A 52,001-nucleotide genomic window follows, 5' to 3' on the forward strand; every position below is an offset into this window, starting at 1 on the left:
GCATCGGCAAGCGGCATGGTGGCGGGCGCGCTGAACATCGGCATCACCCTGCAAGCCGGCTGCGAGGTCGGCACCCAGGCGACGAAGGACGGTTACCGGGTGGAGAACCGCGACTGCGCGGGCGCCAGCGGCTTTCGCGTGCTGCAACAGGCGGGCAGCAATCGCAGCGCCTTCGATCTGCAGCCCAGATCCACCCTCACCCTCTCGGCCGACAAGGCGCCGACCATCGTCACCCTCTACTGGTAGCCCCGCCACGACGTCAGTAACTGACCGTCAACACCACGTTATCGATGTAGGTTCCCACCGGCACGTTGGCCTGGGTCGGGTCGATGATCGCCTTGAACTCGAAGCTCTGGCTGCTGCCCGTCCCCACCGCGGGAAAGGGCGCCGCGGTATTCACCACGGTGACGCCGTCCGGCCGGTAGATGTTGTAGCGCAGGCGGTTCGCGCCGCTGGCCAGTTGTCGCCACGGCGCCTGGTAGTTCTGGCCGTTACCGAAGCCGAGGGTGAAGCCTTCGGTGTTGGTGCAGCGGACCACCACGGTCTGGGTGCGCTGGGCGAACTGCGACACCAGCGCCTGGGCGCCGAAGTCCACCGCCGCCAGCGTGCTGAGCTGGCAGGCCTTGGTGACGATCAGCTTGACGCTGATCTGGGCCAGGGCGCCGGTTCCCCAGTTGGTCGGCGTGCAGTTGAGCACGCAGGCCGTGCCGGTCGGCTGGACCACTCCGGGACTGGTGTCCCAGGTGCACAGGTTGAGCACGCCGGAGGGGCAGATCGCCCAGTACCAGCGCACCGAGACGGTTCCGGTGTAGGTGCCGGCCGGCACGTTGGCGCCGAGCTGGGTACGTGCGTAGAGCGGCACGCTGATGCCCGAGCCGCCGATGGCCAGCAGGTTGGCGGCGCCGAAGGTGGTGGTCTGCCCGCTCAGCATGGGCTGGGTGTAGCCGCTGTCGGAATACAGGGTGAATGGCACGCTGCCGCCCTGGTCGCCGGTCAGCACCAGCGTGTTGCTGAGCAGGGTGACGCGCAGGTAGGCACCGGTCAGCAACTGCAGCGATCCGCTGCAGGTCAGCCCGCCCGCCCCCGCCGCCTGCGAAGTGGTTGTCGGCAGGCTCAGCGAACTGGTGGTTCCCAGGTTGATGTCCGAGGTCGTGGTGTTGCAGGCCATGGCCTGCTGCAGCGTCAGGCCGATCAGCAGAAGCAGCGGCAGCCAGCGGCACGGTGGGGAAACTCTGTTCATGGCGCTCCGGTGGTTCGATGACAGGTCAGGGGGCCGATCTGCGCCATTTCGGCGATCTGCGGGTCGATGTCGAAGCGGGCGCGGCACTGGCCAGCATCGGGAGTCCGTACCTCCAGCTCGTTGTGCGCGGCGAGGTTCTCGAAGTAGGCCACGCCGTCCCAGCCCACCTGGCTTCTCCCGGTGCCGCCGACCAGCGTGGCCAGCGCGCCCTGGGGCAGGAATGCGCCGCTCTCGTCGACCAGCACGACGCTGGCGGAAAACTGCTGGCGCAGCGAGAAGGCGAGCAACGCGCCGCTGCCCTCGCCCACCGCGATGAATTGCTGGGTTTCGCCGGCGACCACGTTGCTCGGCAGGTTGAGCAGATCCACCTCGTACTGGCCGCGGTAGTACGCCGGCACCCAGGGCACCAGCAGATGGCCGTTGCGATCGGTCTCGCCGATCAACTGGTGCTCGAAGGTCACCGGCACGCCCGGATAGCCATCGGTGCTGACCAGTACGAAGGCGTCGTCGACCCGGTTGGTGGCGAACAGGCCACCGTCCATCGCCACCAGCGAGCCGCTGGCATCGCCCCAGTGGGTCACCTCGCCGGCATCGCTGTAGGCGCCGCCCTGCAACTGCACGCTCCGGTTGCGCCAGGTGAAGTCGGCCTGGGCGTATTCGCTGTCGCCGCTGCCATAGCCGAGGTTCATCCCCACGCCGCCCTCGCTGGGTGCGTTGCGGCTGTAGTTGACCCGCTGCGTGTAACGCCCGTTGCGGCTGCGGTCGGTGCTGGCACTCAGGGTCGACAGCATGTCGAAGGGCACCACCACCTGCGCCTGGGCGGCGTAGCCGTCCTCGTCCAGCACGCGATTGAGCGACACGTAGAAGCTGATGTTCTTCCACAGGGTGCGCGACCAGGACAGGTTGATCAGCCGGGTGCTGTTGCCGTCCTGCGCCAGGTTGGCGAAGTAGCCGAGGCCGACCGAGCCGAGCCCCGGCGGGCTGAAGGTCAGGGTCACCTGGTCGCTGCGCTTGAGCAGGAAGTTGTCCAGCGCCTCGACCACGCTGAGGTCGGCGAAGCCGCGGGTGCGCTCGACGCGCTGCGCCGAGACGCCGAACAGGCGCGAGAAGTAGCTGTAGCCGAGGCTGTACTGCTGGCCGCTGTCGCTGTAGCGGCTCTGGCTGACCGAGGAAGTGACGCTGCCGAAGGTGCCGACCGAGAAGGTGCTGCCGATGCCGGTCAGCTGGAAGCCGCTGGCGGCTTCGGCGTGGCTTTCCAGGGTGATCCGGTCGTTGAGGCCGTAGCGGAAGGTGCCACTGCCGGCATAGCGCCCGTAGGAGAAGTTCTCCAGCCCGTAGTTCTGCCGCAGCCGGCCGAGGGACAACGAGTAGTCGGTCAGGCCCTTCTGCAGCAGGGTGTTGGTGACGTAGAACGGCACCGTGGTCGCCACCTGGCGACCCAGCGCGTCGGTGGTCACCACGGTGGCCTGGCCGGCGCCGCTGATCACCGGCGCGCTGTTGAAGGTGAACGGCCCCGGCTTGAGGGTCTCGCTGCTGACCCGGGTGTTGTCGATGAACAGGTCGACGGTGCTCGGCACCGAAGCGTCGCCGGAGAAGCGCGGCATCGGATAGGTGATCAGGTCCGGACGCAGGGTGAAGTTGCGCGACAGCTGCACGCCACCCAGGCGCACCGCGCTGTTCCAGGTCAGCGCGCCGCTCACCACGTCGCCCGCGGCATAGCTGAGCAGGCGCTGCTGATCGTTGAAGCGCCAGTAGCTGTCGTAGCGGTAGTAGCCATCGAGATCGCGAACCCCGCCGAGGCTGCGCCGATAGACGCCACTGTTGGAGAACACGCCCTTTTCGCCGAACACGCGCTGCTCGGTGAAGGCGCTGGCCAGCGCATTGCCGCCGTCGGTGTTGCTGTAATAGACGTCGTAGTTGAACAGCGCGCCCAGCGAGGTGACGGCCTCGATCCGCTCGCCACCGTTGCTCACGCCGATCTGCTGGCGCGGCAGCCATTCGACCGGCACGTTCAGCCTGAGCTGCTGCATTTCCTGCTCGTAGGTGCTGCGCACGCCGGCGAGGCTGTCCAGCGCGACGGGGTCGGGGCCCTCGGCGTCGAGCTTGAGGCCGGCGGCGATCAGGTCACGCCGCGCCACGAGGTAGCGCTCCCCGACTGCCTGAACGTCGATGATCTGCCCGGTCGGCAGCTCGTTGAGCACCAACTCCAGGAACAGCTGCATCGGCTCCTCGTCGGCCGACACGGCCGTGCCGGCGATGCACAGGCACAGCAGCAACGATCGACGACACGCCCGCAACGCACTCCATATCCGCCCCCGCACGCTGGCCCTACCTGCTACTGAGCACCGATGGTTTGCGGATCGGCGCGCTCGTTCACCCGCGCCTCGAGGGTGAACGCGCCGGGCTGCACGCCCTCCGGCATCAGCCAGCGCATGTCGGCGCCGGGCAGCACGTAGCCGAGCAGGCCCTCGGCAACCGGCACGACCTTGCCGCCCTGGGTCAGGCGGACCTCGGACAAGCGCGCATGGACGCTGCCGGCGTTGTGCAGGCGCAGCCAGCGACGGCCACCCTCGTTCTCTAGCCGATAGCTCAGGGCCACGGCGGCCGCCTGGTCATCGGCGATGGCGGCGCCATCCTTCGGCGCGGCCAGGCCGGTGCCGTAGACGAACAAGGGCACCGAGTAGCGCATCTGGAACTGCACGCCGGCCTTGTCGCCCTGGGAGCCGCCTTCCGGGATCAGCTCGTCCACCAGCACGCGGTAGGCCTGCTCGGCGCCCGGCAACGCGGGCTGCCGGCGAATGAGCCGGATCAACTGACGCTTGCCCGGCTCGACGCTGATGATCGGCGGACTCGCGACGACGCCCTGCTGCGCCCCGAGCTGGTCGGCGAAACCCTGCTGCTTCCACTCGAGCACGCGCGTCTGCAGCTTCACCGGCGCGTCGCCACGGTTTTCCAGCCACAGCGCGACACCGCTGCCCTCGCCCTCGATGACCGGGTTGATCGGCCAGATCAGCACCGAGGTGGCGGCCTGCGCGCTGCCCAGCAGACCGGCGAAACCCAGCACGCCGAGCAGCCGGCGGAAGATACGGAAATGGCGGGAGGAACGGGCATCAGGCGTGGGAAGGTTCGTTCTCAGTAGGTGACAGTCACGGTCACGACGTCGGAATAGAGACCGGCCGAAGGTAACGGGCTGCTGGCGAACAGACGTGCGTACACCGGCAGGGACAGCGTGCCGCCGGCGGGAAAGGTCATGCTCAACGGCGTCCCGCTGTTCTGGTCGCCCCACACCGTGGCGTACGAGGCGTCCTGATATAACTGATAGCGTAGTCGCTCACTGCCTTTAGCCATGTAGCGCGCACCCGAGCCGCATTCGCGCCGCTGTTCAGCGAGATGGTCAGCGCGGTGCCGGGCGTGCATTGCAGCTGGATCGAGCCACCACTGACGGTGCTCGCCACCTTGACGTCGGCGCTCAGGCTGGCCAGCTGGCCGAAGTCGATGCTGCCGAAACTGGTGGCGTCGGTGCTGCCGCCACCGAGCACGCAGCCGGCCTGCACCGAGGCGCTGAGCTGAAAGCTGGCGGTCAGGGTCAGCTCGTTGCTGCCGGTATCGGCCGATGCCGCGCCCGGCATTCCCGCCAGGACCGCCGGCAGGCACGCCAGGCACAGGCGCGCGCGAAATCCAGGCCGCCTTTTCACCAGCTGATCGTCACGGTCAGGGTGTCGGTGTATACGCCGGCCAGCGGCACGGCCTGCGCCGGGACGCGCCCGTACACCGGCAACCACTGGTCCTGGCCGTTGCCGGTGCGGCTGACGCCGGTGCTGTCGTTCCACACGGTGGTGAAGGCGGCGTCGGTGTAGAGGTTGTAGCCAAGGGTCTTAGCACCGGGGCCGGTCATCCTGCGATTGGCCACCGAGCCGGAACCGCCGGCGCTGATCAGCACGCGGTACGGCGTGTTGTTCAGGCAATTGACGCGCAATGCGCCGGAACCGGCCTGGCCGACCATGCTGACCGCCGAGTCCAGGGTCAGGTAGGTGCCGAAATTGAGGGTACCGAAGGAGACCGTTCCCGAGACGCTGCTTCCTGCCGTGCAGGCCGGCAGCAGGGTGGCCTGAACGCCGAGGGTAGCGGTCTTGCTGGCGGCGTGGCTCGCGTAGGAGCCGCCGAGCAGCACCGCGAAGAGCGCGGCGCGCAGCAAGAAGTGCCAGGCCAAGGTCGAGTGCTCCGCAGGCAGACGTGGAATTACCAGGCGACCGTGACTTGTACGGTGTCCAGGTAGGTGCCCGGCGACGGGGTGGTCTGCGCCGGAACGCGACCGTAGACGACCAGCTCGCTGTTGTTGCCGGTGCCGACGCCGGCCAGCGTGGTGCCGCCGTTGCTGCCGTTGCCCCAGGCCTGGCTGCGGCTGGTGTCCTGGTAAAGGTCGTAGTTCACGAACTCGCCGTTGTGCTGCATACGGCGCTGGTTGCCGCTGGCGTTCTGGCCGGAGTCGAGGGCGACGCTGTAGGCGGTGCCCTGGCTGCACTTGACGCCGAAGGAGCTGCCGCCGCCCGAGCCGACCGAGCGACCGTTGACGATGTTGGCGAGGTCGGCGTAGCTGCCGAAGGTCAGGTTGCCGAAAGCGTTGTTGGAACCGTCGTTGGTGCCGTTGGTGACGGTGCAACCGCTACCGACGGTGATCTGCACGTTCATCTGGCCTTGCAGGGAGCCTGCGGCGAGGGCGGAACCGGCAGAGAGGGAGGCGATTACGAGGGCGGCGCCGGCGATGATTTTCTTGGACAGCATCTTCATTCTCCTTGGCGTACCTGGAGAGAGGTAGGTTCACGAGGCGCTGCCCATCAGCTGCGATGCACTTCGTTGTGTCGGTACGCTTGGGGTGAATTTTATTGACGCCGGTCAATCGCCGAAATTGGGTAAACCCCTACGAGCCCCCTAAGGCCGCGCCCTAAGGGTCCTAAGGTGGCGCTTTGCCAGCCTTCTGCTCAGGCGTTCGCCAGGGCCTTTTCCAGGCGTCTGGTGCGGGCCTTGGCGGCCAGATCGAGCAACCCCGCGTCCCGCTGCCAGAGGTCGGACCACTGGGAGGGCCCCGCCGCGAAGGCCGCATCGAGTTCGCCGCGCAGGGCATCCATCTGCGCGAAAAGCCCGGCGAGCAGGAGGTGCGTCGCCGAGGCGCGCGCGCACAACCGTCCGACTTCGGCGCAACCGGCGAGCAGTGCCAGCAAACGCAGGCGCAACGCCTGCGGCCAGTCGCATTCCATGCCGACGCCGTAGACCCAGGCCAGCACCGCACTCAGCACATGGATGTCCTCGAGGGTGCGGAACGGCTTCGTGTAGTCGTCCCAGCCATCGCCGGCCAGGCGTTGGCACTGCGCGCCCTGCAGGTGCAGCCGGCCATGGGCGATGTCGGGCATCAGCGGCAGCGCCGGCAGTTTTTCAACGCGCACGCCAGGTGCGCCGTTGCGCACCACGCACAGTGCCAGTCGCGGGGACGCGCCCAGCGCTTCGTCGCGCGCGGCGACCAGCAGCCAGTCGGCGGCGTCGGCGGCAGTGACGAAATCCTTGCGCCCGTCCAGCAGCAAACCGTCCAGGCGCGTCCGCATGTCCGCCGGCCGGGTGCTGCGCTGCTCGGTCACGCACAGCGCGCCGAGGCTGGCCGGCGCCGATGGCCAGAGCACGCGAAGCGCAGCCTGGTAGCCACCGAGAAACGCCAGCCCGGGCGTCGCCGCCAGGCGTCCGGCGAGCATCGCCAGCTCCATCGGCGAGCCTTCGCCCGCCCGCTGCAGCAAGGCGTCGTACCAGTCGTCCAGGGCCAGGTCGGCGGGCAGCCGATCGAGCGAACCAAGCAGGGGCTGCCAGGGCATAGCGATGTCCTCGGTGGGCGTCATGCAAGTGTCACCGAACGGTCATCCGGTCGACACCACGGGTACCTAGCCTGAGCTTGCCCAACATTACCGACCGGCCGCAACCCGCTGCCCCCGGAGGCTTGCCATGACGCAACTCGCCCTTGACCGCGAAACCCGCCACGTCCGTCGCCTGCAAGCCGAACGCCTGGTCGGCCGGCGAGCGCTGCAGGAGGCGCAGTCGCTGCGCTTTCGCGTATTCAGCGCCGATTTCGACGCGCAACTGGACGGCGCCGACGCCGGCCTGGACAGCGACGAGTTCGACCGGCACTGCAGCCACATCGGCGTGCGCGACCTGCAAAGCGGCGAGCTGGTCGCCACCACCCGGCTGCTCGACCACCGTGCCGCCGCCCGCCTGGGGCGCTTCTACAGCGAGAAGGAATTCAAGCTGCACGGCCTGGACGGCCTGCAAGGTCCGCTGCTGGAAATCGGCCGCACCTGTGTCGATCCGCGCTACCGCAACGGCGGCACCATCGCCGTGCTCTGGAGCGAGTTGGCCGAAGTGCTGAACGAAGGTGACTACCGCTACCTGATGGGCTGCGCGAGCATCTCCCTGCGCGACGGCGGCATCCAGGCCCAGGCGGTGATGCAGCGCTTGCGCGAACGCCATCTGAGCACCGAACACCTGCGCGCCGAGCCGACCAACCCGCTGCCGCGGCTGGAGCTGCCGGACAACCTGATCGTCGAGATGCCGCCGCTGCTCAAGGCCTACATGCGCCTGGGTGCCAAGGTCTGCGGTGAACCCTGCTGGGACCCGGACTTCCAGAGCGCCGACGTTTTCGTCCTGCTCAAGCGCGACGAGCTGTGCCCGCGCTACGCCCGTCACTTCAAGGCGGCCGTCTGATGCGGGTCGCCCTGCGCTTCGCCCGGCTGTTCGCCGTGCTGGCCCTCGGCGCGGCGCTCGGCGGACTGGTGGCCCTGCTCTGCGCCCTTACCCGACGCGAGTTGCTGCCGCTGCGCCAGCGTCTGACACGGCGGTTCCTTGCCCACCTGGGGCGCGCGCTTCCGTTTCGCCTGCGCATCGAGGGCGCGCCGCCGCGCCAGCCGATGCTGTGGGTCAGCAACCACGTTTCCTGGGCCGACATCCCGCTGATCGGCGGGTTGGCACCGCTGTCCTTCCTGTCCAAGTCCGACGTGCGCCACTGGCCGCTCGCCGGCTGGCTGGCGCAGCAGGCCGGCACCCTGTTCATTCGTCGTGGAGCCGGCGACAGCGGCGCGCTGAGCCAGTCGATGGCACACCGGCTGCGGCGGGGCTTGCCGGTGCTGGTCTTCCCCGAGGGCACCAGCAGCGACGGCGCCAGCGTGCGGCACTTCCACGGGCGCATGCTCGGCGCCGCCATCGAGGCCCAACGGCCGCTGCAACCGCTGGCGATCAGCTACCTGCGCGACGGCGAGCGCGATCCGCTGGCGCCCTTCGTCGGCGACGACGAGCTGGTGAGGCACCTGCGTCGCCTGTTCGCCGGCGAGATCGCCGAGGTGCGCATCCAGTTCCTCGAACCCATCGCCAGCCTGGGCCGCAGCCGCTCGCAACTGGCCGACCAGGCGCGCGCCTGCATCGAACGCGCGCTCTACGGGGAACCCGAGGCCGCCCGGGCCGCCTGAGCCGGCGCCAGCAAAAAGCCCCTGGACGATCACTCGGCCAGGGGCTTTTTCATTCATGGGCGCTCAGCTGCGCGGCGGCACGCAGAGGATGTCACAGTCGAGCCCGCGCAGAAGCTCCACCGCGACGCTGCCGTGCATGTGGTTGTCCGAGGTTTCCCGCCCGGGCGTGCCGATCGCCAGCAACTGCGGCTGAACCTCCAGCGGCAGGCGGCCGACGATCGCCAGCGGTTCCTCCCCGGCCACCAGCAGCTGGTAGTCGTCGAACTCGACATGCTGGCCGCGGAAGAACTGGCGCAACGCCAGGCGCGCCTGCGCCTCGGCGCCCTCGCCCGGCACGAAGGCATGCAGCACCATCGGATGCAGCGCCTCCAGCAGCCCCAGCGCGCGCGTCGTGCGCAGCACGTCCGCCGAGCGCGGCGACAGGTCGAGTGCCAGCAGCAGCCGTTCGTAGGGCGCATTCGCGCTGCCGACCCGCAGTACCGGGATCGGGCTGCTGCGAATCACCCGTTCGCTGGTACTGCCGAGGAACAGCTGCCGCAGTGCCAGGCGACGGTGCGTGCCCACCAGCAACACCTCGGCGGACAACCCGCGGGCGACCTCGATGATGGTCTCCTCGACATTGCCACTGGCAACCATTACGCGCGGCCACTGGCCGGCGACGTCGGCCAGTTTCTCCGCCTTGGCCAGCAGCAGGTCGTTGACCTGGCTGACCACCCGTTCGACCAGCACCGACGGAACATCGTCGTCGACCACATGCAGAATCGTCCATTCGCAGCCGAAGCGGCCAGCCAGCTGCGCGGCGCGCAGCAGCGCACGGTCCGAGCGGCTGGATAGGTCCGTTGCCACCACCAATCTGTCCATGTGTTTCCTCTGTGCCTGCCTGGGTCGAGCGGCTTATTCGACCCGAGTGCCCGCGCGGGGCCGTTGATACAGGTCAGCGAAGAAAGTCGCGCTGCGGCGGGTAGGATTCAGGCGGAGGTTTGCCGCACGAAGCCGAGCAGTTCGGGGTAGAACTGCCGGAAATCGTCGCTCAACGGTTCGTACAGGTCGCTCAGCAGCGGCAGCGTGCCGGCCAGCAACTCGGGACGCGACAGGCGCCGGCTCATGCCCTGGATCACCTGGCCGAGCACGGCGAACTCGCGGTAGCTGCCGAGCCAGTCCTGCGCGGCCATGCGCGGGGCCACATAAGCCAGGCGCTCGGGCAGCGCCGGCTCCCCGGCGAGCACCCGATAGACGTGCGCGGTGAAGGCATCCAGAGGCTGCTCGGCGTAATCCGGCCAGTCACGCGCCAGGCAGTGGTCGAAGAACAGGTCGAGCAGCACGCCGGCGATGCGCCGGTGTTGCAGCGGGAAGCGCTGCTTGGCCTGGCGTACCAGCGGATGACTGTCGGTGTAGGCGTCGATGCGCCGATGCAGGCGGATCGCCGCTTCGACGGGTTCGGGGAAGCGCCCTTCCAGCGGCCCTTTGACGAAGTCGCCGTAGAGACTGCCGAGAAGCTGCGCCGGCTGCTCGCCGCCCAGGTGAAGATGTGCGAGGTAGTTCATCGAATCAGTGTGCGGTGCGCGCCGCCGGCTGTCATGTCCGGGAACGACATATTTGCATATCGCGAAATACCGATATATAGTTCGCTCCATCGCGATATACCGTTTTACCGGAACACCGGAGAACCTCCATGCCCCTCGACCTCGACGACATCATCAAAGCGCTGGCTCACCCGGTACGCCGGGAAATCCTGCACTGGCTGAAGGACCCGCACGCGCATTTCACCGAGCAGGACCATCCGTTCGAGATGGGCGTCTGTGCCGGCAAGATCGACGCGCGCGCCGGGCTGTCGCAATCGACGATTTCCGCGCACCTGGCGACCTTGCAGCGCGCCGGCCTGATCAGCAGCAAGAAGATCGGCCAGTGGAGTTTCTTCAGCCGCAACGATGCGGTGATTCGCGAATTCCTCCAGCAGTTGAGCGACGAGCTTTGAACAGCTGCTAGCAGGACCTGGTCCTGCCCTGGCCCTTTGGCCACTGCCACCACTGAATTACATCAGGAGCCGGCGCATGCCTACTTCGCTTCTCGTACTCGCTTTGTCCGCGTTTGCCATCGGCACCACCGAATTCGTCATCATGGGCCTGCTGCCCGAGGTGGCTGCCGACCTGCGCGTCTCCATCCCCGGTGCCGGCTGGCTGGTCACCGGCTACGCCCTGGGTGTCGCCATCGGCGCGCCCTTCATGGCCATGGCCACGGCGCGCCTGCCGCGCAAGGGCGCCCTGCTGGTGCTGATGAGCTTCTTCATCGCCGGTAATCTGTTCTGTGCGCTGGCCGCCAACTACGACCTGCTGATGCTCGCCCGGGTGGTCACCGCGCTCTGCCACGGCGCCTTCTTCGGCATCGGTTCGGTGGTCGCCGCCAGCCTGGTGCCGGCCAACCGCCGCGCCTCCGCGGTGGCGCTGATGTTCACCGGTCTGACACTGGCCAACGTGCTCGGCGTGCCGCTGGGCACCGCGCTCGGCCAGTCCGCCGGCTGGCGTTCGACCTTCTGGGCGGTGACGCTGATCGGCGTTGTGGCCCTGATCGGCCTGTGGAAAGTGCTGCCGAACAGACACGACGAGGAAAAGACCGACCTGCGCGCCGAGCTGCGCGCCCTCAGCGGCGCCGGTGTGTGGCTGGCGCTGAGCACCACGGTGCTGTTCGCCGCCTCGATGTTCGCCCTGTTCACCTACGTCGCGCCGCTGCTCGGCGAAGTCACCGGCGTGTCGCCGCGCGGGGTGACCTGGACGCTGCTGCTGATCGGCCTGGGTCTCACCGTCGGTAACGTGATCGGCGGGCGCCTGGCCGACTGGCGCCTGCGCACCACGATGCTCGGAGTGTTCGCCGCGATGGCGCTGGTGTCCACCGCGCTGAGCTGGACCAGCCAGGCCCTGGTGCCGACCGAAATCACCCTGTTCCTCTGGGCCGCCGCCTCCTTCGCCGCCGTGCCGGCGTTGCAGGTCAACGTGGTCGCCTTCGGCCAGGGCGCACCGAACCTGGTTTCCACCCTGAACATCGGCGCCTTCAACGTCGGCAACGCGCTGGGCGCCTGGGTCGGCGGACTGGTCATCGACCAGGGCCTCGGCCTGACCCGCGTCCCCCTGGCCGCCGCCGTACTCGCCGTGCTGGCGCTGATCGCCACGCTGATCACCTTCAGCGCCGGCAAAGCCCGTTTCATGCCTGTAACCGAATGACCAACGCAACCGGAGTAACGAACATGCCTACGCTTTTCGATCCCATCAAAGTCGGCGACCTCGAGTTGCCCAACCGCATCATCATGGCGCCGCTGACCCGCTGCCGCGCCGACGCCGGGCGCGTGCCCAACGCGCTGATGGCCGAGTACTACGTGCAGCGCGCCTCGGCCGGGCTGATCATCAGCGAGGCCACCTCGGTCACGCCGATGGGCGTCGGTTACCCCGACACCCCCGGCATCTGGTCCGAGGAACAGGTCGCCGGCTGGAGCAACATCACCCAGGCCGTGCACGCCAACGGCGGACGCATCGTCCTGCAGCTGTGGCACGTCGGGCGGATTTCCGACCCGCTGTACCTCGACGGTGAACTGCCGGTGGCGCCGAGCGCGCTGAAACCGGCCGGCCACGTCAGCCTGGTGCGCCCGATGAAAGAGTTCGTCACCCCGCGCGCGCTGGAAACGGCGGAGATCGCAGGCATCGTCGAGGCCTATCGCAAGGGTGCCGAGAACGCCAAGCGCGCCGGTTTCGACGGCGTGGAAATCCACGGCGCCAACGGCTATCTGCTCGACCAGTTCCTGCAGGACTCGACCAACCAGCGCGACGACCAGTACGGCGGCTCGCTGGAAAACCGCGCCCGCCTGATGCTGGAAGTCACCGACGCGGTCCTCGGCGTCTGGGCGCCGGGGCGCGTCGGCATGCACCTGGCGCCGCGCGCCGATTCCCACGACATGGGCGACTCGAACCGGGCCGAGACCTTCGGCTACGTGGCCCGTGAGCTGGGCAAGCGCGGCATCGCCTTCATCTGCGCCCGCGAGAAGGAAGCCGACGACAGCCTCGGCCCGCAACTCAAGCAGCAGTTCGGCGGCGTGTACATCGCCAACGAACGCTTCACCAAGGAGCAGGCCAACGCCTGGCTGGAAAGCGGCAAGGCCGACGCGGTCGCCTTCGGCGTCCCCTTCATCGCCAACCCGGACCTGCCGGCTCGCCTGGAGGCCGATGCGCCGTTGAACACGCCGCACCCGGAAACCTTCTACGGCCAGGGCCCGGTCGGCTACATCGACTACCCGCGCCTGTGAGGCATCAGCCGCAATGAAAAAGCCCCGCAATCGCGGGGCTTTTTTTTGGTTCGGCGCAGAGTGGGGGAAGCTAATCGTAGGGTGGGCTTCAGCCCACCGCCCCCACCCCAAAAGCCACCGGCGGTGGGCTGAAGCCCACCCTACCGTCGCTCGTCAGCGGGCGTTGAGTTGCTGCTGCAGGTTCTGCACCTGGCTCTGCAGCGTGCTGATGTTGCGGGTCATCTGCGCGCGGAAGGCGTCGAACTCGGCGGTCGCGGGGCCGCCCTGCGCTTGCGCCGGACGGTTGTCCAGCTCGCTGCGCAGTACCAGCAGGTCCTGTTGCAGGCTGTCGATGGCCTGGCTCGGGTTCTGCTTCTTCAGCGTCTGCACATCGGCGGAAAGGCTCTTGAGCTGCGGCTCGAGCTGTTCGACCTGGGTCGACACGCTCTTCACCTGACTGGTCAGCTTGCCCAGGTCGCCCTGGCTGCCCTTCAGCGTTTCGACGTCGCCGGCGAGGCTTTTCAGGCGACCGTCCGCGGCACTCTGCAGGGCCGCCAGGTCCTTGCTCAACTGGTCGGCGCGCTGGTCCTGGCTGGTCTGCTGGGTGACCAGCGTCTGCTGCTGTTTGCCGATATCGGCGAGCTTGGTCTGCAACTGTTTCACCTGCAGCTTGAGCGCCTCGCTGCCGCTGGTGACGTTGGACTCGGTGGCCACCACCTTGCCGGTGATGTCCTGGATGCGCCCGGCGGCTTCCTCGCTGATCCGCGCGAAGCTTTCCTGGGTCGCCACCAGTTGCTGCTCCATCAGCGAGATCTGCTGGTAGCTCCACCAGCCCAGGCCGCCGAGGGCGATGACCAGCGCCAGCACCAGCGCCCACAGTGGACCGGTGCCGCTGCGCGGCGCCTTGGCCGGGCGCTGGTTGCCGTAGCGCACCGGCTCGGGATCGACATCGCGGGCGAAATCGTCGCGGTCGCGCGCGCTGGTGGTCAGGCTGGGCACGTTGTCCAGTTCGTCGAGAGCATCGTTGCGCATGGGTCGCCTTCTGTCGCCGGTTTGCGAGGCGCGCAGTATACCGGTTCACGATCGCTGCTTCAGCGCTGAGCATCGAGAGGCAAAATGCTCTGCCGGGGTGCAGTGGCACTAGGCCGCTATGGCCGCAACGCCAGGAAACACGTTGATGGGTGATCTGGTACGCCCTTTGCTAAATGACCGGGGACGCAGCCCTGGCGTTTCGCCGGCGCTGCTTCGGGGCATGAGTGAATCCTGTCGGGCTGATCGAGGGGAGCAGTTCGAGAGTTTCAACCAACGGGGGAAGCGAAATGGAACTGACCAAGACCATGGTGGACTGCATGCAGAAGCTGCGGCGCCGCCTGCGTGACGAACAGGCGGTGGACATTCGCCTGAGCCAGACCGATGCGATCACGGCGATGCTGCTCGCTTGCCAGGAATCGACCAACGAGGACACCCGCGCCATGGGCGAACAGCTCAGCAGCCTGACCGGCGTGCGGCTGAAAGCACCCGAGTTAACCGAAGAACAACTGATCGAAAAATACACCCGCTACGCCGGCCCGCTGCGCGGCTGAAATCAGCCCGGCGTCCGGCGCCATTCCTCGCAGAACTCGTCAAGCGCCGTCCACAGGCTGGTTTTCGGCTGGTAATCCAGGTACCGCCGCGCCCGGCCGATGTCCAGCGTGTAATCCTTCGCCATCACCGCCACGCCCAGGCGGAACAGCGCGGGCTGCGGCCGACCCGGCAGCAGCCGGCAGACCGTCTCGTTGAGCGTGGCGGCGGCGTAGGCCAGCGGATAGGCGACATGCCGCGTCACCGGTGGCAACTCCAGTCGCCGCAGCACGTAATTCACCACGTCCCATAACGGCAGCGGCGCGCCGTTGCTGATGTTGTACACCTTGCCCAACGCCGGCCCGGCGGCCAGCAAGGCGCTGAGCAGCGCTTCGTTGAGGTTCTGCACGCTGGTGAAATCGGCCAGGTTGAGGCCATTGCCGATGATCGCCAGCCGCCGCCGACGCTGCATCGCGATCAGCCGAGGAAACACGCTGTTGTCGCCCCCCCCGGTAACCAGTCGCGGACGCAGCGCCAGCACCTCCAGGCCGAACTCCTCGGCGCCGAAGACCTTCTGCTCGGCGAGGTATTTGGTCTTGCCGTAGTGATCGGAGAAGCGCCGCGGAATCTCGTCCTCGCTCAGGTTGAGATGCGAATGCCCGTCGAAGCCGATCGAGGGCGAAGACAGGTGCACCAGGCGCCGCACGCGCTGCTTCAGGCAGGCTTCGACGACGTTCTCGGTGAGCGTGACGTTGCCCCGGTAGAAATCCTCGTAGCGTCCCCAGGTGCCGACCGCGCCGGCGCAATGCACCACCGCCTCGACGTCCGCACAGAGCGCGCGCGCCAGCTGTGGGTCGGCCAGATCGCCCGGGATGAACTCCGCGCCCCGCGCGATCAGCGGCGCGACCGCCTCCGCGCGGCGCGCGTTGATCCGCACCGCCAGCCCCTGCTCCAAGGCGAAGCGGGCAAAGCGCCCGCCGATGAACCCGCTCGCACCCGTCACCAGAATCTTCATCTATTGCTCCTCAGCCTGCCGATAACGGCCGGCACCGCGTCGCAGGATAAGGCCGGCAGGCCGGCATGACGACAGTCCGTCAGTCGGTTCGCGGGACCAGCACCCGTTCAGCCACCCGGCACAGCTGGCGCGTCAGCTCGCCGAGCAGCGGCCCGCCGTTGTGCCAGTGGTGCCAGTACATCGGCACGTCCACCGGACGCCCCGGCACCAGTTCGCGAACCCGGCCGTCATCCAGCAGTTCACGAACCTGCAGCTCCGGCACCATGCCCCAGCCCAGCCCGCTGGAGGTCAGCCGCAGGAACCCTTCGGACGACGGGCACAGGTGATAGTTGAAGCTGCCTTCCACGCCGAGCCCCGCCAGGTAGCGATGCTGCAGCGAATCGTCCGGACCGAAGACGATCGCCGGCGCGCGAGCCAGCTCGGTGGCGCCGGCTCCCTCGGGGAAATGCCGCGCGATGAACGCCGGGCTGGCCACCGCCCGATAGCGCATGGCGCCCAGCGCGACGCTGCGCGCGCCCGCCACCGGACGCTCGGTGGCGCACACGCAGGCCGCCACCTCGCCCACGCGCATGCGCTTGAGGCCGACATCCTGATCCTCCACCACATGCTCGAGCAGCAGACGGTGCTCGGCGCAGAACGAGGCCACGGCGTCGGCCCACCAGGTGGCCAGACTGTCGGCGTTGATCGAGATGCGCAGGCGCTCGGCTCCGCCTCCTTCGGCAAGACCCGGCACCTGACCCTGCACGTCGCGCTCGAGCAGGCGCACCTGCTGCACATGGTTGAGCAGGCGCCGCCCCACCTCCGTGGGGCGCGGCGGCACCGCGCGCACCAGCACCGGCTGACCGACACGCGCCTCGAGCAGCTTGATACGTTGCGACACCGCCGACTGCGAGAGGCCGAGCATTTGTGCGGCGCGCTCGAAACCGTTCTGTTCCACCACCGCGGCAAGCGCAGCCAGAAGTTTGTAGTCGAACAATCGATTTTCCTAATGATGGATTAGCATAATTCGTTTTCCTTATACATCCATCGCTCACAGACTCGCCACCACCTCCTCCCCAACCAAGGACAATGCGATGTGGCAGAGCTACGTGAACGGACTGCTGATGTGCGCCGGCCTGATCCTCGCCATCGGTGCGCAGAATGCTTTCGTGCTGGCCCAGGGCCTGCGCCGCGAGCATCACTGGCCGGTCGCCCTGCTCTGCATCCTCTGCGATGCGTTGCTGATCTGTGCCGGTGTGTTCGGCCTGGCGCGCCTGCTGGTGGAAAGCCAGTCGCTGCTCGCGGTCGCGCGCTGGGGTGGTGCGGCCTTCCTGCTCTTCTATGGTAGCCAGGCGCTGCACCGCGCCGTGCGTCCTCAGGCGTTGGAGCAGAGCGCGGCCAGCACCCGCCGGCCGCTCAAGGCAGTGCTGCTGGCGACGCTGGCGGTGACCCTGCTCAACCCGCACGTCTACCTGGATACGGTGCTGCTGATCGGCTCGCTCGGTGCACAGCAGCCGGTGCCCGGCGCCTTCGCCATGGGCGCAGCGAGCGCCTCGCTGCTGTGGTTCTGCGCACTGGCGGCCGGTGCGGCCTGGCTGGCGCCCTGGCTGGCACGACCGGCGACCTGGCGGGTCCTCGACCTGGCCGTGGCGGCGATGATGTTCAGCATCGCGGCGCAGCTGATTTTCAATCCTCCGCAATGAACGCCTGGCGCCAGCCGGGGTCCACGATGAATCGGGCGCCCTCCCGAGCAGCCTGTCAGAAGTGCCTGTCCAGAGGCCCTGGCAGCGGGTTTCCCCCTACGTTTGTTGCGTGGTTTAGGGGGTTGCCCGGTGCTATGATCCAGGCTTCGCGGCAAGTAGGAGTAGCAAGCTCCAGCCGCATTGCTGGCCGACCGTGACGGCCTGGCGCCTGCCGCAAACGACCTGACCTGATGAATCAAGGAGATAAAAATGGCTTTCGAATTGCCGCCGCTGCCTTACGAAAAAACCGCCCTCGAGCCGCACATGTCCGCCGAGACGCTGGAATACCATCACGACAAACACCACAATACCTACGTGGTGAACCTGAACAACCTGGTTCCTGGCACCGAGTTCGAAGGCAAGGACCTGGAAACCATCATCAAGACCTCGTCCGGCGGCATCTTCAACAACGCCGCTCAGGTCTGGAACCACACCTTCTTCTGGAACTGCCTGGCTCCGAATGCCGGCGGCCAGCCGACCGGTGAACTGGCTAGCGCCATCGACGCCGCCTTCGGCTCGTTCGACAAGTTCAAGGAAGAGTTCGCCAAGACCACCATCGCCACCTTCGGCTCCGGCTGGGGCTGGCTGGTGAAGAAGGCCGACGGCTCGCTGGCCATCGTCAGTACCGGTGGTGCCGGCAACCCCCTCACCTCCGGCGACACCCCGCTGCTGACCTGCGACGTATGGGAACACGCCTACTACATCGATTACCGCAATCTGCGCCCGAAATTCGTCGAGGCGTTCTGGAACCTGGTCAACTGGGACTTCGTGGCGAAGAACTACGCCGCCTGACCCGCTGTTCCGCTCCATGGAAAAACCCGGCCTCGGCCGGGTTTTTTCTTTTCCGCGGCTTTTGCCTGCCGCTAACGCGGCGGAAGTATTCTCTGCTTCCTTGGATGAGCTGGAGCATGTGGGGGAACCGCCCATCCGGGCATTCTCCAAACCGCCGAATGGTCCTCAAGTCCCTCGGATGCGTACCGACAAAGTGCGCATCGTGGCTTAGCCCGGGGTTCGACTGCGCCGAAAATGCGCACCTGCGAAAAAAATCCCGTTAGCCGATGCTGGCCCTTTGACTGCCACAGCGCGATTGCCAATACTCCGCTTTGTCGGACGATTTGGCATACATAAGGAATCCCCCTTTTGAAGCTGGAACTCAAGAACAGCTTGTCGTTGAAGTTGCTCCGAGTGGTGCTACTGGCAGCGCTCGTGGTAGGCGTGGTGCTCAGCTGCGCGCAGATCGTGTTCGACGTCTACAAGACCCGACAGACCATCACCAGCGATGCCCAGCGCATCCTGGCGATGTTTCGCGATCCATCGACACAAGCGGTCTACAGTCTCGACCGCGAGATGGGCATGCAGGTGATCGAAGGCCTGTTCCAGCACGAAGCCGTGCGCGTCGCCTCCATCGGCAACCCCACCGAGCCGATGCTCGCCGAGCGCGAACGCGGCCTGCTCGACACGCCGACGCGGATGCTCACCGACCCGATCCTCGGCAAGGAACAGACCTTCAGCACCCGCCTGGTCGGCCGCGCGCCCTACAGCGAGTACTACGGCGACCTCAGCATTACCCTGGATACCGCGCCCTACGGCGAGAGCTTCGTCACCAACTCGGTGATCATCTTCGTCTCCGGCGTGCTGCGCGCGCTGGCGATGGGCCTGGCGCTGTACCTGGTCTACCACTGGCTGTTGACCAAGCCGCTGTCGAAAATCATCGAGCATCTCACCAACATCAATCCGGATCGCCCCAGCCAGCACAAGCTGCCGATGCTCAAGGGCAATGAGAAGAACGAACTGGGCCTGTGGATTCACACCGCCAACGAGCTGCTCTCCTCGATCGAACGCAACACCAACCTGCGCCATGAGGCGGAAAACAGCCTGTTGCGCATGTCCCAGTACGACTTCCTCACCGGGCTGCCGAATCGCCAGCAGCTGCAGGGCCAGCTGGACCAGATCCTCGAGGACGCCGGACGCCGGCAACGCCGGGTGGCGGTGCTCTGCGTCGGCCTGGACGACTTCAAGGGAATCAACGAACAGTTCAGCTACCAGACCGGCGACCACCTGCTGCTGGCCCTGGCCGACCGCCTGCGCAGCCACAGCGGACGGCTCGGCACCCTGGCGCGGCTGGGCGGCGACCAGTTCGCCCTGGTCCAGGCCGACATCGAACAGCCCTACGAAGCGGCGGAGCTGGCGCAGAGCATTCTCGACGACCTCGAACTGCCCTTCCCGCTGGACGAACAGTCCGTCCTGCTGCGCGCCACCATCGGCATCACCCTGTTCCCGGAAGATGGCGACAGCACCGAGAAGCTGCTGCAGAAAGCCGAACAGACGATGACCCTGGCGAAAAGCCGCTCGCGCAATCGCTATCAGTTCTACATCGCCAGCGTCGACAGCGAGATGCGCAGACGCCGCGAGCTCGAGAAGGACCTGCGCGACGCGCTGGCGCTGGAACAGCTGCACGTGGTCTATCAACCCCAGGTGGATTACCGTAACCATCGCGTCACCGGGGTCGAAGCGCTGCTGCGCTGGCAGCATCCGCAACACGGCTTCGTCCCGCCGGACCTTTTCATTCCGCTGGCGGAACAGAACGGCACCATCATTCCGATCGGCGAGTGGGTGCTCGACCAGGCCTGCCGCCAACTGCGCGAATGGCATGACCAGGGTTTCAGCGAACTGCGCATGGCGGTCAATCTGTCCACCGTGCAATTGCACCACGCCGAGTTGCCGCGCGTGGTCAACAACCTGATGCAGGTCTATCGCCTGCCGCCGCGCAGCCTGGAGCTGGAGGTCACCGAAACCGGCCTGATGGAAGACATCACCACCGCCGCGCAGCATCTGCTCAGCCTGCGCCGCTCCGGCGCGCTGATCGCCATCGACGACTTCGGTACCGGCTATTCGTCGTTGAGCTATCTGAAAAGCCTGCCGCTGGACAAGATCAAGATCGACAAGAGCTTCGTTCAGGACCTGCTGGAAGACGAGGACGACGCCACCATCGTTCGCGCCATCATCCAGCTCGGCAAGAGCCTCGGCATGCAGGTGATCGCCGAGGGCGTGGAGACCGTGGAGCAGGAGGCGTACATCATCGCCCAGGGCTGCCACGAGGGTCAGGGCTACCTCTACAGCAAGCCGCTGTCGGCCCGCGAACTGGGCCAGTACCTGCGCCAGTCGAAGCGTCTTAACCACACGCCCGTGCCCACCCACAACTGAGCGCCGCCGCTCGCTTCGAGCGAAGCGACGCAGCTCAGCCGCCGTCAGCGCCGCCAATGGCGGCGGACCTTCGCGCCACTCGGGATCGATCAGGCATTCCGGCTAGGTGCGGCCGAGCCTCGCTGAAGGCGCATTCAGGCACCTCCCAACCGCAGTCTTGCCGCTGTCGCTCGCGCCTGCGGCGCAGGACGCTTACCCGTCTCGGCATTCCTTCCACGGGATCGAAACAACCGGAACTGCGGCTTCGCTGCGCAGGTTAAATGCGACAGAACACTTTTCAACAATGAAAATCTTTCGCATTATGTGGCGGTTTTCCACCCTTCACATCGCTCCATCACCCAGATGCAAAGGAACCCGCACATGATTCGTAAGCCCCTGGCTGCCGCCAGCCTCCTGGCCATTGCCATTTCCATCGCCGGCTGTGGCGATGACAAGGAAAAAGCACCTGCGCAACAAGCCAGCGCTCCTGCTCCCGCCGCCGCTCCGGCCGCCAGCAGTGCACCGGCTGCAGCCAGTGCGGCCACGGTCGACGAAGCCGCCGCCAAGCAGGTGATCGTTCACTATGCGGACATGGCCTCCGCCGTCTTCGACGACGCCCTGAGCACCGCGCAGAACCTGCAGAAAGCCGTCGACGCCTTCCTCGCCAACCCGAGCACCGCGAATCAGGACGCCGCCAAGAAAGCCTGGCTGGCCGCTCGCGTCCCGTACATGCAGAGCGAAGTCTTCCGCTTCGGCAATACCATCGTCGACGACTGGGAAGGTCAGGTGAACGCCTGGCCGCTGGACGAAGGCCTGATCGATTACGTCGCCAAGGACACCCAGTCCGCGCTGGGCAACCCGACCGCCACCGCCAACATCATCGCCAACACCGAGATCCAGGTCGGCGAAGACAAGATCGACGTCAGCGAAATCACCGGTGAGAAACTCGCCAGCCTGAACGAGCTGGGCGGTTCCGAAGCCAACGTCGCCACCGGCTACCACGCCATCGAGTTCCTCCTCTGGGGCCAGGACCTGAACGGTACCGGCCCGGGCGCCGGCGAGCGTCCGGCCAGCGATTACCTGACCGGCGAAGGCGCCACCGGTGGCCACAACGACCGTCGTCGTGCCTACCTGAAAGCCGCGACCGACCTGCTGGTCAGCGACCTGGAAGAGATGTCCGGCCAGTGGAAAGCGGGCGTCGCCGACAACTACCGCGCCACCCTGGAAGCCGAACCGGTCGAGAACGGCCTGCGCAAGATGCTCTTCGGCATGGGCAGCCTGTCCCTCGGCGAACTGGCCGGCGAACGCATGAAGGTCGCGCTGGAAGCAAACTCCACCGAAGACGAGCACGACTGCTTCAGCGACAACACGCACAACTCGCACTTCTACAACGGCAAGGGCATCCGCAACGTGTACCTCGGCGAGTACAAGCGAGTCGACGGCACCACGCTGACCGGCGCCAGCCTGTCTTCCCTGGTCGCCAAGGCCGACGCGGAGACGGACAACACCGTCAAGGCCGACCTGCAGGACACCGAAGCCAAGCTGCAGGCGATGGTCGACAGCGCCGAGAAGGACAACGTCCATTTCGACCAACTGATCGCCGCCGACAATGCCAAGGGCCAGCAGATCGTTCGCGACGCCATCGCCGCACTGGTCAAGCAGACCGGTGCCATCGAGCAGGCCGCCGCCAAGCTGGGCATCAGCGACCTGAAGCCGGATAACGCCGATCACGAGTTCTGATCGAGCGCATCGCCAGGCAACACAACGGATGCGCTTTCGGGCGCATCCGTCTTTTCCGGCGCGACACTTCGCCCCGTGTGCAAACGAAAATCTCTCTTATTCACGACCAGGTGCCCTGCTAAGCTTGCTCGCCGCCTCGTTCAGGACATTCTCGATGCTCCCGCTGCTCCGCCTGTCACCGCTGTTTCTGGCACTGCTCATCAGCGCTTGCGACGACAAACCCCGCTTCACCCAGGCCGAGCCCGGCGAAGCCCTCTCCGGCGGCGCCACCACCGTGTTCCAGACCGACCGCAACGCCTTCGCGATGCCCTCGGCCAACCTGTCCAACACCCGCAGCCTCGACTTCAGCGTCGGCAACAGCTTCTTCCGCAACCCCTGGGTCACCGCCCCCACTGCCACCACCGCGCGTGACGGTCTGGGGCCACTGTTCAATACCAACGCCTGCCAGAACTGCCATATCCGCGACGGCCGCGGCCAGCCGCCCGGCGAGAACGCGGTGCACGCGGTCTCCATGCTGGTACGCCTGTCGATTCCCGCCAGCCCGGCCGATGCCAAGGTCCTCGAACACCTGGGCGTGGTCCCCGAGCCGACCTATGGCGGGCAATTCCAGGACATGGCGATTCCCGGAGTCGCTCCCGAAGGCAAGATCCGCGTCGACTACAGCCCGCTCCCGGTGACCTTCGCCGACGGCAGCGTGGTCGAACTGCGCAAGCCGACCCTGCGCCTGAGCGACCTCAACTACGGCACCATGCATCCGCAGACCATGACCTCGGCCCGCGTCGCACCGCCGATGATCGGCCTCGGCCTGCTCGAGGCGATTCCCGAAGCGGACATCCTCGCCAACGCCGATCCGGAGGATCGCGACGGCAACGGCATATCCGGACGCCCCAACCGCGTCTGGGACATGCGCAAGGGTGAAACCGTGCTCGGCCGCTTCGGCTGGAAAGCCGGCCAGCCGACCATCGAGCAGCAAAGCGCGCACGCCTTCTCCGGCGACATGGGCCTGACCACGTCGCTCCTGCCGCACGACGACTGCACGCCGAGCCAGGTCGACTGCCTGAATGCCGTGAATGGCGGCGTCCCGGAAGTCAGCGACAACATCCTGTCCAAGGTCGTCTTCTACTCGCGCAACCTGGCCGTTCCGGCGCGCCGCGATGTCGACGCCGCACAGGTCCTGGCCGGCAAATCGGCGTTCTTCCAGGCCGGCTGCCAGCAATGCCACACGCCGCAGTTCAAGACCCGCGCCGACGCCGCAGAACCCGAGCTGGCGAACCAGGTGATCCGCCCCTACAGCGACCTGCTGTTGCACGACATGGGCGAAGGCCTCGCCGATCACCGCGGCGAGTTCCAGGCCAGCGGCAGCGAATGGCGGACCGCTCCGCTGTGGGGAATCGGCCTCAGCGAGGCGGTGACCGGACATACCCAGTTCCTTCACGACGGCCGCGCGCGTAACCTTCTCGAAGCAATTCTCTGGCACGGCGGCGAAGCCGAACCGGCCAAGCAGCACGTACTCGCTTTCGATGCCGAGCAACGCACCGCGTTGCTGGCTTTCCTGAATTCCCTCTGAAAAGGAGCGCAGATGTTTCGCCCCCGACTTCTCCTGACAGGCCTCGCCATCGCGCTGGGCGCCTGCTCTCCGCAGGACCAGCAGGCCGCCACCAGTGCCGCCATCGCCCAGCAGGTCATCCTGCCGACCTACAGCCGCTGGGCCGAGGCTGACAAGCAGCTGGCCGCCAGCGCGCTGGCCTTCTGTGAGGGCAAGCAGGACCTGGCACAGGCCCGCGAGGCCTTCCTCCGGGCGCAGAAGGCCTGGGCCGAACTGCAACCGCTGCTGATCGGCCCGCTGGCCGAAGGCAACCAGGCCTGGCAGGTGCAGTTCTGGCCGGACAAGAAGAACCTGGTCGCCCGCCAGGTCGAGCAGTTGGTCAAGTCCGACACTCCGCTGACCGGCGAAAGCCTGGCCAAGTCCAGCATCGTCGTGCAGGGCCTCAGCGCCTACGAGTACGTGCTCTTCGACAGCGGCCTGGACCTCGCCGATGCCGAGCAGAAGGCGCGCTACTGCCCGCTGCTGGAAGCCATCGGCGCGCACCAGCAGGCGCTGTCCGAACAGATTCTCGCCGGCTGGCAGAAGAACGACGGCATGCTCGCGCAGATGAGCAAGTTCCCCAACGCGCGCTATGCCGAGTCCAAGGAAGCCATTTCCGACCTGCTGCGCGTCCAGGTCACCGCCCTGGATTCGCTGAAGAAGAAACTCGGCGCCCCGCTCGGCCGGCAGACCAAGGGCATTCCGCAGCCGTTCCAGGCCGAGGCCTGGCGCAGCCATGCCTCCCTGTCGAACCTGGCGGCGAGCCTGGAAAGCGCCGAACACGTCTGGTCGGGCGTTGACGGCAAAGGCCTGAAGGCCCTGATCGGCAGCGAGCACAAGGACCTCATCGACAAGATCGACGCCGCCTATGCCGACAGCCGCCAGCAGATGGTCGCGCTGCAGCCGCCGCTGGACGACCTGCTGAAGACCGACCAGGGTCGCGCCCAGCTGAACGCCTTCTACGACAGCCTGAACGTGGTCCACCGGCTGCACGAGCTGGAACTCGCCCGCGTGCTGGGCGTGCAGCTCGGCTTCAACGCCAACGACGGGGACTGATTCGGGAGAGTCGACGATGCTGCGCCACGTACAGAACCTCGGCAACGCACTGCTCAAGGCCGTGACCTCGGGTGACTGGAAGTTCAACCGGCAGACCGCACAGCCTCTGCTGCTGTCGGCTCGCGACGATGCCGACGGTGGCCATTACGCGGTCGGCTACCGCCTCGACGGCAGCCCGGCGTTCGTCACGCGGGTCGGCCTGCGCTGTCACGCCATCGTCCAGCATCCGGACAAGCCGCTGGCGCTTTTCGTGGCGCGCCGGCCGGGCACCGAGAGCTATCTGATCGACCTGCGCGACGGCCGCCTGCTGCAGACACTGAAGTCCAACGCCGACCGGCATTTCTACGGTCATGGCGTGTTCCACAAGGACGGCGAGTGGCTCTACGCCACGGAGAACGACACCCGCGACCCGGGGCGCGGACTGCTCGGGGTCTACCGTTTCGACGGCGAACGGCTGGTTCATACGGGCGAGCTTTCGACCCACGGACTGGGCCCGCACGAGGTGTCATGGATGCCTGACGGGGAAACCCTGGTCGTCGCCAACGGCGGCATCCGCACCGAGGCCGAAAGCCGTGTCGAGATGAACCTCGATGCGATGGAGCCGAGCCTGGTCCTGATGCGCCGCGACGGCAGCCTGATCAGCCACGAAACGCTCCCCGAACAGATGAACAGCGTGCGTCACCTGGCGATCGCCGCTGACGGCACCATCGTCGCCTGCCAGCAGTACATGGGCGCCAGCCACGACCGCGCCGCGCTGCTGGCGATCAAGCGTCCCGGCGAGGCGTTCATGCCGTTCCCGGTCGAGGAGCCGCAACGCCAGGCGATGGCGCAGTACACCGCCAGCGTGGCGATCAACGACGCCATGCGCCTGGTCGCGCTGACCGCGCCCCGCGGCAACCGTTTCTTCGTCTGGGATCTGGACAGCGGCGCGTTGCGCCTGGATGCACCGCTGCCCGACTGCGCGGGCGTCGCCGCGGTGGTACAGGGTTTCGTGGTCACGTCCGGCCAAGGGCGCTGCCGCCTCTACGACTGCCGCGCCGGCGCCATCGAGGTTCGGCCGCTGGAACTGCCCAGCGGGCTCTGGGACAACCACCTGCACGTGGCGTAACGCACCTGCGGCGCCTTCATCGCGGAGGCGCCGGTTCGATCAGCTGGGTGCGCGCAGGCCCTGGGCCAGGCTGAACATCAGCAACAGCAGGTCTTCGTCGGGTTGCGGCTGGACCTTCGCCCGCAGGTTGCCCGGCATCGGGCAATTCTTCGCCAGGCTCGGAAGCCCGCTGATCACCTTCGGCGCGGGCTCCGTCCAGGACGCTACGGCCAGGGAGGCGACGCCCAGCGCCGCGCAGAGAAACAGACCTCGAGCGATTTCTAGTCTCATCACTGCAACCCTTTGATTGGCCTACCGAACGCTGCTCGGTAAACGTAGATCAGCTTCGCCCATTCGGCGGCACTGAACGACGAATGGCGCCTCAGCTGTCGCAGGTCGTGCTGCGCGGCATGGCTCCGGGTCAGCCGGCGGCGGCTTTTTTCCAGATCGAGCAGCGCCACCTCGGCGCGCGCGTCGGCGCCCTCCCCGTTGACCCGCACGAACACGTGCTTTCCATACATGCAGCCATGCTGCCAGCGCGCGCGGTGCATGCGCGCCAGGGTGGCCGCCAGTTGGTGCAACAGTTGCTCGTGCAGACGTTCGTCGTAACGCTCGCGCGCACCGCCGGCATACCAGGCATCGAGGTCCTGGAAACCGTCGAGCGACTCGGTGACCAGCAGTCCGCGCCAGCCGGTATCGGCGCTGAACGAGGTGGAGCAGTGCACGACATTCGGCACGCGCACGCCCAGGTCGGTCATGCGGCGCAGCGCATCGTGCTCGCGCAGCACCGTGGGCCGGCCGAGCGGATAACGCAGGCTGCGATACAGATGGCCGACCTGGCGCTTTGCATAGAGCACGCGGTCCATCTCCTGCAACCGCTGTACGCCGCTCTCCCCGCCCCGCCGCTGGTTGGGTTGCTCGACCCAGTCACCCTGGCGCTGCCACCAGGCATCGAAGGTGTCGAGCGGTGGCGCGGACGGCGGAAGGTCCGGCGTCGGCATCTCAAGGCAGTTCATGCCCACATGTCCTTGCGCAGAACGTAGACGCGCCACATCGCGTACAGCGGCAGGAAATCCAGGTGACGCTGGATGCTGAAACCGGCGTCGTCGAACTCCTGTTCGATGGTTTGCGCGGGGATCACGAAGCGGTTCTGGAAGTTCGCATTGTCTGCACCCAGTTGTCGGCGCTGCTCCAGGCGCTTGCGCCGCCAGGACTTGTAGTTGCCGTCCACCCAGAGCGAAACGATCAGGCTGTCACGGGTGACGCGGTGGCACTCGCTGAGCATCTTCTGCCGGTCCGCCGCATTGCCGACGTGATGCAGCAGGCGCATGCAGAAAATGCTGTCCACCGAGTTGTCCGGCAGGTTGATGGCGAATGCCGAGGTCTGCAGCGTCTGCACGCGTCGGGTGACCGATTCCGGCTGGCGCTGCAGGGCCACCTCCAACATGTCCGCCGAATTGTCGGCGCCGATGATCACGCGGTTTTGGCGCTCCGCGAGCAACGGCCAGAAGCGCCCGGCGCCGCACGGCAGGTCGAGGACCAGGCTCGGCTCGCCGGCGATCTGCAGGGCGCGGCGGGCCAGTTGCTCATCGCGTCTGTGGGAGAGCGTGCGCCAGAATCCGTCGGCGTGTTTCCGTCCATAGGCTTCAGCATGCTCGCGATCGTACTTGTGGGAGAACTCAAGATCGACGGTATCGCTCATGGGAAAGGCCACTACTGGGAAAGGTGGCCGCACCTTATCCAGCGAGCCGTCAACCGGGAGTCAAGGCGATGTGAAAATTGCGTCAAACCGCCGCTGCGAGTTCTCCGCCCAGGGTGACCTGGAAACGACAGCCGCCCGACTCCGCCGCCGACAGGCTGACGCTCCAGCCCTGGCTCTCGCAGATCCGCTTGACCAGCGAGAGGCCCAGGCCGAGCCCGTCGCCGCGCTGCTCGACGCCCCGCACGAACGGCTCGAACACCGCTTCGCGCTGCGCCTCCGGAATGCCATGCCCGCTGTCCTCGACGTAGAAACCGGTGGCCTGCAGGTGCAGGCAGATACAACCGTTGTCGGTGTAATGCAGCGCGTTGCGCAGCAGGTTGCCCAGTACCGCACGCAGGAAGGGTGCGTTGTAGCCGACCGGCAACGCCCCGTCTACGTGGTACTCGAAGCGCAGCCCCTTGTCCTCGATCGCACTGCGCCATTGCCCGACGAGATCGCTGGCCACCTCCATCAGCGTGGCCAGTTGCCCCTCGCTGGAGTTTGCTGGCTGCGCACGCGCCAGCAGCAGGAAGGTGTGCACCAGCTCGCGCATTTCCTCGCAGGCGCGTGACATGCGCAGCACCTGGGCCCGGCCACGCTCGTCCAGGCCCGGGTTTTCCAGCAGCAGTTCGCAGGAACTCGCCAGCACCATCAACGGCGTGCGCAGCTCGTGGCTGACGTCACTGGTGAACAGCCGTTCGCGGGTCAGCGCCTCGCGCAACAGGCCGAGCGTGGCGTCGAACGCCGCCGCCACTTCGCCGACTTCGTCGGCGGCATAATCCGGCGCCAGCGGCGGCGCGAGCACCAGCAACTGGTCGCGATGACGAACCTGCCGCGCCAGACGGATCACCGGCGCCATCACCCGCCGCGCGAGCAGCCAGCCGAGCAGCCCACCCAGCGCCAGGCTGATCAAAAAGCCCACCAGCACCACCGCGAAGAGTACCTGCTCGCGTGCCTCGAAGCCCCGCTGGTCCTGCATCAGCACATACTTGCGGCCATCCACGGTGCGCACGAACACGTGGTAGGAAATGTCGCCACGGAAAACTTCATTGAAGCCCGGCGGCAGGTGCTTGACGTCATCGGGCAAAGCAAACTCGCCGACGCCACCGCTGTAGTAGAAGAACTGGTCCGGCTCCGGCTGCGAACGCCACGCCTCGACCGAGTCCATGCGCAACAGGCGGTCCAGATCACCGCCCAGTTCGCCGGTGATCAGGCGTTCCTCGACCACGTGGACGACGTTGACGATGCCGATGGCGAAGGAACCGGCGACCAGCGCGGCCACCAGAACGAAAGCGATGACGATGCGTCGCGAAAGGCTTTGCTTATACTCCATCGCCATCATCCGCCAAGCGATAGCCGATACCATGCACGGTGTGCATCAGCGCGCGGGCGAACGGCTTGTCGATCACCTGGCGCAACTGGTGCACGTGGCTGCGCAGGCTGTCGCTGTCCGGGCAGTCGTCGCCCCATACGGCTTCTTCGAGGACCTCGCGGCGCACGACGTGCGGGCTTTTCTGCATCAGCACGGTGAGCAGCTTCTGGCCAATCGGGTTGAGCTTGAGCATCTTGCCGGCGCGGGCCACTACCAGGGTGTCCAGGTCGAAGGTCAGGTCGGCCACCTGCAATTGACGGCGTCCGCCGCCCTGGGCCCGGCGCAGCACCGCCTCGATGCGCGCCGCCAGCTCGGACAATGCGAAGGGCTTGATCAGGTAGTCGTCGGCACCGGAATTGAACCCCTGCAGGCGGTCGTCCAACTGGTCCCGGGCGGTGAGCATGATCACCGGCGTGTTACGCCGGGCATCCTCGCGAAGTCGCTTGCACAGCGTGTAGCCGTCGAGTCCCGGCAGCATGATATCGAGGACGATCAGGTCATAGTGCTCGGTGGCGGCCAGGTGCAGGCCGGACAGCCCGTCCTGGGCGCAGTCCACGCTATAGCCCTTGATACTCAGGTAGTCGAGCATATTGCCCAGGATGTCGCGGTTGTCTTCGACCAGCAGGATGCGCATGGAATGTCCTCAGGGCGCGCCCGTTGGGGCGGCGGTGGCGAATGATTGCACGGGGAAGACTAGACCGTTTCGTTTTGACGAATTTTTAACTGCCGATTCACCTGGCTGCGACATATCCGGGACCAGACTGCCGCGCATCGTTCAACCCGGAAAAATCGCAATGCGAACCCTCATGCGCTCGGCGCCCCTGCGTTACCTGTCCCTCATTCTCGGCCTCTGGCTGGGCGTATTCCTGTTGACCCGCAGCCTGCTCCTGGTGACTCACCTGAGCGAGGCCGGCAGCGACGCCAGCAGCCTGCTGCGCCTGTATGGCATCGGCCTGCTCTACGACCTCGGCTTCCTCGCGTACGCCGCCGTGCCGCTGGCGGCCTTGCTGTTGCTCTGCCCGTCCCGTATCTGGCGGCGCGGCGGCTGGCGCACGACGCTCGGCGTGCTGCTAGGCGCCAGCCTGTTCGTCATGCTCTTCGTCGCCGTCGCCGAATGGCTGTTCTGGGACGAATTCGGCGTGCGCTTCAACTTCATCGCGGTGGACTACCTGGTTTACTCCGATGAAGTGCTGCACAACCTCTGGGAGTCCTACCCGATTGGCAAGCTGCTGAGCGCCATCGCCGCCGTAGCGCTGATTTCCACCCTGCTGCTGCGCGCTCCGTTGCGCGGTGCCTGGAGTGCGCCGCTGCCGAGCTGGCGGGCACGCCTGGGCGGTCTCGCCGCGGTTGGGTTGTGTGCGGCGCTCGCCGGCCTGCTGCTGGATCAGGATCACCCGCGCGGCATCGGCGGCAACGCCTATCAGCATGAACTGGCGAGCAACGGCCCCTATCAGTTCTTCGCCGCGTTCCGCAGCAACGAGCTCGACTACAACCAGTTCTACGCCAAGCTGCCGACCGCCCAGGTAGCCGAAATACTGCGCCAGGAGCTGGCCGAGCCGAACGTCAGTTTCGTCGGCCGCGACCCGCTGGACATCCGCCGCAGCATCGACAATCCCGGCCAGCCACGCCGGTTGAACGTGGTGCTGGTGACCATCGAGAGCCTCTCCGCCAAGTATCTGGGCAGCAACGGCGACAAGCGCGGGCTGACGCCGAACCTCGATGCGCTACGCCAGCAGAGCCTCTACTTCAACAACTTCTACGCCACTGGAACCCGCACCGACCGGGGCCTCGAGGCGATCACCCTGTCGGTCCCACCGACGCCCGGGCGTTCCATCGTCAAGCGCATCGGCAAGGAAAGCGGCTTCGCCAGCCTCGGCCAGCAGCTCGTCGCGCAGGGCTACGACAGCGTCTTCGCCTACGGTGGACGCGGCTATTTCGACAACATGAACGCCTTCTTCGGCGGCAACGGCTATCGCATCGTCGACCAGAGTTCGGTGCCTGAATCCGACATCCACTTCAAGAACGCCTGGGGCATGGCCGACGAGGACCTGTACGCCCAGACGCTGAAACTGGCGGATACCGATCACGCACAGGGCAAGCCGTTCCTGCTGCAACTGATGACCACCTCCAACCACCGCCCCTACAGCTACCCGGACGGGCGTATCGACATCCGCTCCGGCGAGGGCCGCGAGGGCGCCGTGAAGTACACCGACTGGGCAATCGGCGATTTCCTCGCCAAGGCGCGGCAGAAGCCCTGGTTCGACGACACCCTGTTCGTCTTCGTTGCCGACCATTGCGCGGGCAGCGCCGGGGTGGAGGACCTGCCTGTCGCCAACTACCAGATCCCGCTGTTCATCTATTCGCCAAAATGGGTGAAGCCCGCCGAGAACGCCCAACTGGCCAGCCAGATCGACCTTGCGCCCACCCTGCTCGGCCTGCTGAACATGGACTACACCTCGACCTTCTTCGGCCGCAACCTGCTGCAGGAAAACGCCGCACCGCCCCGCGTGCTGCTGGGCAACTATCAGCACCTGGGGCTGTTCGATGGCCACGACCTGGCGATTCTCAGCCCACGCCAGGTGATGCGTCGGCATGACGATGCCCTCGGCGCCAGCCGCGAGCGCAGCGTGGCCAACGACGACCCGCTGCTGCAGCGCGACATCGCCTACTACCAGGCGGCCAGTCACGGCTTCCGCCACCAGTTGCTCAGTTGGCAACCCTCGTCCGCCGGCAACGACCGGATCGACCAACGCTGATCTTAGGAGCGCTCATGACTACACAGAAGCTACTGCATCCTTCGCCGCGGCTACGCCTGTGGGCAAGCCTGGGAATTCCGCTGGCGATCGCCGCTCTATTGCTGATCTTCGAGCCCACCCGCCTGGATTTCGCCATTTCCGACCTGTTCTACCTGCCCGACGAAGGCTTCGTCGCTCGCCACAACGTATTCTTCGAGGAGTGGTTTCACGACCGCGCCAAGCAGGCGGTGATCCTGGTCGGCGTGCTGTCGATCGCCGGCCTGCTGCTGAGCTTCGTGAACCGCCGCTGGGCCGCTTGGCGCTTGCCGTTCGGCTATCTGGTGCTGGCGATGGGACTGTCGACCGCCATCGTGCCGCCGCTGAAAACACTCACCGGCGTGCATTGCCCGTGGGACCTGACCCGCTACGGGGGTGGCGAGACCTACAGCCCGCTGCTCGGCGAGCGCGCACCGACGCTGAAGCCCGGTCGCTGCTGGCCGGGCGGGCATGCCAGCAGCGGCTTCACGTTCTTTGCGTTGTACTTCCTGCTGCGCGACAGGCGCCCACGGCTGGCGAAAGTGGCGCTGGTCGGCGCCTTCGCGCTGGGCACCGCGCTGTCGCTGGTGAGGATGATGCAGGGCGCGCACTTCCTCTCGCACAACATCTGGACGGCCGTGTTCGACTGGCTGATCTGCCTGGGCTGCTACGCGCTGATGCTCTACCAGCCCGCGCCGAAGGGCAGCTTCGCCCCGCCATTGGGCGATCAGGCCGCCAGCAGTTCGCCGTAGCGGATCGCCATCTCGCTGGAGAAGGCCACCAGTAGCGCCCGGCGCAGCGGACTGCCGTCCGCCCTCGGACGGCGCAGTTCGTCCACCGCGATGCGCGCTGCAGCGGCCGGAGGATAGCCGTAGATGCCGCAACTGATGGCCGGAAAGGCAATGCTGTCCAAGCCATGGGCTTCGGCCAGCGCCAGGCTGTTGCGGTAGCAGGCCGCGAGCAACTGCGCCTCGCCCTGGCCGCCGCCGTGCCAGACCGGCCCAACGGTGTGGATCACATGGCATGCCGGCAAGCGGAAACCGGGAGTGATGCGCGCCTCGCCCGTGGGGCAGCCGCCGAGCGGTCGGCAGGCGGCGAGCAATTCGGGGCCGGCGGCGCGGTGGATCGCGCCGTCCACTCCGCCGCCGCCGAGCAGGCTGGCGTTGGCGGCATTGACGATCGCCGCCACCTCCAGCGTGGTGATGTCGCCCTGCCAGATTTCGATCTTCACTTCGTGACCTGAGGCGTCTCTTCGCCGACGCATCGCACCGCCTGCTTGCGGTCGTTGACCAGCACGCCGGACAGGCCGCGCTGCTCGGTATCGAACAGCACGAGAACGCCGTCGATGCACTGGGCAATCTGGTCGGCGCGGGTCAGCGAGACCTTGTAATCCTGACCGGGAATGGTCTTGAGCATGGTGAACTCGGCCAGCAGCAGCGCGTCCTCCGGCTTGGCGAAGTGCAGGTAGCCGTAGTACGACAGTGCGGCGACGGTGCCAACGACGCTGCCGATGGCGGTGAGGATCAACGGAATGGGATTGCGTTCGCTCATGGTCACTTCTTCGAGAACGGAGGTTGTGGGCAGCGGGGACATGCACCCGCCACGATTGGGAGCGGCATGCTGCCATGGAATGCTGGTCGGTGCTTGGCACCGATCAAGATTATGCGCGACGGTTCGCCGCGTGGCGGCTAGAGGATATTGGCGTAATCCGCCTCGATGCGATCCAGGCTCAGGTGGTTGAGAAAGTTGGAAAAGCACATCCAGGCGGCCAGCGCGTTGAGGTCGCGGAACTGCGGCGGGAGGTACTTGGGCGGCGCCACCAGGCCCTCGTCGACCAGCTGGCGCAGGGTGCGCATGTCCTCCAGGGTGGTCTTGCCGCAGAACAGCAGGGGAATCTGCTCCAGCTTGCCCTTGCGCACCGCCAGCTGGATGTAGTTGTAGATCAGGATGAAGCCCTTCAGATACGACAGGTCCTTGGTGAACGGCAACCCGTCCGGGGTGGAGCCGCGGAACACCCGGCTGCTGTTGGCGTAGCTGGAGTCCTCGCTATAGCCCTGCTCGCGGAAGAACTCGAAGATCTGCAGAAAATCCGCGCCCTCCTCAGCCATGTGGATCGCGCGGGTGCGGTTGGTCAGCTTGCGCAGACGGCTTGGGTAGGACGTGAAGGCGATCACTTCCATGAGGATCGCCAGGCCCTCCTGAGTCACGGTCGAGGACGGCGGGCCCTTGGAGAGGAAGGTGCAGATCGGCTGGTTCAGCCCGTTCAGCGTGGTGCCGACGTGTACCAGCCCTTCGTGAACCTCCAGCGCGCGCACGTCGCGCTCATTGAACAGCGCGTCCGTGCGGACCTTGATGTAGTCGGCGCCGGCCGCCGCATCGGCGACGATGCCGTCGGACTCGAACACGCGGATGATGCCCTCGCCGGCACCGAACACTTCGTCCAGCCGGCGCTGCAGCATGGCCACGGCTTCCTTGGCGGTCAGCGTCTTCGGCTCGTCCTTGAGATCGCCACGGCCGTCGATGTTGTTCAGGTAATCCGAGAGCATCAGGCCGAGGTCGGCCAGGGTCGGATCGCCGGCGTGGAAGGCGTCCGAGGCGGCGCCGTAGAGTTCCTGGGAAATCAGCCCGAAATCCGCGGTGCCGCGCGCTTCGAGCATGCGGATCACCATGCGGTACTCCTTGCACATGCGCCGCATGATCTGCCCGACGGGGTTGAACTGGCCGAGCTGGCGGGTGACGTCGCGCTCGATGTTCTGCAGCTCGAGCTTCTTCGCCGCACCGTCGAAACCCAGCGGACGCGCTTCGTAATAGGCGCGATCGACCGCCGGCAGGCGCTTGCAGCCGTCGTCGAAGAAGCCCTGGCGGATGCTCTCGTCCCACTTCACGGCATCGAGGATGCGGATCGGTGCCTGCGCCTCGACGATGCGGTCGGACAGGGCGCGCACGATGCGCTGATAGTCGTCCAGGTTGCTGCCGTTGCTCATGGCTCCCTCACTGTCCCAGGCGCTGGTAGCGCGCCGCTTCGACGAAGACATCCGAATTGGCCGGATCGTCCAGGTAGGCGAACACCGCCGGCCACGGGCTGTCGATCAGCGCGCCGTCGCCTTCCGCGGTCTCCACGCGCCGCCCCTGCAACATACCGCCCTGGATATCCTGGAGGATGCGCTCGATGTCGAGGGTGTAGACCAGCAGCTCGCCGTTGTCGGTCAACTCGAAACCGCCGATGGCGAAATTGCCGCCGAACTTCTTCGGCAGGCCGGCGGAGAGGTACCAGCGGCGGCCGTGATGGGCGACGGTGAAACCGTACTCGTCGGCGCCCGCCAGGTTGTCCGCGCGCTCGGAATAGACCCGCGCCTGGTACAGGTTGCTGCCGGCACGGCGGATGTCGAGGAACTGCTGCACGCCCCATTCGTCCTTGCGGGTCCATTCGCCGAGCAGCGGAATGGGCGCGGCCTCGTTGGCCGGGATCGGGTCCTTGAAGGTCGCCAGGCAACCGCCGAGCAGAAGGCAGGTGACCGCGACCAGCGCGCGCCAGGGAATCATCGGGAATCTTCCTCTTATGGGTGACGCATCAGGCTCCGCCCGACGCTGCAGAGCGAGTTGCAAAGCCGTTGGATATTCCATTCCGGGGCGCGGGGCGTCAATCCCCGTGGCATGCGGGTCTGGGCGCGGGATCAGCTCGCCGGCGCCCTTTCCCCCGCTATCCAGGGAACCGAGGCAGGCCGACCGTCCCGGCGGCTGAAATGGAACCCATGAAAAAGCCGCCCTGGGGCGGCTCTTTCAGTGCAGACCGATCAGAGTTCCGGGCGCATGTGCGGGAACAGGATCACGTCGCGGATCGACGGCGAGTTGGTCAACAGCATCACCAGGCGGTCGATGCCGATGCCCTCGCCAGCGGTGGGCGGCATGCCGTATTCCAGCGCGCGGACGAAGTCGGCATCGAAGTGCATCGCCTCGTCGTCGCCGGCGTCCTTGTCCGCGACCTGAGCATGGAAGCGCGCGGCCTGGTCTTCGGCATCGTTCAGCTCGGAGTAGGCGTTGGCGATCTCGCGACCGCCGATGAACAGCTCGAAGCGGTCGGTGACGCTCGGGTCGGCGTCGTTGCGACGGGCCAGCGGCGAGACCTCGAACGGGTACTGGGTGATGAAGTGCGGCTGCTCCAGCTTGTGCTCGACCAGCTCCTCGAAAATCATCACCTGCAGCTTGCCCAGGCCCTCGAAGCCGATGACCTTGGCGCCGGCCTTCTTGGCGATGGCGCGGGCGGTGTCGATGTCCTGGAGGTCGGCGGCGCTGATCTCCGGGTTGTACTTGAGGATCGAGTCGAACACGGACAGGCGCGCGAACGGCTCGCCGAAGTGGAACACCTTGTCGCCGTAAGGCACGTCGGTGGTTCCCAGAACCAGCTGGGCCAGCTCGCGGAACAGTTCCTCGGTCAGGTCCATGTTGTCTTCGTAGTCGGCGTAGGCCTGGTAGAACTCGAGCATGGTGAACTCGGGGTTGTGCCGGGTCGAAACGCCTTCGTTACGGAAGTTGCGGTTGATCTCGAAGACCTTCTCGAAGCCACCGACCACCAGCCGTTTGAGGTACAGCTCCGGGGCAATGCGCAGGAACATCGGCATGTCCAGCGCGTTGTGGTGGGTCTCGAATGGCTTGGCCGCCGCGCCGCCGGGAATGGTCTGCAGCATCGGCGTCTCGACTTCGAGGAAATCACGTTCGGCGAGGAACTTGCGGATGTGCGCGATCACCTGGGAGCGCACGCGGAAGGTCTGGCGCACCTCCTCGTTGACGATGAGGTCGACGTAGCGCTGGCGGTAGCGCTGCTCGGTGTCGGTGAGGCCGTGGTGCTTGTCCGGCAGCGGGCGCAGCGATTTGGTCAGCAGGCGCACGTTGTCCATGTAGACGTACAGGTCACCCTTGCCGCTGCGCGCCAGGGTGCCCTCGGCGGCGATGATGTCGCCCAGGTCCCAACTCTTCACCGCTTCCAGGGTTTCCGACGGTAGCGTCTTGCGGTCGACGTAGACCTGCAGGCGGCCGCTGCTGTCCTGCAGCACCATGAAGGCTCCGCGGTTGAGCACGATGCGACCCGCCACCTTGACCTTGATGCCGGCGGCTTCCAGCTCTTCCTTGGTCTTGTCGGCGTACTGCTTCTGCAGGACGTCGCAGAGGCTGTCGCGGCGGAAGTCATTGGGGAACGGAATCGGCTGGGTTTCGCGCAGCGCGGCAAGTTTTTCCTTGCGTTGGGCAATCAGCTTGTTCTCTTCCTCATGCTGGGCATGCTCGTTCAGCGGTTGTTCGCTCATGGTCTTCGGTGGTTCCTGGTTAGGCTGGTGCCTGTGTCGAAACGGTTAGCACATCTGTCGCGCGGTGGCCGAGACGGACCGCCGGCCACTCTGCTGGGGTATCGAAGCGGGCCCGCGAGTCAGGCCCGCCCTGGGCAACAGGGGCGTTACAGCCCCTGCTTCAGACTGGCTTCGAGGTATTCGTCGATGTCGCCGTCCAGCACCTTGTCGCAGTCGCTGCGCTCGATGTTGGTCCGCAGGTCCTTGATCCGCGACTGATCGAGGACGTAGGAGCGAATCTGGTGGCCCCAGCCGATATCCGACTTGGTTTCCTCCAGCGCCTGGGCGGCGGCGTTGCGCTTCATCATTTCCAGCTCGTACAACTTGGCCCGCAGCATCTTCATCGCGGTGTCCTTGTTGGCGTGCTGGGAACGCTGGTTCTGGCACTGCACGACGGTGTTGGTCGGCACGTGGGTGATGCGCACCGCCGAGTCGGTGGTGTTCACGTGCTGGCCGCCGGCGCCGGACGAGCGATAGGTATCGATGCGCAGGTCGGCCGGGTTGATGTCGATATCGATGTTGTCGTCGATCTCCGGCGAGGCGAACACCGCGGAAAACGAGGTGTGGCGACGGTTGCCGGAGTCGAACGGGCTCTTGCGCACCAGCCGGTGCACGCCGATCTCGGTGCGCAGCCAGCCGAACGCGTACTCGCCCCTGACGTGCACGGTGGCGCTCTTGATGCCGGCGACTTCTCCTTCGGAGAGTTCGACGATTTCCGCATCGAAGCCGCGCTTGTCGGCCCAGCGCAGGTACATGCGCAGGAGCATGTTCGCCCAGTCCTGGGCCTCTGTGCCGCCGGAACCGGCCTGGATGTCCAGGTAGGCGTTGTTGGGGTCCATTTCGCCACTGAACATGCGCCGGAATTCGAGCTTCTCGAGAATCCCGCGCAGTCGCTCGACTTCCACGGCGACGTCGTCGACGGCGCTTTGGTCGCCCTCCTCGGCCGCCATTTCCAGCAGGTCGCGGGAATCTGCCAGCCCGCTCTCCATCTCGTCCAGGGTCTCGACGATCAGCGCCAGTTGCGCGCGCTCGCGGCCCAGGTTCTGGGCGTACTCGGGGTTGTTCCACACGGCCGGGTCTTCCAGCTCGCGGTTGACTTCGGTCAGACGCTCATTCTTCTGATCGTAGTCAAAGATACCCCCGAATGGTTTGGGAGCGTTCGTGCAAATCTTTGATGCTGTTAAGGATCGGGTTGATTTCCATGGCGGGCATCACTCACAGGCAAAACTTCGGAAAAGCCGGCGAGTATACGCGACTCCTGCTGACCTGGCAGCACACGCTGGGGCATACTCGCCGGCCACGTCCAGGCCTCCGATAGGGACCCCAGCGCCATGCACGCAACCCGTAGTCTGCGTAGCCGCTTCGCCCTGCTCATCGCACTGCTCGCCGTCACCCTCTGCCTGTTGCTCGGCGGCGCCATCTACAGCGAGTCGAGCAAACGCATCCGCCAGGAGGTGGGCCAGCAACTGGCCGACCTGTCCTACCAGATGATCGAGCGCCTGGACCGCGACATGGCCAACCGGGCGCGGATGCTCGATGTCCTCGCCTCGCTCAACACGCTGCGAGAACCCAACGACCTGCGGCAGATTCGCGACCTTCTCGACCGCATGAAATCGCAGTTCCAGAGCGCCGCCTGGATCGGCTACATGGACGTCCAGGGCAATGTCCTGGCGTCCACCGACGGCATACTGGAAGGCGCCAACATCGCGCAGCGCCCGGTGTTCAGCGAAGGCGTCAAGGGACGCTTCGTCGGCGACGTCCACGACGCGGTGCTGCTCGCCAAGCTGCTGCCCAATCCGACCGGCGAAGCGATGAAGTTCGTCGACATCGCCCTCCCGGTGAGCGCCCCGGGCGGCCAGGTCATCGGTGTGCTCGCCACGCACCTGTCCTGGGGCTGGGCCGACGAGGTGCGGCGCTCGCTGATGCTGCCGCAGCAGGAGCGCAACCAGGTGGAATTCCTCGTACTGTCCAGTGACCGCCGCGTGCTGCTCGGCCCGAAGGACATGATCGGCGAGCGCCTCGACCTGCCGGCGCTGGACGACAAGCGGGACAATTTCTGGTCGGTGCAGGAGTGGTCGGACGAGCGCCTCTACCTCACCGGCTTCGCCCGCAGCCGCGGCAACGGCGATTACCGCGGCCTCGGCTGGACGGTGGTGACCCGCCAGCAGGTCGACCTGGCCTACGCGCCCGCCGTCGAGATGGGCCGCGACATCCTCGTCTGGGGCGCCGGACTGGCGCTGATCTTCGCCGCCATCGGCTGGCTGATGACGACGTATTACACCCGGCCGCTGCGCGAGATCGCCGCGGCCGCCGATCGCCTGAGCGCCGGCGAGATCGCGGTCATTCCGGAAGTCCGCGGCAGCCGCGAAATCCAGTCGCTGAGCCATTCGATACGCGGCATGGTGGAGAGCCTGACCCAGCAGAAAAGCGAACTGGGGATGATGGAGAACCTGGCCCACCACGACCCCCTCACCGGCCTGCCGAACCGCGCGGCGCTGGACAAGTTCCTGCGCTACGCCCAGCAGCAGGCGCACGGCACCCTGGCGCTGCTCTACCTCGACCTGGACGGTTTCAAGCCGATCAACGACCGCTTCGGCCACGGCGTCGGCGACCAGTTGCTGCGCGAGGTGGCGATCCGCCTGCGCGCCTGCCTGCGCGACGGCGACCTGGTGGCGCGCCTGGGCGGTGACGAATTCCTGATGGTGCTCAAGGTGTCGAAGGAGGATGCGCCGATGCAGAGCGAGCAGATCGCCGCCCGCGCGCTACGCGCCCTGCGCGAGCCCTTCCTGCTGGAAAGCCAGCAGGCCCAGGTGGGCTGCAGCATCGGCGGAGCGCTCTGGCCGCTGGACGCCGAAGGGATCGAACAGGCGCTGGAGCTGGCCGACCAGGCGCTGTACCGGGCCAAGTCGGCCGGGCGCAACCGGGCCGAATTCCACCGACCGTGGGTGCCGGCGGCCTAGTCGAGGGTCGCACCTGGAAAGACGACCTAGGCTTCCACCGCCTGGCGTACCTGGCTCTCCAGCTCCAGCTTGAGTGCCGGGTCGATCCTCAGCTGGCGCGCCAGCTCTTCCAGATAGGCGCGCTCCATGAAGTGCTCCTCATCCACCATCAGCACGCTGGCCAGGTACATCTCGGCGGCCATTTCCGGGGTGCTCGCCGCGCGGGCGACATCGGCCGGATCGAGCGGCTTGTTCAACTCCGCTTCCATCCACTGGCGCACCTCGCGGTCGTCGGTGAGCTTGACCAGTTCGCCCTCGATCAACTGGCGCTCGCGATCATCGACGTGTCCGTCAGCCTTGGCCGCGGCGAGCAATGCCTTGAGGATCGCCTGGCTGTGCTCCTCGACCAGCGGCGCGGGCAGGCGGTCCAGGGTCTGCGGCTCGCCCCGCGGCGCATCGGCCTGCTGGCTCTGCCAGTTGCCGTAAGCCTTGTAGGCGAGCACGCCGAGCGCCGCGAGGCCACCGTAGGTGAGCACCTTGCCGCCCACCTTGCGCGCGCTCTTGTTGCCCAGCAGCAGGCCGAGCGCGCTGGCGCCCAGCGCACCGCCGGCCGCCCCCTTGAACAGGTCGCCGTTGCTCCTGGCGCCACCGAGCATGCCGCCGAGGGCATCACCCAGGCCACCGAGTCCGCCGGCGGATTTACCAGTGGATTTCTGCTGCAACAGCTCCTGGCCGGATTTGAGCAACTGATCGAGCAAACCACGCGTATTCATGGGATTCCTCCGCAGAAAGACAAAAAATGCCTGCGGGAAATCTACCGCGCGGGCCCGCAGGGCGCGGTTTCAGAGTGCTTCCGGATATTGCCGCGCGGCAGCCGCGATCATTTCGATAAAAACGAACGCCCGTGGCATAGTTCGCGCAAATCCTTTAGCGAGCCCGCCGCCATGATGTCGCTACGCCAGATTCGCCATTTCATCGCAGTCGCCGAATCGGGCTCCATTTCCGCCGCCGCGCAGGCCGTGTTCATCTCGCAGTCGACCCTGACCCTGGCCATCCAGCAACTCGAGGAAGAGATCGGCGTCAGCCTGTTCAACCGCCACGCCAAGGGCATGTCGTTGACCCACCAGGGCCACCAGTTCCTGCGCCAGGCGCACCTGATCCTGGCCACCGTGGAAAACGCCAAGCGCAGCCTCCAGCAGAGCACCGAGCAGGTCGCCGGCTGCCTGACCATCGGCGTGACCAGCCTGGTCGCCGGCTATTACCTGGCCGATCTGATCACCCGCTTCCAGCGCGCCTACCCCAACGTGCAGACCCGCGTGGTGGAGGACGAACGCTCGTACATCGAGCATCTGCTGGTGTCCGGCGAGATCGATGTCGGCGTGCTGATCGTTTCCAACCTGGAGGACCGCCACGCGCTGCAGACCGAAGTGCTGACCCATTCGCCTCACCGGCTCTGGCTGCCCGCCCAGCATCCGCTACTGGAGCGCGACAGCATTGGCCTCGCGGATGTCGGCGCCGAGCCGCTGATCCAGCTGAACGCCGACGAGATGGGCCTGCACACCCAGCGCATCTGGGCCCGCGCCGGCCTGACGCCGCACGTGACGCTGCGCACCGCCTCGGTGGAAGCGGTGCGCAGCCTGGTCGCCGCCGGGCTGGGGCTGTCGATCCAGCCGGACATGACCTACCGGCCGTGGTCGCTGGAAGGCGACATCATCGAGGCACGGCCGCTGGCCGACCTCAGCGAACCGCTGGACGTCGGCCTGGCCTGGCGACGCGGCACGGCGCGGCCGGCGCTGGTCGATCCGTTCCTCACCGTGGCGCGGGAAAAGCCCTCCGCGCGCCGGCATTCTATTTAATCGAACGCGGCTTTCATTTTTTAGCATTTGTCGACCGCGATGCAGCCCTCTAGTCTCGGGTAAAGACGAACAGGCGCTCAACGGCGCCGGGTTCGCGCAACCGAATCGCCACGGAACGCCGATCACGATGAATGCAATCAGCCCACTCGCCACGCTGCGCACCGATCTGCTGATCGGTGGCGAGCTGTCTCGCGGCGAAGGGCTGGTCGAGGCGATCATCGATCCGGCCAGCGGCGAGACGCTGGTGGAGGTCGCCGAGGCCTCGATCGATCAGGTGGAGGCCGCCATCGCCGCCGCCCAGCAGGCGTTTCCCGGCTGGTCGAGGACCACGCCGGCGCAACGTGCCCAGGCATTGCTGGCGATCGCCGACTGCATCGAAAGAAACACCGACAGCCTGGCGCGGCTGGAATCGCTGAATTGCGGCAAGCCCCTGCACCTGGCGCGCCAGGACGACCTGACCGCGAGCGTCGACGTGTTCCGCTTCTTCGCCGGCGCGGTGCGCTGCCAGCAAGGCCAACTGGCCGGCGAGTACGTGCCTGGCCACACCAGCCTGGTGCGACGCGACCCGCTGGGCGTGGTCGCCTCCATCGCGCCCTGGAACTACCCGCTGATGATGGCCGCGTGGAAGATCGCGCCGGCGCTGGCCGCCGGCAACACGCTGGTGTTCAAGCCCTCGGAACACACGCCGCTGTCGATCCTCGCCCTCGCGCCGCTGCTCGCCGAGATTCTCCCGCCGGGCGTGATCAACATCCTCTGCGGAGGTGGCGAAGGGGTCGGTAGCCAGCTCGTAGGGCATCCGAAGGTGCGCATGGTGTCGCTGACCGGCGACATCGTCACCGGGCAGAAGGTGTTGCAGGCCGCCGCCCGCACGCTCAAACGCACGCACCTGGAACTGGGCGGCAAGGCGCCGGTGATCGTCTGCAACGATGCCGACCTCGATGCCGTGGTCGAGGGCGTGCGCAACTACGGCTACTACAACGCCGGCCAGGACTGCACCGCCGCCTGCCGCATCTACGCCCAGGCCGGCATTCACGACCGCTTGCTGGCCCGGCTCGGCGAGGCCGTGTCGACCCTGCGCTTCGCCCGCAAGAAGGACGCCGACAACGAGATGGGCCCGCTGATCAGCGCCCGCCAGCGCGACCGCGTGGCCAGCTTCGTCGAGCGCGCCCTCGGCCAGCCGCACATCGAGCGCGTCACCGGCGCGGCGGTGCACTCCGGCCCCGGCTTCTACTACCAGCCGACGCTGCTCGCCGGCTGCAAGCAGAGCGACGAGATCGTCCAGCGCGAAGTGTTCGGCCCGGTGGTCACGGTCACCCGTTTCGACGAGCCGAGCCAGGCGCTGGACTGGGCCAACGACTCCGAGTACGGCCTGGCCTCGTCGGTCTGGACCCAGGACCTGGACAAGGCCATGCAGATCGCCGCGCGGCTGCAATACGGCTGCACCTGGATCAACACCCATTTCATGCTGACCAGCGAGATGCCGCACGGCGGGCTGAAACGCTCAGGCTACGGCAAGGACCTGTCCAGCGATTCGCTGGCCGATTACAGCGTGGTCCGCCACATCATGGCGCGCCACGGCAAGGTACCGCTTTAGATTTTTCTCCCCTCTCCCGTTCACCGGAGAGGGGCCGAGGGAGGGGGCCGACTGCCCGAGAACGGAAATTGACACACCCGATTCGACCGCACCGACCGACAGGCGCGGCGACATAACAATCAGGACCGGACGCGCTCCGGCCGGCAAGACATTCACTGCCCCGACTATCAAACCAAGAAGAGGGATTACCAATGTCAGCGCACACCACCGCTCTGCTCGGCGCACTCGCCGGCGCCCTGCTCGGCAGCAGCAGCCTGCAAGCCGCCGAAGCCCTGAAGGCCGTCGGCGCCGGCGAAGGCCAGCTCGACATCGTCGCCTGGCCCGGTTACATCGAACGCGGCGAAAGCGACAAGAGCTACGACTGGGTCAGCCAGTTCGAGAAGGACAGCGGCTGCAAGGTCAACGTCAAGACCGCCGCCACCTCGGACGAAATGGTCAGCCTCATGGCCAAGGGCGGCTACGACCTGGTGACCGCCTCGGGCGACGCCTCGCTGCGGCTGATCTATGGCAAGCGCGTGCAGCCCATCAACACCGCGCTGATCCCCAACTGGCAGGGCCTCGACCCACGTCTCAAGGACGCGCCCTGGTACGTGGTGGATGACAAGACCTATGGCACGCCCTACCAGTGGGGCCCGAACGTGCTGATGTACAACACCGACGTGTTCAAGCAGGCGCCGACCAGCTGGAGCGTGGTCTTCGAGGCCCAGGATCTGGCCGACGGCAAGCCGAACAAGGGTCGCGTGCAGGCCTACGACGGCCCGATCTACATCGCCGACGCGGCGCTCTACCTGAAGGCCAAGCAGCCCGAGCTGGGCATAAGCGACCCCTATCAGCTGACCGAACCGCAGTACGCCGCGGTGCTCGACCTGCTGCGCAAGCAGCACGCACTGGTGCACCGCTACTGGCACGACACCACGGTACAGATGAGCGACTTCAAGAACGAGGGCGTGGTCGCCTCCGGCGCTTGGCCGTACCAGGTCAACGCGCTGCAGCTGGAGAAGCAGCCGATCGCCTCCACCGTGCCGGCCGAAGGCGCCACCGGCTGGGCCGACACCACCATGCTGCACGCCGAGGCCAAGCACCCGAACTGCGCCTACAAATGGATGGACTGGTCGATGTCGCCGAAGGTCCAGGGCGACGTGGCCGCCTGGTTCGGCTCGCTGCCCGCGGTTCCCGCCGGCTGCAAGGAAAGCGAACTGCTCGGCGCCGAAGGCTGCAAGGTCAACGGCTTCGACAACTTCGACAAGATCGCCTTCTGGAAAACCCCGCAGGCCGAGGGCGGCAAGTTCGTTCCCTACAGCCGCTGGACGCAGGACTACATCGCGATCATGGGCGGACGCTGAACCCTTCGTTTTCTCGTCCACGTCGGGCCCGGGATGGGTGTGCCAGGAAAGGCCCCTCTCCCCGGCCCTCTCCCGTGAACGGGAGAGGGGGCATGCAACCCAGGCCGTCCGGTTTCTCTCGGCAGGGCGAGTCCCTCGCCCCCTCCACTTTCCACGCCGCCCTTTTGCTTTCCGGAGTAGCGCAGCAGATGACCATCGCCGTTCAGTTCACCCAGGTTTCCCGCCAGTTCGGCGAGGTGAAGGCCGTCGACCGGGTGTCCATCGATATCCAGGAAGGCGAGTTCTTCTCCATGCTCGGCCCGTCGGGCTCGGGCAAGACCACCTGCCTGCGGCTGATCGCCGGCTTCGAGCAACCCAGCGCCGGCTCCATCCGCATCCACGGTGCCGAGGCCGTCGGCCTTGCGCCCTACCAGCGCGACGTCAACACGGTGTTCCAGGACTACGCGCTGTTCCCGCACATGAATGTGCTCGACAACGTCGCCTACGGCCTCAAGGTCAAGGGCGTCGGCAAGACCGAGCGCCGAGCCCGCGCCGAGGAGGCGCTGGGCATGGTCGCCCTGGGCGGCTACGGCGCGCGCAAGCCCGTGCAGCTTTCCGGCGGACAGCGCCAGCGCGTCGCCCTCGCCCGTGCGCTGGTCAATCGTCCGCGCGTGCTGCTGCTCGACGAACCGCTCGGCGCGCTCGACCTCAAGCTGCGCGAGCAGATGCAGAGCGAACTGAAGAAACTGCAGCGCCAATTGGGCATCACCTTCATCTTCGTCACCCATGACCAGAGCGAGGCGCTGTCGATGTCCGACCGCGTGGCGGTGTTCAACAAGGGCCGCATCGAACAGGTCGACACCCCGCGCAACCTCTACATGAAGCCCGCCACGTCTTTCGTCGCCGAATTCGTCGGCACCTCCAACGTGCTGCGTGGCGGCCTGGCGCTGGAGCTGGGTGGCAGCGAACGGCCCCTGTCGATCCGCCCGGAGCACACGCGCCTGGCGGACAGCGAAGCCCTCGGCAGCGATGAAGTCGAAATCAGTGGGTTGCTCCACGACATCCAGTACCAGGGCGCCGCCACGCGCTACGAAATCCGCCTGGATAACGGGCAGAACTTCTGCGTCAGCCAGGCCAATACGCAGTGGGGCGAAGGCGCCGCGCTGCGCAGCACCGGACAGCGGGTGACGGCACGCTGGGCGCGCGCGGCGATGGTCGCACTGCACGACATCGCACCCGGAGCGGACGCCTGATGCAGCTCGCTCTCAATACCAGGACGGCGGCCGCCGGCGGCCCGCTGCGACGCCTGTCCAGCCTGCTCTACCGCAAGCCGAACCTGTACCTCTCGCTGCTGCTGGTGCCGCCGCTGCTGTGGTTCGGCGCGATCTACCTCGGCTCGCTGCTGGCGCTGCTCTGGCAAGGCTTCTACACCTTCGACGACTTCACCATGGCGGTGACGCCGGAGCTGACCCTGGCCAACCTCGGCGCGCTGTTCCAGCCGGCCAACTACGACATCATCCTGCGCACCCTAGGCATGGCAGTGGCGGTGTCGCTGGCGGCCGGCCTGCTGGCGTTTCCCATCGCCTACTACATGGCGCGCTACACCCGCGGCAAGACCAAGGCGTTCTTCTACATCGCGGTGATGCTGCCGATGTGGGCCAGCTACATCGTCAAGGCCTATGCCTGGACCCTGCTGCTGGCCAAGGGCGGCGTCGCCCAGTGGTTCGTCGACCACCTCGGCCTGGCGCCGCTGCTACAACTGGTCCTCGGCATTCCCGGGATCGGCGGCAGCACGCTGTCGACCTCACACCTCGGGCGCTTCCTGGTGTTCGTCTACATCTGGCTGCCGTTCATGATCCTGCCGATCCAGGCCTCGCTGGAGCGGCTGCCGCCGAACCTGCTGCAAGCCTCGGCCGACCTGGGCGCGCGCCCGGCGCAGACCTTCCGCCAGGTGATCCTGCCGCTGTCGATCCCCGGCATCGCCGCCGGCTCGATCTTCACCTTCAGCCTGACCCTCGGCGACTTCATCGTGCCGCAGCTGGTGGGGCCGCCCGGCTACTTCATCGGCAGCATGGTCTACGCCCAGCAGGGCGCGATCGGCAACCTGCCGATGGCCGCCGCGTTCACCCTGGTGCCGATCGTGCTGATCGCGATCTACCTGTCCATCGTCAAACGTCTGGGGGCCTTCGATGCACTCTGAACGAGCCTCCTGGGGACTCAGGCTGGCGGCCTGGGGCGGGCTGGTGTTCCTGCACTTCCCGATCCTGATCATCTTCCTCTACGCCTTCAATACCGAGGACGCGGCGTTCAGCTTCCCGCCCAAGGGCTTCACCCTGAAGTGGTTCAGCGTCGCCTTCGCGCGCCAGGACGTGCTCGATGCCATTGGCCTGTCGCTGCAGATCGCCTGCCTCGCCACGCTGATCGCCATGATCCTCGGCACCCTGGCCGCCGCCGCGCTGTACCGCCGCGACTTCTTCGGCAAGGAAGGCATCTCGCTGATGCTGATCCTGCCCATCGCCCTGCCCGGCATCGTCACCGGCCTGGCGCTGCTCGCCGCGTTCAAGAGCCTGGGCATCGAGCCGGGCCTGCTGACCATCGTCATCGGCCACGCCACCTTCTGCGTGGTGATCGTCTACAACAACGTCATCGCCCGTCTGCGGCGCACCTCGCACAGCCTGATCGAAGCGAGCATGGACCTGGGCGCGGACGGCTGGCAGACCTTCCGCTACATCATCCTGCCGAACCTCGGCTCGGCGCTGCTGGCCGGCGGGATGCTCGCCTTCGCGCTGTCCTTCGACGAGATCATCGTCACCACCTTCACCGCCGGCCACGAACGCACCCTGCCGCTGTGGCTGCTCAACCAGCTCAGCCGCCCGCGCGACGTGCCGGTGACCAACGTGGTGGCGATGCTGGTGATGCTGGTGACCATGCTGCCGATCCTCGGCGCCTATTACCTGACCCGGGGCGGCGAGGGCGTGGCGGGTAGCGGCAAGTGAAAGCCGCCCTCTCCCCAGCCCTCTCCCGTGAACGGGAGAGGGGGCGATCCGGGCGGGACCGCAAGTGATCAGTCTGACCGATCGTACTGCTGAGGCCGGGCACGAACGATGAACACCACACGAACACTCCCCTCTCCCGTTTACGGGAAAGGGGGCGGACCGGGCGGTCCGGAAGTGATCCGTCCGGACGATCGTTCTGCAGAGGCCGAGCACGAACGATGAACACCGACACGAACACTCCCCCTCTCCCGTTTACGGGAAAGGGGCGGACCGGGCGGGTCCGGAAGTGATCCGTCCGGACGATCGCGCTGCAGCGGCCGGGCACGAACGATGAACACCACACGAACACTCCCCTCTCCCGTTTACGGGAGAGGGGCCGGGGGAGAGGGCAGCAGCGCCCTCCCCAACCCAACGACAACCCATAGCGAGGCTGACCCCATGCAAACCAAACTGCTGATCAATGGCCAACTGATCGCCGGCGAAGGCGAGAGTCTCGCCGTGCTCAACCCCTCCCTCGGCGCGCCGCTGGTGCAGATCGCCGAAGCCAGCGAAGCGCAGGTGGACGCCGCGGTGCGCGCCGCCGACGCCGCCTTCGACGGCTGGTCGCAAACCGCGCCGAAGGACCGTGCGATGTTGCTGCTGCGCCTCGCCGACCGCATCGAGGCGCATGCAGAGGAGCTGGCGAAGCTGGAGTCGGACAACTGCGGCAAACCCTTCGGCGCCGCGCTGAACGACGAAATCCCCGCCATCGCCGACGTGTTCCGCTACTTCGCCGGGGCCAGCCGCTGCCTGTCCGGTTCCGCCGCCGGCGAATACCTGCCGGGACACACCTCGATGATCCGCCGCGACCCGCTCGGCGTGGTCGCCTCCATCGCGCCGTGGAACTACCCGCTGATGATGGCCGCCTGGAAACTCGCGCCGGCCCTGGCGGCAGGCAACACCGTGGTGCTCAAGCCGTCCGAGCAAACGCCGCTGACGGCGCTGAAACTGGCCGAATTCCTCGCCGAGATCTTCCCCGCCGGGGTGGTCAACATCGTCTTCGGCCGTGGCGCCAGCGTCGGCACGCCGCTGGTGACGCACGCGCGCGTGCGCATGGTCTCGCTCACCGGCTCCATCGCCACCGGAGCCAACATCATCTCCAGCACCGCGGCCAGCGTGAAACGCATGCACATGGAGCTGGGTGGCAAGGCACCCGTGCTGATCTTCGACGACGCCGACATCGAGGCCGCCGTCGAGGGCATCCGCACCTTCGGCTTCTACAACGCCGGACAGGACTGCACCGCCGCCTGCCGCATCTACGCGCAAAAAGGCATCTACGAGAAATTCGTCGCCGCCCTGGGCGATGCCGTGGGCAGCCTGAAGACCGGCCTGCAGAACGACGCCGCCACCGAACTCGGCCCGCTGATCACCGCGCAGCATCGCGACCGCGTCAGTGGTTTCGTCGAGCGCGCCAGCGGCCAGTCGCACATCGAGGTGGTCACTGGCGGCAAGGCGGTCGCCGGTGACGGCTTCTTCTTCCAGCCGACGGTGCTGGCCGGCGCGCAACAGGACGACGAAATCGTCCGCAACGAAGTGTTCGGCCCGGTGGTGTCGGTCACGCCGTTCGACGACGAGTTGCAGGCGCTGACCTGGGCCAACGACTCCGACTACGGTCTCGCCTCGTCGATCTGGACCCGCGACGTGGGCCGCGCGCACCGCCTCTCGGCGCGCCTGCAGTACGGCTGCACCTGGGTGAACACGCACTTCATGCTGGTGAGCGAAATGCCCCACGGCGGCGTCAAGCGCTCCGGCTACGGCAAGGACATGTCGATGTACGGGCTGGAGGACTACACCGCGGTGCGTCACGTGATGTTCAAGCACTGAAGCTGTCGCGCAGGGCACCCCTGCGCCGCAGGGGCCGCGCCTAGGTGCGTGCCTCGTTGTGGCCCAGGTCACGCCCGGGGTCGATGCGGTCGCGAACCCGCTGCTTGAGCACCTTGGCCTCGGGGAAACCGCCGTCCGCCTTGCGCTCCCAGAGCTGCACGCCGTCACAGGTGATGCGGAACACCCCGCCCGTTCCCGGCTCCAGGGCGACCCGGCCGAGGTCGTCGGCGAACGTGGACAGCAGCTCCTGCGCCAGCCAGGCGGCGCGCAGCAGCCACTGGCACTGGGTGCAATAGGTGATGACGATTTCGGGGCGTGGCGTGGGAAGGGTCATGGCGATCTCGCGGGCGGGCCGGGCGACCAGCATAACGGCAACCACGACCGTCGCCGAGGCGCGAAAAGCAAAACGCCGCATCGGAATGCGGCGTCTCGGTGGCGCGGGCGACCTTCTTACGCGATGCGAGACAACAGCTCGCGAGCCTCTTCCTTCTGCTGCTCGTCGCCCTGGTCGATCACCTCGTTGAGGATGTTGCAGGCGCTCTGGATCTCGCCCTGCTCGATGTAGGTCATGGCCAGGCTCATCTTGCGGCTGGCGGCCAGGTCGTCCAGCGGGCGCTCGCTCGACAGGTCGTCACCGAAGGCATCGAGGAAGTCGTCGCTGAGGTCCGCTTCGAAACCCGAGCGCGCCGACGGCTGCTCCGGCTCGTCCAGCTCGAAAACCTCCGGCAGCTCCTGCAGGTTGGAATGGAAGTCCGGCTCCTCTTCGACCTCGGCCTTGCCCTGCCCTGCCCTGGACGACTGGTTGGGGAACGGATTGATCAGGTCCCAGTCGGCGTCCAGCGACAGGTCGTCGAGGTTCAGCGGGTAATCGTTGGGATCTTCGTCAGGCGCCGCGTGGGCGACCGGTGCGGGCGGCAGATCGTCCAGGTCGAGCACGGCATCCTGCAACGGGTCGACCCGCGAGTTGGCCATCGCCACGGCATCGGCGTCCGCGTTCATCGCCGGATAGCGGGTCTTGATCCGCTCGAGCTGCGCCGGGCTCGCGCCCATCTCGCGCAGCACCGCTTCCTCGCGGGCGAACCCGCCAAGATCGCCGTTCTCGGCGAGCACTTCGAGCAGGCGCAAACGCAGGTCCATGCGCGCGGGCGCGTTTTCCAGGGCGTGGCGCAAGGTGCTTTCGGCCTCGCCGAAGCGACCGTAGGCGATGTAGATGTTGGCGGCTTCCAGCGGATCGGTGGAGATCTGCGTGCGCGTCTCGACGGGCTGCTCGACGCTGGCCGTGCTGCGCACGCGCGCCGGGCTGACCAGTGCATCATCCTCGACCACTGGCACCACGACCACCTGAGGGTCGGGCAGCCGCGCGGGCTTGCGCCGACGGCGCAAGAGCAGCAGCAACGCCAGCAGCATCGCCACGCAGAAGGCGCCGATCAGCCAGATCGACGAACCGGTCGACTGCTCGGCCTCGGCGGCCGCTTCCTGCGCGGCCGGTTCCTCGGCGACGGGCACGGCCGGAGCAGGCTCGGCGGCGGGAGAAGTCTGCGCAGGAGCGGTTTGCGCAGCGTCCGCCGGCGGCAGGGCCGGTTCGGATTCGTCCTGCGGCGCGGCGGCCGATGCCTGATCGTCCAGCGGCGCTACGGCATCCGTGGGCGGCGTTTCCGGCTGGCCGGGCGCCGCGAAATCCGCAGGCGCTGCGGCGGACGGACCTTGCTCGGCCGCGGCGGGCGCGGTCGCCTGGGGAACAGCCGCTGGCGTCGCGCCGAGACGCGACTCCAGGCTGGCCAGTTGCTGGTCCCTCTCGCTCAGTTGCTGCTGCAGGATCTGCAGCTGGTTCTGCAGGTCGCGCATCTGCTGCTGCAGCGACTGGCTCTCTTCCGCGCTGGAGGCGAGCTCCTCATCCACGCGCCGCTGCAGGGCAGCCTGGCTTTCCGGGGAACCGGGAACACCGGGCATCGGTGCGGAGGGCCGGGTGTTCTCCAGCTCTTCATCCTCGCTGGACAGCGAGAGCATCGCGGGCGGCGCCTCTTCGGCGAGCGTATCGGGCAGCAGCAGCTCGGCGCCCACCTTGAGGCGATGCGCTTCGCCGCCGACGAAGGCCTGCGGATTGAGCAGCTGGATATCGCGCATCAGCCCTTCCAGCGAGGCTTCGCCGCCCGGGTTGAAGCGTCTGGCGATGGCCCACAGGCTATCGCCGCTGGCGACGCGGTAGTGCTTGCCCTGCACGGCGGCGGGCAGCGGACCGGAGGGCGCGCGCGCGG

At 66.8% G+C, this 52,001-nt stretch carries 49 protein-coding genes and 1 pseudogene (1 of these 50 cut by a window edge); 24 read left to right on the top strand and 26 right to left on the bottom strand.

All coding sequences use genetic code 11. From position 1 onward, the window contains the following. Positions 1-246 carry the 3' portion of a hypothetical protein gene (locus B2X67_RS11600; protein WP_273231483.1) on the top strand. The gene continues 54 nt to the left of window position 1, outside the view, so 246 of the gene's 300 nt are visible here — the last part of the coding sequence; the start codon falls outside the window, past its left edge; it ends in the stop codon at positions 244-246. Between the two features lie 13 nt (positions 247-259). Here B2X67_RS11600 and B2X67_RS11605 read toward each other — a convergent pair whose 3' ends face one another. From B2X67_RS11605 to B2X67_RS11640, 7 genes and pseudogenes are all read right to left on the bottom strand, one after another. After that, positions 260-1,240, bottom strand: a complete 981-nt coding sequence (locus B2X67_RS11605) for a Csu type fimbrial protein (RefSeq protein WP_273231481.1) — start codon at positions 1,238-1,240, stop codon at positions 260-262. Further along, positions 1,237-3,462, bottom strand: a complete 2,226-nt coding sequence (locus B2X67_RS11610) for a fimbria/pilus outer membrane usher protein (protein ID WP_286785573.1) — start codon at positions 3,460-3,462, stop codon at positions 1,237-1,239. The genes B2X67_RS11605 and B2X67_RS11610 overlap by 4 nt, the downstream gene beginning before the upstream one ends. 113 nt (positions 3,463-3,575) lie before the next feature. Then, positions 3,576-4,304 carry a fimbrial biogenesis chaperone gene (locus tag B2X67_RS11615; protein WP_286785574.1) on the bottom strand — a complete coding sequence of 243 codons (729 nt, stop codon included), beginning with the start codon at positions 4,302-4,304 and terminating at the stop codon, positions 3,576-3,578. 68 nt (positions 4,305-4,372) lie between these two features. After that, positions 4,373-4,869, bottom strand: a pseudogene (locus B2X67_RS20880) (spore coat U domain-containing protein). Positions 4,870-4,931: 62 nt separating this feature from the next. Then, positions 4,932-5,450 (bottom strand): Csu type fimbrial protein, encoded by a 519-nt coding sequence (locus tag B2X67_RS11630; RefSeq protein WP_286785577.1) that lies wholly within the window; start codon positions 5,448-5,450, stop codon positions 4,932-4,934. A gap of 29 nt (positions 5,451-5,479) precedes the next feature. Then, on the bottom strand, positions 5,480-6,022 hold the full coding sequence (locus tag B2X67_RS11635) for a Csu type fimbrial protein (RefSeq protein WP_273231471.1): 543 nt from the start codon (positions 6,020-6,022) through the stop codon (positions 5,480-5,482). A 197-nt stretch (positions 6,023-6,219) separates the two neighbouring features. Further along, the gene (locus B2X67_RS11640; protein WP_286785578.1) at positions 6,220-7,098 is read right to left on the bottom strand and encodes an acyl-CoA dehydrogenase family protein; all 879 of its coding nucleotides are present in this window, start codon (positions 7,096-7,098) and stop codon (positions 6,220-6,222) included. 127 nt (positions 7,099-7,225) lie between these two features. On the opposite strand from B2X67_RS11640, the gene olsB reads away from it, so the two are divergent. Further along, positions 7,226-7,981: an L-ornithine N(alpha)-acyltransferase gene (gene olsB / locus B2X67_RS11645; RefSeq protein ID WP_273231466.1), complete on the top strand. Its 756-nt coding sequence runs from the start codon at positions 7,226-7,228 to the stop codon at positions 7,979-7,981. Next, entirely contained in the window at positions 7,981-8,739 is a 759-nt protein-coding gene (locus B2X67_RS11650; protein WP_273231463.1) for a lysophospholipid acyltransferase family protein, read from the top strand. The genes olsB and B2X67_RS11650 overlap by 1 nt, the downstream gene beginning before the upstream one ends. 63 nt (positions 8,740-8,802) lie before the next feature. On the opposite strand, the gene B2X67_RS11655 is transcribed toward B2X67_RS11650, so the two are convergent. Then, positions 8,803-9,600, bottom strand: coding sequence for a universal stress protein (locus tag B2X67_RS11655; RefSeq protein WP_273231460.1), 798 nt, complete (start codon positions 9,598-9,600; stop codon positions 8,803-8,805). A 107-nt stretch (positions 9,601-9,707) separates the two neighbouring features. Beyond that, the gene (locus B2X67_RS11660; RefSeq protein WP_273231457.1) at positions 9,708-10,283 is read right to left on the bottom strand and encodes an ACP phosphodiesterase; all 576 of its coding nucleotides are present in this window, start codon (positions 10,281-10,283) and stop codon (positions 9,708-9,710) included. A 128-nt stretch (positions 10,284-10,411) separates the two neighbouring features. Between B2X67_RS11660 and B2X67_RS11665 the strand changes: the two genes are divergently transcribed. The 3 genes from B2X67_RS11665 to B2X67_RS11675 all read left to right on the top strand — a co-directional run bounded on the left by B2X67_RS11665 (position 10,412) and on the right by B2X67_RS11675 (position 13,027). After that, on the top strand, positions 10,412-10,714 hold the full coding sequence (locus tag B2X67_RS11665; protein WP_273231455.1) for an ArsR/SmtB family transcription factor: 303 nt from the start codon (positions 10,412-10,414) through the stop codon (positions 10,712-10,714). Positions 10,715-10,790: 76 nt separating this feature from the next. Further along, on the top strand, positions 10,791-11,954 hold the full coding sequence (locus B2X67_RS11670) for an MFS transporter (RefSeq protein ID WP_273231451.1): 1,164 nt from the start codon (positions 10,791-10,793) through the stop codon (positions 11,952-11,954). Between the two features lie 23 nt (positions 11,955-11,977). Next, a complete protein-coding gene (locus B2X67_RS11675; protein ID WP_286785579.1) occupies positions 11,978-13,027 on the top strand; it encodes an alkene reductase in 1,050 nt (349 codons plus the stop codon). A 153-nt stretch (positions 13,028-13,180) separates the two neighbouring features. Here B2X67_RS11675 and B2X67_RS11680 read toward each other — a convergent pair whose 3' ends face one another. Further along, a complete protein-coding gene (locus B2X67_RS11680; protein WP_286785580.1) occupies positions 13,181-14,038 on the bottom strand; it encodes an ATPase in 858 nt (285 codons plus the stop codon). A 287-nt stretch (positions 14,039-14,325) separates the two neighbouring features. Here B2X67_RS11680 and B2X67_RS11685 point away from each other — a divergent pair, with 287 nt between their 5' ends. After that, on the top strand, positions 14,326-14,589 hold the full coding sequence (locus B2X67_RS11685) for a hypothetical protein (RefSeq protein WP_090227526.1): 264 nt from the start codon (positions 14,326-14,328) through the stop codon (positions 14,587-14,589). A 2-nt stretch (positions 14,590-14,591) separates the two neighbouring features. Here the strand turns inward: B2X67_RS11685 and B2X67_RS11690 are convergent, their stop codons facing one another. Continuing rightward, on the bottom strand, positions 14,592-15,581 hold the full coding sequence (locus B2X67_RS11690; RefSeq protein WP_273231443.1) for an NAD-dependent epimerase/dehydratase family protein: 990 nt from the start codon (positions 15,579-15,581) through the stop codon (positions 14,592-14,594). 79 nt (positions 15,582-15,660) lie between these two features. Next, on the bottom strand, positions 15,661-16,557 hold the full coding sequence (locus tag B2X67_RS11695; RefSeq protein ID WP_286785581.1) for a LysR family transcriptional regulator ArgP: 897 nt from the start codon (positions 16,555-16,557) through the stop codon (positions 15,661-15,663). A gap of 97 nt (positions 16,558-16,654) precedes the next feature. Between B2X67_RS11695 and B2X67_RS11700 the strand changes: the two genes are divergently transcribed. The 7 genes from B2X67_RS11700 to B2X67_RS11730 all read left to right on the top strand — a co-directional run bounded on the left by B2X67_RS11700 (position 16,655) and on the right by B2X67_RS11730 (position 25,974). After that, positions 16,655-17,263: a LysE/ArgO family amino acid transporter gene (locus B2X67_RS11700; RefSeq protein WP_286785582.1), complete on the top strand. Its 609-nt coding sequence runs from the start codon at positions 16,655-16,657 to the stop codon at positions 17,261-17,263. Positions 17,264-17,512: 249 nt separating this feature from the next. Further along, positions 17,513-18,094: a superoxide dismutase gene (locus B2X67_RS11705; protein ID WP_090227537.1), complete on the top strand. Its 582-nt coding sequence runs from the start codon at positions 17,513-17,515 to the stop codon at positions 18,092-18,094. Between the two features lie 348 nt (positions 18,095-18,442). Continuing rightward, on the top strand, positions 18,443-20,506 hold the full coding sequence (locus B2X67_RS11710; RefSeq protein WP_273231434.1) for a putative bifunctional diguanylate cyclase/phosphodiesterase: 2,064 nt from the start codon (positions 18,443-18,445) through the stop codon (positions 20,504-20,506). A 360-nt stretch (positions 20,507-20,866) separates the two neighbouring features. Continuing rightward, complete coding sequence (locus tag B2X67_RS11715; RefSeq protein WP_286785583.1) at positions 20,867-22,225, top strand: imelysin family protein; 1,359 nt, start codon at positions 20,867-20,869, stop codon at positions 22,223-22,225. A 154-nt stretch (positions 22,226-22,379) separates the two neighbouring features. Next, positions 22,380-23,792 (top strand): di-heme oxidoredictase family protein, encoded by a 1,413-nt coding sequence (locus B2X67_RS11720; RefSeq protein ID WP_286785584.1) that lies wholly within the window; start codon positions 22,380-22,382, stop codon positions 23,790-23,792. Between the two features lie 12 nt (positions 23,793-23,804). Beyond that, positions 23,805-24,866: an imelysin family protein gene (locus tag B2X67_RS11725; RefSeq protein WP_286785585.1), complete on the top strand. Its 1,062-nt coding sequence runs from the start codon at positions 23,805-23,807 to the stop codon at positions 24,864-24,866. A 16-nt stretch (positions 24,867-24,882) separates the two neighbouring features. After that, positions 24,883-25,974 (top strand): DUF1513 domain-containing protein, encoded by a 1,092-nt coding sequence (locus tag B2X67_RS11730; RefSeq protein ID WP_286785586.1) that lies wholly within the window; start codon positions 24,883-24,885, stop codon positions 25,972-25,974. A gap of 39 nt (positions 25,975-26,013) precedes the next feature. On the opposite strand, the gene B2X67_RS11735 is transcribed toward B2X67_RS11730, so the two are convergent. From B2X67_RS11735 to B2X67_RS11755, 5 genes are all read right to left on the bottom strand, one after another. Beyond that, the gene (locus B2X67_RS11735) at positions 26,014-26,244 is read right to left on the bottom strand and encodes a hypothetical protein (protein WP_090227552.1); all 231 of its coding nucleotides are present in this window, start codon (positions 26,242-26,244) and stop codon (positions 26,014-26,016) included. Then, positions 26,244-26,954 carry a lipopolysaccharide kinase InaA family protein gene (locus B2X67_RS11740; RefSeq protein WP_273231495.1) on the bottom strand — a complete coding sequence of 237 codons (711 nt, stop codon included), beginning with the start codon at positions 26,952-26,954 and terminating at the stop codon, positions 26,244-26,246. The genes B2X67_RS11735 and B2X67_RS11740 overlap by 1 nt, the downstream gene beginning before the upstream one ends. 11 nt (positions 26,955-26,965) lie before the next feature. Continuing rightward, a complete protein-coding gene (locus B2X67_RS11745) occupies positions 26,966-27,655 on the bottom strand; it encodes a class I SAM-dependent methyltransferase (RefSeq protein WP_273231422.1) in 690 nt (229 codons plus the stop codon). An 82-nt stretch (positions 27,656-27,737) separates the two neighbouring features. Beyond that, entirely contained in the window at positions 27,738-29,027 is a 1,290-nt protein-coding gene (locus tag B2X67_RS11750; RefSeq protein WP_286785587.1) for a sensor histidine kinase, read from the bottom strand. After that, the gene (locus tag B2X67_RS11755) at positions 29,017-29,700 is read right to left on the bottom strand and encodes a response regulator transcription factor (protein ID WP_286785588.1); all 684 of its coding nucleotides are present in this window, start codon (positions 29,698-29,700) and stop codon (positions 29,017-29,019) included. Before B2X67_RS11755 ends, B2X67_RS11750 begins: the two co-directional genes overlap by 11 nt. A gap of 160 nt (positions 29,701-29,860) precedes the next feature. Between B2X67_RS11755 and B2X67_RS11760 the strand changes: the two genes are divergently transcribed. Together B2X67_RS11760 and B2X67_RS11765 are read left to right on the top strand one after the other, a co-directional pair. Continuing rightward, complete coding sequence (locus B2X67_RS11760) at positions 29,861-31,822, top strand: LTA synthase family protein (protein WP_282339122.1); 1,962 nt, start codon at positions 29,861-29,863, stop codon at positions 31,820-31,822. A 14-nt stretch (positions 31,823-31,836) separates the two neighbouring features. Then, the gene (locus B2X67_RS11765) at positions 31,837-32,589 is read left to right on the top strand and encodes a phosphatase PAP2 family protein (RefSeq protein WP_282339121.1); all 753 of its coding nucleotides are present in this window, start codon (positions 31,837-31,839) and stop codon (positions 32,587-32,589) included. Here B2X67_RS11765 and B2X67_RS11770 read toward each other — a convergent pair. The 6 genes from B2X67_RS11770 to prfB all read right to left on the bottom strand — a co-directional run bounded on the left by B2X67_RS11770 (position 32,565) and on the right by prfB (position 38,379). After that, a complete protein-coding gene (locus B2X67_RS11770) occupies positions 32,565-33,068 on the bottom strand; it encodes an O-acetyl-ADP-ribose deacetylase (RefSeq protein ID WP_282339120.1) in 504 nt (167 codons plus the stop codon). The genes B2X67_RS11765 and B2X67_RS11770 overlap by 25 nt on opposite strands. After that, positions 33,065-33,388, bottom strand: a complete 324-nt coding sequence (locus B2X67_RS11775; RefSeq protein ID WP_282339119.1) for a hypothetical protein — start codon at positions 33,386-33,388, stop codon at positions 33,065-33,067. Before B2X67_RS11775 ends, B2X67_RS11770 begins: the two co-directional genes overlap by 4 nt. 137 nt (positions 33,389-33,525) lie before the next feature. After that, positions 33,526-34,821 carry a flavohemoglobin expression-modulating QEGLA motif protein gene (locus tag B2X67_RS11780; protein WP_282339118.1) on the bottom strand — a complete coding sequence of 432 codons (1,296 nt, stop codon included), beginning with the start codon at positions 34,819-34,821 and terminating at the stop codon, positions 33,526-33,528. A gap of 7 nt (positions 34,822-34,828) precedes the next feature. Further along, a complete protein-coding gene (locus tag B2X67_RS11785; protein ID WP_286785589.1) occupies positions 34,829-35,380 on the bottom strand; it encodes a hypothetical protein in 552 nt (183 codons plus the stop codon). A 251-nt stretch (positions 35,381-35,631) separates the two neighbouring features. Continuing rightward, entirely contained in the window at positions 35,632-37,137 is a 1,506-nt protein-coding gene (gene lysS / locus B2X67_RS11790; protein WP_286785590.1) for a lysine--tRNA ligase, read from the bottom strand. 146 nt (positions 37,138-37,283) lie between these two features. Beyond that, positions 37,284-38,379 (bottom strand): peptide chain release factor 2 gene (gene prfB / locus B2X67_RS11795; RefSeq protein WP_286785591.1). Its coding sequence is split into 2 segments (ribosomal slippage): positions 37,284-38,306 and positions 38,308-38,379, totalling 1,095 coding nucleotides; the frame shifts between segments, so codons are not numbered across the junction. Between the two features lie 128 nt (positions 38,380-38,507). Here prfB and B2X67_RS11800 point away from each other — a divergent pair. After that, entirely contained in the window at positions 38,508-40,136 is a 1,629-nt protein-coding gene (locus B2X67_RS11800; RefSeq protein WP_286785592.1) for a diguanylate cyclase domain-containing protein, read from the top strand. 26 nt (positions 40,137-40,162) lie between these two features. On the opposite strand, the gene B2X67_RS11805 is transcribed toward B2X67_RS11800, so the two are convergent. Beyond that, positions 40,163-40,888, bottom strand: coding sequence for a tellurite resistance TerB family protein (locus tag B2X67_RS11805; protein ID WP_273231397.1), 726 nt, complete (start codon positions 40,886-40,888; stop codon positions 40,163-40,165). A 171-nt stretch (positions 40,889-41,059) separates the two neighbouring features. Here B2X67_RS11805 and B2X67_RS11810 point away from each other — a divergent pair, with 171 nt between their 5' ends. From B2X67_RS11810 to B2X67_RS11840, 7 genes are all read left to right on the top strand, one after another. Then, entirely contained in the window at positions 41,060-41,971 is a 912-nt protein-coding gene (locus B2X67_RS11810; RefSeq protein ID WP_090227584.1) for a LysR family transcriptional regulator, read from the top strand. 127 nt (positions 41,972-42,098) lie between these two features. Continuing rightward, positions 42,099-43,565 (top strand): gamma-aminobutyraldehyde dehydrogenase, encoded by a 1,467-nt coding sequence (locus tag B2X67_RS11815; RefSeq protein WP_273231393.1) that lies wholly within the window; start codon positions 42,099-42,101, stop codon positions 43,563-43,565. A 191-nt stretch (positions 43,566-43,756) separates the two neighbouring features. Continuing rightward, complete coding sequence (gene ydcS, locus B2X67_RS11820; protein WP_286785593.1) at positions 43,757-44,908, top strand: putative ABC transporter substrate-binding protein YdcS; 1,152 nt, start codon at positions 43,757-43,759, stop codon at positions 44,906-44,908. A 188-nt stretch (positions 44,909-45,096) separates the two neighbouring features. Continuing rightward, on the top strand, positions 45,097-46,140 hold the full coding sequence (locus B2X67_RS11825) for an ABC transporter ATP-binding protein (protein WP_286785594.1): 1,044 nt from the start codon (positions 45,097-45,099) through the stop codon (positions 46,138-46,140). Next, complete coding sequence (locus B2X67_RS11830; protein ID WP_286785595.1) at positions 46,140-47,087, top strand: ABC transporter permease; 948 nt, start codon at positions 46,140-46,142, stop codon at positions 47,085-47,087. Before B2X67_RS11825 ends, B2X67_RS11830 begins: the two co-directional genes overlap by 1 nt. Further along, positions 47,077-47,883, top strand: coding sequence for an ABC transporter permease (locus B2X67_RS11835; RefSeq protein WP_273231382.1), 807 nt, complete (start codon positions 47,077-47,079; stop codon positions 47,881-47,883). Before B2X67_RS11830 ends, B2X67_RS11835 begins: the two co-directional genes overlap by 11 nt. A gap of 438 nt (positions 47,884-48,321) precedes the next feature. Continuing rightward, positions 48,322-49,746 (top strand): gamma-aminobutyraldehyde dehydrogenase, encoded by a 1,425-nt coding sequence (locus B2X67_RS11840; RefSeq protein ID WP_286785596.1) that lies wholly within the window; start codon positions 48,322-48,324, stop codon positions 49,744-49,746. A gap of 40 nt (positions 49,747-49,786) precedes the next feature. Here the strand turns inward: B2X67_RS11840 and B2X67_RS11845 are convergent, their stop codons facing one another. Next, the gene (locus B2X67_RS11845; RefSeq protein WP_273231377.1) at positions 49,787-50,080 is read right to left on the bottom strand and encodes a SelT/SelW/SelH family protein; all 294 of its coding nucleotides are present in this window, start codon (positions 50,078-50,080) and stop codon (positions 49,787-49,789) included. Positions 50,081-50,196: 116 nt separating this feature from the next. Continuing rightward, on the bottom strand, positions 50,197-52,001 hold a 1,805-nt coding region (locus B2X67_RS11850), incomplete at its 5' end, for a FimV/HubP family polar landmark protein (RefSeq protein ID WP_286785597.1).

This window comes from Pseudomonas sp. UBA3153 (assembly GCF_002364635.1).
In the GTDB taxonomy this organism is placed as follows: Bacteria; Pseudomonadota; Gammaproteobacteria; order Pseudomonadales; family Pseudomonadaceae; genus Pseudomonas_O; species Pseudomonas_O kuykendallii.

Bases quoted from the DNA above. Each gene is read 5' to 3' on its own strand.
- B2X67_RS11605 (WP_273231481.1), bottom strand. From the start codon at position 1,240: ATGAACAGAGTTTCCCCACCGTGCCGCTGGCTGCCGCTGCTTCTGCTG.
- B2X67_RS11610 (WP_286785573.1), bottom strand. From the start codon at position 3,462: ATGCAGCTGTTCCTGGAGTTGGTGCTCAACGAGCTGCCGACCGGGCAG.
- B2X67_RS11635 (WP_273231471.1), bottom strand. From the start codon at position 6,022: ATGCTGTCCAAGAAAATCATCGCCGGCGCCGCCCTCGTAATCGCCTCC.
- B2X67_RS11640 (WP_286785578.1), bottom strand. From the start codon at position 7,098: ATGCCCTGGCAGCCCCTGCTTGGTTCGCTCGATCGGCTGCCCGCCGAC.
- olsB (WP_273231466.1), top strand. From the start codon at position 7,226: ATGACGCAACTCGCCCTTGACCGCGAAACCCGCCACGTCCGTCGCCTG.
- B2X67_RS11650 (WP_273231463.1), top strand. From the start codon at position 7,981: ATGCGGGTCGCCCTGCGCTTCGCCCGGCTGTTCGCCGTGCTGGCCCTC.
- B2X67_RS11655 (WP_273231460.1), bottom strand. From the start codon at position 9,600: ATGGACAGATTGGTGGTGGCAACGGACCTATCCAGCCGCTCGGACCGT.
- B2X67_RS11660 (WP_273231457.1), bottom strand. From the start codon at position 10,283: ATGAACTACCTCGCACATCTTCACCTGGGCGGCGAGCAGCCGGCGCAG.
- B2X67_RS11665 (WP_273231455.1), top strand. From the start codon at position 10,412: ATGCCCCTCGACCTCGACGACATCATCAAAGCGCTGGCTCACCCGGTA.
- B2X67_RS11670 (WP_273231451.1), top strand. From the start codon at position 10,791: ATGCCTACTTCGCTTCTCGTACTCGCTTTGTCCGCGTTTGCCATCGGC.
- B2X67_RS11675 (WP_286785579.1), top strand. From the start codon at position 11,978: ATGCCTACGCTTTTCGATCCCATCAAAGTCGGCGACCTCGAGTTGCCC.
- B2X67_RS11680 (WP_286785580.1), bottom strand. From the start codon at position 14,038: ATGCGCAACGATGCTCTCGACGAACTGGACAACGTGCCCAGCCTGACC.
- B2X67_RS11685 (WP_090227526.1), top strand. From the start codon at position 14,326: ATGGAACTGACCAAGACCATGGTGGACTGCATGCAGAAGCTGCGGCGC.
- B2X67_RS11690 (WP_273231443.1), bottom strand. From the start codon at position 15,581: ATGAAGATTCTGGTGACGGGTGCGAGCGGGTTCATCGGCGGGCGCTTT.
- B2X67_RS11700 (WP_286785582.1), top strand. From the start codon at position 16,655: ATGTGGCAGAGCTACGTGAACGGACTGCTGATGTGCGCCGGCCTGATC.
- B2X67_RS11705 (WP_090227537.1), top strand. From the start codon at position 17,513: ATGGCTTTCGAATTGCCGCCGCTGCCTTACGAAAAAACCGCCCTCGAG.
- B2X67_RS11715 (WP_286785583.1), top strand. From the start codon at position 20,867: ATGATTCGTAAGCCCCTGGCTGCCGCCAGCCTCCTGGCCATTGCCATT.
- B2X67_RS11720 (WP_286785584.1), top strand. From the start codon at position 22,380: ATGCTCCCGCTGCTCCGCCTGTCACCGCTGTTTCTGGCACTGCTCATC.
- B2X67_RS11725 (WP_286785585.1), top strand. From the start codon at position 23,805: ATGTTTCGCCCCCGACTTCTCCTGACAGGCCTCGCCATCGCGCTGGGC.
- B2X67_RS11730 (WP_286785586.1), top strand. From the start codon at position 24,883: ATGCTGCGCCACGTACAGAACCTCGGCAACGCACTGCTCAAGGCCGTG.
- B2X67_RS11735 (WP_090227552.1), bottom strand. From the start codon at position 26,244: ATGAGACTAGAAATCGCTCGAGGTCTGTTTCTCTGCGCGGCGCTGGGC.
- B2X67_RS11740 (WP_273231495.1), bottom strand. From the start codon at position 26,954: ATGCCGACGCCGGACCTTCCGCCGTCCGCGCCACCGCTCGACACCTTC.
- B2X67_RS11745 (WP_273231422.1), bottom strand. From the start codon at position 27,655: ATGAGCGATACCGTCGATCTTGAGTTCTCCCACAAGTACGATCGCGAG.
- B2X67_RS11750 (WP_286785587.1), bottom strand. From the start codon at position 29,027: ATGGAGTATAAGCAAAGCCTTTCGCGACGCATCGTCATCGCTTTCGTT.
- B2X67_RS11755 (WP_286785588.1), bottom strand. From the start codon at position 29,700: ATGCGCATCCTGCTGGTCGAAGACAACCGCGACATCCTGGGCAATATG.
- B2X67_RS11760 (WP_282339122.1), top strand. From the start codon at position 29,861: ATGCGAACCCTCATGCGCTCGGCGCCCCTGCGTTACCTGTCCCTCATT.
- B2X67_RS11765 (WP_282339121.1), top strand. From the start codon at position 31,837: ATGACTACACAGAAGCTACTGCATCCTTCGCCGCGGCTACGCCTGTGG.
- B2X67_RS11775 (WP_282339119.1), bottom strand. From the start codon at position 33,388: ATGAGCGAACGCAATCCCATTCCGTTGATCCTCACCGCCATCGGCAGC.
- B2X67_RS11780 (WP_282339118.1), bottom strand. From the start codon at position 34,821: ATGAGCAACGGCAGCAACCTGGACGACTATCAGCGCATCGTGCGCGCC.
- B2X67_RS11785 (WP_286785589.1), bottom strand. From the start codon at position 35,380: ATGATTCCCTGGCGCGCGCTGGTCGCGGTCACCTGCCTTCTGCTCGGC.
- lysS (WP_286785590.1), bottom strand. From the start codon at position 37,137: ATGAGCGAACAACCGCTGAACGAGCATGCCCAGCATGAGGAAGAGAAC.
- B2X67_RS11800 (WP_286785592.1), top strand. From the start codon at position 38,508: ATGCACGCAACCCGTAGTCTGCGTAGCCGCTTCGCCCTGCTCATCGCA.
- B2X67_RS11805 (WP_273231397.1), bottom strand. From the start codon at position 40,888: ATGAATACGCGTGGTTTGCTCGATCAGTTGCTCAAATCCGGCCAGGAG.
- B2X67_RS11810 (WP_090227584.1), top strand. From the start codon at position 41,060: ATGATGTCGCTACGCCAGATTCGCCATTTCATCGCAGTCGCCGAATCG.
- B2X67_RS11815 (WP_273231393.1), top strand. From the start codon at position 42,099: ATGAATGCAATCAGCCCACTCGCCACGCTGCGCACCGATCTGCTGATC.
- ydcS (WP_286785593.1), top strand. From the start codon at position 43,757: ATGTCAGCGCACACCACCGCTCTGCTCGGCGCACTCGCCGGCGCCCTG.
- B2X67_RS11825 (WP_286785594.1), top strand. From the start codon at position 45,097: ATGACCATCGCCGTTCAGTTCACCCAGGTTTCCCGCCAGTTCGGCGAG.
- B2X67_RS11830 (WP_286785595.1), top strand. From the start codon at position 46,140: ATGCAGCTCGCTCTCAATACCAGGACGGCGGCCGCCGGCGGCCCGCTG.
- B2X67_RS11835 (WP_273231382.1), top strand. From the start codon at position 47,077: ATGCACTCTGAACGAGCCTCCTGGGGACTCAGGCTGGCGGCCTGGGGC.
- B2X67_RS11840 (WP_286785596.1), top strand. From the start codon at position 48,322: ATGCAAACCAAACTGCTGATCAATGGCCAACTGATCGCCGGCGAAGGC.
- B2X67_RS11845 (WP_273231377.1), bottom strand. From the start codon at position 50,080: ATGACCCTTCCCACGCCACGCCCCGAAATCGTCATCACCTATTGCACC.